At 67.4% G+C, this 55,895-nt stretch carries 53 protein-coding genes (1 of these 53 cut by a window edge); 28 read left to right on the top strand and 25 right to left on the bottom strand.

Features of this window, described 5'->3' with window-relative positions:
* On the top strand, positions 1–405 hold the 3' end of the coding sequence (locus AruCF_RS24245; protein ID WP_049076844.1) for a porin. The gene continues 708 nt to the left of window position 1, outside the view; the window shows 405 of its 1,113 coding nt (coding positions 709–1,113); the start codon falls outside the window, past its left edge; its stop codon occupies positions 403–405.
* A gap of 161 nt (positions 406–566) precedes the next feature.
* Here AruCF_RS24245 and ilvA read toward each other — a convergent pair whose 3' ends face one another.
* Entirely contained in the window at positions 567–2,075 is a 1,509-nt protein-coding gene (ilvA, locus tag AruCF_RS24240) for a threonine ammonia-lyase, biosynthetic (protein ID WP_049076840.1), read from the bottom strand.
* Between the two features lie 171 nt (positions 2,076–2,246).
* On the opposite strand from ilvA, the gene AruCF_RS24235 reads away from it, so the two are divergent.
* The 3 genes from AruCF_RS24235 to AruCF_RS24225 all read left to right on the top strand — a co-directional run bounded on the left by AruCF_RS24235 (position 2,247) and on the right by AruCF_RS24225 (position 8,897).
* Positions 2,247–2,771: a YqaA family protein gene (locus AruCF_RS24235; RefSeq protein ID WP_049076839.1), complete on the top strand. Its 525-nt coding sequence runs from the start codon at positions 2,247–2,249 to the stop codon at positions 2,769–2,771.
* Positions 2,772–2,904: 133 nt separating this feature from the next.
* Positions 2,905–6,864 (top strand): DUF3683 domain-containing protein, encoded by a 3,960-nt coding sequence (locus tag AruCF_RS24230; RefSeq protein ID WP_049076837.1) that lies wholly within the window; start codon positions 2,905–2,907, stop codon positions 6,862–6,864.
* A 161-nt stretch (positions 6,865–7,025) separates the two neighbouring features.
* Positions 7,026–8,897, top strand: coding sequence for a DUF3857 domain-containing transglutaminase family protein (locus AruCF_RS24225; RefSeq protein ID WP_049076834.1), 1,872 nt, complete (start codon positions 7,026–7,028; stop codon positions 8,895–8,897).
* A gap of 88 nt (positions 8,898–8,985) precedes the next feature.
* Here AruCF_RS24225 and AruCF_RS24220 read toward each other — a convergent pair whose 3' ends face one another.
* Positions 8,986–9,954 (bottom strand): Bug family tripartite tricarboxylate transporter substrate binding protein, encoded by a 969-nt coding sequence (locus AruCF_RS24220; RefSeq protein WP_049076832.1) that lies wholly within the window; start codon positions 9,952–9,954, stop codon positions 8,986–8,988.
* Positions 9,955–10,039: 85 nt separating this feature from the next.
* Positions 10,040–10,759: a YggS family pyridoxal phosphate-dependent enzyme gene (locus AruCF_RS24215; protein WP_049076829.1), complete on the bottom strand. Its 720-nt coding sequence runs from the start codon at positions 10,757–10,759 to the stop codon at positions 10,040–10,042.
* 214 nt (positions 10,760–10,973) lie between these two features.
* Here AruCF_RS24215 and AruCF_RS24210 point away from each other — a divergent pair, with 214 nt between their 5' ends.
* Positions 10,974–12,215, top strand: a complete 1,242-nt coding sequence (locus AruCF_RS24210) for an aminotransferase-like domain-containing protein (RefSeq protein WP_049076827.1) — start codon at positions 10,974–10,976, stop codon at positions 12,213–12,215.
* Positions 12,216–12,342: 127 nt separating this feature from the next.
* On the top strand, positions 12,343–13,359 hold the full coding sequence (locus tag AruCF_RS24205; RefSeq protein ID WP_049076824.1) for an amino acid ABC transporter substrate-binding protein: 1,017 nt from the start codon (positions 12,343–12,345) through the stop codon (positions 13,357–13,359).
* 97 nt (positions 13,360–13,456) lie between these two features.
* On the opposite strand, the gene AruCF_RS24200 is transcribed toward AruCF_RS24205, so the two are convergent.
* From AruCF_RS24200 to dprA, 3 genes are all read right to left on the bottom strand, one after another.
* The gene (locus tag AruCF_RS24200) at positions 13,457–13,930 is read right to left on the bottom strand and encodes a membrane protein (RefSeq protein ID WP_049076822.1); all 474 of its coding nucleotides are present in this window, start codon (positions 13,928–13,930) and stop codon (positions 13,457–13,459) included.
* A 96-nt stretch (positions 13,931–14,026) separates the two neighbouring features.
* Entirely contained in the window at positions 14,027–14,935 is a 909-nt protein-coding gene (locus AruCF_RS24195; RefSeq protein ID WP_049076821.1) for a hydroxymethylglutaryl-CoA lyase, read from the bottom strand.
* A gap of 149 nt (positions 14,936–15,084) precedes the next feature.
* Positions 15,085–16,200, bottom strand: coding sequence for a DNA-processing protein DprA (dprA, locus tag AruCF_RS24190; protein WP_049076818.1), 1,116 nt, complete (start codon positions 16,198–16,200; stop codon positions 15,085–15,087).
* Positions 16,201–16,457: 257 nt separating this feature from the next.
* Between dprA and def the strand changes: the two genes are divergently transcribed.
* Together def and fmt are read left to right on the top strand one after the other, a co-directional pair.
* Complete coding sequence (def, locus tag AruCF_RS24185; RefSeq protein WP_006389914.1) at positions 16,458–16,970, top strand: peptide deformylase; 513 nt, start codon at positions 16,458–16,460, stop codon at positions 16,968–16,970.
* 29 nt (positions 16,971–16,999) lie between these two features.
* Positions 17,000–17,941, top strand: coding sequence for a methionyl-tRNA formyltransferase (gene fmt / locus AruCF_RS24180; protein WP_049076816.1), 942 nt, complete (start codon positions 17,000–17,002; stop codon positions 17,939–17,941).
* Between the two features lie 58 nt (positions 17,942–17,999).
* Here the strand turns inward: fmt and AruCF_RS24175 are convergent, their stop codons facing one another.
* Genes AruCF_RS24175 through AruCF_RS24160 form a run of 4 tightly spaced genes read right to left on the bottom strand, consistent with a single transcriptional unit; the run spans position 18,000 to position 20,370 of the window.
* Positions 18,000–18,515, bottom strand: a complete 516-nt coding sequence (locus AruCF_RS24175; protein ID WP_049076814.1) for a class IV adenylate cyclase — start codon at positions 18,513–18,515, stop codon at positions 18,000–18,002.
* A gap of 22 nt (positions 18,516–18,537) precedes the next feature.
* Positions 18,538–19,164, bottom strand: coding sequence for an HAD hydrolase-like protein (locus AruCF_RS24170; RefSeq protein WP_049076813.1), 627 nt, complete (start codon positions 19,162–19,164; stop codon positions 18,538–18,540).
* A gap of 20 nt (positions 19,165–19,184) precedes the next feature.
* The gene (locus AruCF_RS24165) at positions 19,185–19,745 is read right to left on the bottom strand and encodes a hypothetical protein (RefSeq protein ID WP_049076810.1); all 561 of its coding nucleotides are present in this window, start codon (positions 19,743–19,745) and stop codon (positions 19,185–19,187) included.
* Positions 19,746–19,767: 22 nt separating this feature from the next.
* A complete protein-coding gene (locus tag AruCF_RS24160; RefSeq protein ID WP_049076806.1) occupies positions 19,768–20,370 on the bottom strand; it encodes an LOG family protein in 603 nt (200 codons plus the stop codon).
* Between the two features lie 228 nt (positions 20,371–20,598).
* Between AruCF_RS24160 and AruCF_RS24155 the strand changes: the two genes are divergently transcribed.
* A complete protein-coding gene (locus AruCF_RS24155; protein WP_049076804.1) occupies positions 20,599–21,159 on the top strand; it encodes a ferritin-like domain-containing protein in 561 nt (186 codons plus the stop codon).
* Between the two features lie 97 nt (positions 21,160–21,256).
* On the opposite strand, the gene AruCF_RS24150 is transcribed toward AruCF_RS24155, so the two are convergent.
* Positions 21,257–21,643, bottom strand: a complete 387-nt coding sequence (locus tag AruCF_RS24150; RefSeq protein ID WP_049076803.1) for a winged helix-turn-helix transcriptional regulator — start codon at positions 21,641–21,643, stop codon at positions 21,257–21,259.
* 95 nt (positions 21,644–21,738) lie between these two features.
* Here AruCF_RS24150 and AruCF_RS24145 point away from each other — a divergent pair, with 95 nt between their 5' ends.
* Positions 21,739–22,056, top strand: a complete 318-nt coding sequence (locus AruCF_RS24145; protein ID WP_049076802.1) for a DMT family transporter — start codon at positions 21,739–21,741, stop codon at positions 22,054–22,056.
* Positions 22,057–22,094: 38 nt separating this feature from the next.
* Here AruCF_RS24145 and rimO read toward each other — a convergent pair whose 3' ends face one another.
* Both rimO and AruCF_RS24135 read right to left on the bottom strand, forming a co-directional pair.
* Positions 22,095–23,411, bottom strand: a complete 1,317-nt coding sequence (gene rimO / locus AruCF_RS24140; RefSeq protein ID WP_049076800.1) for a 30S ribosomal protein S12 methylthiotransferase RimO — start codon at positions 23,409–23,411, stop codon at positions 22,095–22,097.
* Positions 23,412–23,560: 149 nt separating this feature from the next.
* Positions 23,561–24,193 (bottom strand): LysE family translocator, encoded by a 633-nt coding sequence (locus tag AruCF_RS24135; RefSeq protein WP_049076798.1) that lies wholly within the window; start codon positions 24,191–24,193, stop codon positions 23,561–23,563.
* A gap of 130 nt (positions 24,194–24,323) precedes the next feature.
* Here AruCF_RS24135 and rsmB point away from each other — a divergent pair, with 130 nt between their 5' ends.
* From rsmB to AruCF_RS24100, 7 genes are all read left to right on the top strand, one after another.
* The gene (gene rsmB, locus AruCF_RS24130; protein WP_049076795.1) at positions 24,324–25,661 is read left to right on the top strand and encodes a 16S rRNA (cytosine(967)-C(5))-methyltransferase RsmB; all 1,338 of its coding nucleotides are present in this window, start codon (positions 24,324–24,326) and stop codon (positions 25,659–25,661) included.
* A gap of 39 nt (positions 25,662–25,700) precedes the next feature.
* Entirely contained in the window at positions 25,701–26,291 is a 591-nt protein-coding gene (locus AruCF_RS24125) for a DUF4390 domain-containing protein (protein WP_100505058.1), read from the top strand.
* Positions 26,288–28,609, top strand: coding sequence for a sensor histidine kinase (locus AruCF_RS24120; protein ID WP_049076790.1), 2,322 nt, complete (start codon positions 26,288–26,290; stop codon positions 28,607–28,609). The genes AruCF_RS24125 and AruCF_RS24120 overlap by 4 nt, the downstream gene beginning before the upstream one ends.
* An 11-nt stretch (positions 28,610–28,620) precedes the next feature.
* Positions 28,621–29,310, top strand: coding sequence for a response regulator (locus AruCF_RS24115; protein ID WP_049076780.1), 690 nt, complete (start codon positions 28,621–28,623; stop codon positions 29,308–29,310).
* Positions 29,307–30,686: a Trk system potassium transporter TrkA gene (trkA, locus tag AruCF_RS24110; RefSeq protein WP_049076778.1), complete on the top strand. Its 1,380-nt coding sequence runs from the start codon at positions 29,307–29,309 to the stop codon at positions 30,684–30,686. The genes AruCF_RS24115 and trkA overlap by 4 nt, the downstream gene beginning before the upstream one ends.
* A 52-nt stretch (positions 30,687–30,738) precedes the next feature.
* Positions 30,739–32,208 (top strand): TrkH family potassium uptake protein, encoded by a 1,470-nt coding sequence (locus tag AruCF_RS24105; protein WP_049076775.1) that lies wholly within the window; start codon positions 30,739–30,741, stop codon positions 32,206–32,208.
* A gap of 376 nt (positions 32,209–32,584) precedes the next feature.
* Positions 32,585–33,829, top strand: a complete 1,245-nt coding sequence (locus AruCF_RS24100; RefSeq protein WP_049076772.1) for a YbdK family carboxylate-amine ligase — start codon at positions 32,585–32,587, stop codon at positions 33,827–33,829.
* Positions 33,830–33,907: 78 nt separating this feature from the next.
* Here the strand turns inward: AruCF_RS24100 and AruCF_RS24095 are convergent, their stop codons facing one another.
* Positions 33,908–34,840, bottom strand: coding sequence for a methyltransferase domain-containing protein (locus tag AruCF_RS24095; protein WP_049076769.1), 933 nt, complete (start codon positions 34,838–34,840; stop codon positions 33,908–33,910).
* Between the two features lie 311 nt (positions 34,841–35,151).
* Between AruCF_RS24095 and AruCF_RS24090 the strand changes: the two genes are divergently transcribed.
* Positions 35,152–35,649, top strand: a complete 498-nt coding sequence (locus AruCF_RS24090) for a ComF family protein (protein ID WP_366616637.1) — start codon at positions 35,152–35,154, stop codon at positions 35,647–35,649.
* A 116-nt stretch (positions 35,650–35,765) separates the two neighbouring features.
* Positions 35,766–36,236, top strand: a complete 471-nt coding sequence (locus AruCF_RS24085) for a tRNA (cytidine(34)-2'-O)-methyltransferase (protein ID WP_049076767.1) — start codon at positions 35,766–35,768, stop codon at positions 36,234–36,236.
* 53 nt (positions 36,237–36,289) lie between these two features.
* Here AruCF_RS24085 and AruCF_RS24080 read toward each other — a convergent pair whose 3' ends face one another.
* The 5 genes from AruCF_RS24080 to AruCF_RS24060 are packed head-to-tail and all read right to left on the bottom strand — an operon-like array spanning position 36,290 to position 39,713.
* Complete coding sequence (locus AruCF_RS24080; RefSeq protein WP_049076764.1) at positions 36,290–37,285, bottom strand: Bug family tripartite tricarboxylate transporter substrate binding protein; 996 nt, start codon at positions 37,283–37,285, stop codon at positions 36,290–36,292.
* A 59-nt stretch (positions 37,286–37,344) separates the two neighbouring features.
* Positions 37,345–38,394, bottom strand: coding sequence for an NAD(P)H-dependent glycerol-3-phosphate dehydrogenase (locus AruCF_RS24075; protein ID WP_049076761.1), 1,050 nt, complete (start codon positions 38,392–38,394; stop codon positions 37,345–37,347).
* 18 nt (positions 38,395–38,412) lie between these two features.
* On the bottom strand, positions 38,413–38,946 hold the full coding sequence (gene secB / locus AruCF_RS24070) for a protein-export chaperone SecB (RefSeq protein ID WP_049076759.1): 534 nt from the start codon (positions 38,944–38,946) through the stop codon (positions 38,413–38,415).
* 36 nt (positions 38,947–38,982) lie between these two features.
* A complete protein-coding gene (gene grxC, locus AruCF_RS24065; protein WP_006391755.1) occupies positions 38,983–39,240 on the bottom strand; it encodes a glutaredoxin 3 in 258 nt (85 codons plus the stop codon).
* A 50-nt stretch (positions 39,241–39,290) separates the two neighbouring features.
* Positions 39,291–39,713, bottom strand: coding sequence for a rhodanese-like domain-containing protein (locus AruCF_RS24060; RefSeq protein WP_049076757.1), 423 nt, complete (start codon positions 39,711–39,713; stop codon positions 39,291–39,293).
* 161 nt (positions 39,714–39,874) lie between these two features.
* Here AruCF_RS24060 and gpmA point away from each other — a divergent pair, with 161 nt between their 5' ends.
* From gpmA to AruCF_RS24025, 7 genes are all read left to right on the top strand, one after another.
* Positions 39,875–40,627 carry a 2,3-diphosphoglycerate-dependent phosphoglycerate mutase gene (gene gpmA, locus AruCF_RS24055; protein ID WP_049076754.1) on the top strand — a complete coding sequence of 251 codons (753 nt, stop codon included), beginning with the start codon at positions 39,875–39,877 and terminating at the stop codon, positions 40,625–40,627.
* A gap of 3 nt (positions 40,628–40,630) precedes the next feature.
* A complete protein-coding gene (locus AruCF_RS24050) occupies positions 40,631–42,232 on the top strand; it encodes a murein hydrolase activator EnvC family protein (protein WP_080977520.1) in 1,602 nt (533 codons plus the stop codon).
* A 41-nt stretch (positions 42,233–42,273) separates the two neighbouring features.
* Positions 42,274–43,719 (top strand): S41 family peptidase, encoded by a 1,446-nt coding sequence (locus AruCF_RS24045; RefSeq protein ID WP_049076753.1) that lies wholly within the window; start codon positions 42,274–42,276, stop codon positions 43,717–43,719.
* Complete coding sequence (locus AruCF_RS24040; RefSeq protein ID WP_049076750.1) at positions 43,716–44,471, top strand: HesA/MoeB/ThiF family protein; 756 nt, start codon at positions 43,716–43,718, stop codon at positions 44,469–44,471. Before AruCF_RS24045 ends, AruCF_RS24040 begins: the two co-directional genes overlap by 4 nt.
* Positions 44,472–44,601: 130 nt before the next feature.
* Positions 44,602–45,792, top strand: a complete 1,191-nt coding sequence (locus tag AruCF_RS24035; RefSeq protein WP_049076749.1) for a GGDEF domain-containing protein — start codon at positions 44,602–44,604, stop codon at positions 45,790–45,792.
* Between the two features lie 85 nt (positions 45,793–45,877).
* A complete protein-coding gene (locus tag AruCF_RS24030) occupies positions 45,878–46,597 on the top strand; it encodes a FadR/GntR family transcriptional regulator (protein ID WP_049076747.1) in 720 nt (239 codons plus the stop codon).
* Complete coding sequence (locus AruCF_RS24025) at positions 46,594–48,006, top strand: FAD-binding oxidoreductase (RefSeq protein ID WP_049076744.1); 1,413 nt, start codon at positions 46,594–46,596, stop codon at positions 48,004–48,006. The genes AruCF_RS24030 and AruCF_RS24025 overlap by 4 nt, the downstream gene beginning before the upstream one ends.
* Positions 48,007–48,325: 319 nt before the next feature.
* Here AruCF_RS24025 and thiC read toward each other — a convergent pair whose 3' ends face one another.
* Positions 48,326–50,239, bottom strand: coding sequence for a phosphomethylpyrimidine synthase ThiC (thiC, locus tag AruCF_RS24020; protein WP_049076743.1), 1,914 nt, complete (start codon positions 50,237–50,239; stop codon positions 48,326–48,328).
* Positions 50,240–50,611: 372 nt separating this feature from the next.
* On the opposite strand from thiC, the gene AruCF_RS24015 reads away from it, so the two are divergent.
* On the top strand, positions 50,612–51,181 hold the full coding sequence (locus AruCF_RS24015; RefSeq protein ID WP_049076741.1) for a SecDF P1 head subdomain-containing protein: 570 nt from the start codon (positions 50,612–50,614) through the stop codon (positions 51,179–51,181).
* A gap of 73 nt (positions 51,182–51,254) precedes the next feature.
* Here AruCF_RS24015 and AruCF_RS24010 read toward each other — a convergent pair whose 3' ends face one another.
* Positions 51,255–51,704 carry a helix-turn-helix domain-containing protein gene (locus tag AruCF_RS24010; RefSeq protein WP_049076739.1) on the bottom strand — a complete coding sequence of 150 codons (450 nt, stop codon included), beginning with the start codon at positions 51,702–51,704 and terminating at the stop codon, positions 51,255–51,257.
* Positions 51,705–51,843: 139 nt separating this feature from the next.
* Here AruCF_RS24010 and AruCF_RS24005 point away from each other — a divergent pair, with 139 nt between their 5' ends.
* Positions 51,844–52,488, top strand: a complete 645-nt coding sequence (locus AruCF_RS24005; protein ID WP_235432716.1) for a winged helix-turn-helix domain-containing protein — start codon at positions 51,844–51,846, stop codon at positions 52,486–52,488.
* A 13-nt stretch (positions 52,489–52,501) separates the two neighbouring features.
* On the opposite strand, the gene proB is transcribed toward AruCF_RS24005, so the two are convergent.
* The 4 genes from proB to rplU all read right to left on the bottom strand — a co-directional run bounded on the left by proB (position 52,502) and on the right by rplU (position 55,784).
* Positions 52,502–53,638 carry a glutamate 5-kinase gene (gene proB / locus AruCF_RS24000; protein ID WP_049076734.1) on the bottom strand — a complete coding sequence of 379 codons (1,137 nt, stop codon included), beginning with the start codon at positions 53,636–53,638 and terminating at the stop codon, positions 52,502–52,504.
* Between the two features lie 58 nt (positions 53,639–53,696).
* The gene (gene obgE / locus AruCF_RS23995) at positions 53,697–54,833 is read right to left on the bottom strand and encodes a GTPase ObgE (RefSeq protein ID WP_049076732.1); all 1,137 of its coding nucleotides are present in this window, start codon (positions 54,831–54,833) and stop codon (positions 53,697–53,699) included.
* Between the two features lie 343 nt (positions 54,834–55,176).
* Positions 55,177–55,437 (bottom strand): 50S ribosomal protein L27, encoded by a 261-nt coding sequence (rpmA, locus tag AruCF_RS23990; protein WP_006389959.1) that lies wholly within the window; start codon positions 55,435–55,437, stop codon positions 55,177–55,179.
* A gap of 35 nt (positions 55,438–55,472) precedes the next feature.
* Positions 55,473–55,784: a 50S ribosomal protein L21 gene (gene rplU / locus AruCF_RS23985; protein ID WP_006389960.1), complete on the bottom strand. Its 312-nt coding sequence runs from the start codon at positions 55,782–55,784 to the stop codon at positions 55,473–55,475.
* Positions 55,785–55,895: the final 111 nt, after the last annotated feature.

Here is a 55,895-nt window from a genome sequence, read left to right as displayed (position 1 = left end):
ATCATCGGCGGCACCTATGACTTCGAGGTGGTGAAGGTGGCGGCGGCGTTCAGCCAGACCCGTGATGGCTGGTTCATCGGCCAGAACATGGGCACCACGCCGGACGGCATGCAGAAGCTGGGTACGTTCAAGCTGGCCGACGGCTTCCGCGCCAATTCCTACATGATCGGCGCCACCGTGCCGTTGGGCCGCCACGCCGTGTTCGGCTCCTGGCAGCGCGCCACGCCGAACAACGACAAGCTGACCGGCGATGACGCAACCTTCAACGTCTACAGCCTGGGCTACACGTACGACTTCACCAAGCGCACCAACCTGTACGCGTATGCCTCCTATGGCGATAATTACGCGTTCCAGCACGATGCCCGTGACACCGCGTTCGCGGTGGGCGTGCGTCACCGTTTCTAAGCAAGGGCGCCGGCCTGGCTGCACCTTGCTGAATGCGCGGCACATCTCCGTGAGCCGCCGAGTGACAGCGAACCCCCCCTCCAGGTTGCAGCCGGGCGGGTCTTGAGCAAAGAAGGGCAGGGCCTCCGTATGGAGGCCCTCTCGCTTTCTGGGGAACGGAGTTACAGGAACAGCTTGTAGGCCGGGTTGTCGGTCTCGTTCCAGTGCGGGTAGCCGAGGTCGGCCACGAAGTTGCGGAACTGCTTTTTATCGGCCGGCGGCACCTGGATGCCGATCAGGATGCGGCCGTAGTCGGCGCCCTGGTTGCGATAGTGGAACAGGCTGATGTTCCATTCCGGGTTCATGGCGTTCAGGAAACGCATCAGCGCGCCCGGGCGTTCCGGGAACTCGAAGCGGTAGAGCAGCTCGTCGCGCGCCTGCGCGGAGCGCCCGCCGACCATGTGGCGCAAGTGGGTCTTGGCCATTTCGTCGTGAGTCAGGTCGAGCGTGTCGAAGCCGTGGCGGCGGAAGTGATTGGCGATCTTCGCGGGTTCGGCCGGCGAGGACACCTGCAGGCCGACGAACACGTGGGCGCGGTCCGAATCGGAAATGCGGTAGTTGAACTCGGTCACGCTGCGTTCACCGACCAGTTCGCAGAAGCGGCGGAAGCTGCCGCGTTGCTCAGGCATGGTGACGGCGAAGACCGCCTCGCGCATTTCGCCGACCTCGGCGCGTTCGGCCACGAAGCGCAGGCGGTCGAAGTTCATGTTGGCGCCGCAGGCGATGGCGACCAGCGTCTTGTCCTTGAGCTTGTGTTCGGCGGCGTATTGCTTGGCGCCGGCCACGGCCATGGCGCCGGCGGGCTCCAGCACGCTGCGGGTGTCCTGGAACACGTCCTTGATGGCGGCGCAGATGGAATCGGTGTCCACCACCACGAAATCGTCGACGTACTTGCGCGTGAGCTTGAAGGTCTCTGCGCCCACCAGCTTGACGGCCGTGCCGTCGGAGAACAATCCGACGTCGTTCAACTGCACGCGGCGGCCGGCACGCACGCTGCGCAGCATGGCGTCGGAATCTTCGGTCTGCACGCCGATGATCTTGATCTCGGGGCGCAGCTGCTTGATGTAGGCGGCCACGCCGGCGATCAGGCCGCCGCCGCCGATGGCCACGAAGATGGCGTCGATCGGGCCGGGGTGCTGGCGCAGGATCTCCATGCCGACCGTGCCCTGGCCGGCGATCACGTCGGGATCGTCGAACGGGTGCACGAAGGTCAATTTCTCTTTCTTTTCCAGCGTTTGCGCGTGGGCATAGGCGTCGGAGAAGCTTTCGCCGGCCAGCACCACTTCGCCGCCCAGACGGCGCACCGCGTCGATCTTGACCTGCGGGCTGGTGGTGGGCATGACGATGACCGCGCGGCAGCCGAGCCGGGAGGCGGCCAGCGCCACGCCCTGGGCGTGGTTGCCGGCCGAGGCCGCGATCACGCCGCGGTTGCGCGCCGCCGGCGTCAGGTTGGCCATCTTGTTGTACGCCCCGCGCAGCTTGAAGCTGAATACGGCCTGGGTGTCCTCGCGCTTGAGCAGGATCGTGTTCGCCATGCGCTGCGACAACAGCGGCGCGGATTCGAGCGGCGATTCGACCGCGACGTCGTAGACCTTGGAGGTCAGGATGCGTTTCAGATAATCGGTGGACATGGACTGCGCGTGGGTAGGGGCGAAAAAAGGTCGGCGCGCGGAGACGGCCGCGCACGCCGGGGCGTGAGCGCGATTATTGCAGGGAAAGCCGCGATGCCCGACGGTTTTCCGGCGCTTTCGCCATGGACCGGACAGGCGCGGGGGCCGTGCGCGGCTACACTCGTCGCCATCATGGAAGAAAGCCTGCTCTCCGCCATCCACTGGCTGCTGAACCTGTTGGCCCTGCCGTCGGTGGGCCTGTCCGCCATCTTCGCCGTGTCGCTGATCTCGGCCACGTTGCTGCCGCTTGGCTCGGAGCCGGCGGTGTTCGGCTATATCAAGCTGTCGCCCGACATGTTCTGGCCCGCCATCCTGGTGGCGACCGCCGGCAACACCATCGGCGGCGCCATCAGTTACGCCATGGGCCTGGGCGCGGAAAAGGCCGTCGAGCGCTGGAAGGAGCGTCACCCCCATGCGCCGGCCCAATCCCGCATGCGCGGGCGCTGGCACGAGCGCGCCCATGACTGGATACACCGCATGGGGCCGCCGGCGCTGCTGCTGTCCTGGCTGCCGGCCGTGGGCGATCCGCTGTGCGCCGTGGCCGGCTGGCTGCGGCTGCCGTTCTGGCCCTGCGTGGCCTATATGGCCATCGGCAAGTTTCTGCGCTACCTGGCCATGACGGCGAGCCTGCTGTGGCTGTTCCCCGGGCAGGTCTAAGCGCTGACGCCCCGCTTAATTGGGGACGCATAAGCATGCCATTGTCCCGTTTCTGGACGCTTCCCAGGGGGTATTCGGGGGCGGTTCCGGCCAATGGCATAAAATAATTTTTTAAGGGCCCCCTCTTGCCGCCATGAACGCCCCACTCGCCAGCCACATCTTGAACGGGGCGACGCCGCCCACAGCACCCGCGCGACTGCGCGAAATTCCCTACAACTACACGTCGTTCTCCGATCGCGAGATCGTCGGCCGGCTGCTGGGCGACGACGCCTGGAGCCTGTTGACCGACCTGCGCGGCGAACGCCGCACCGGGCGCTCCGCCCGCATGCTGTACGAGGTGCTGGGCGACATCTGGGTGGTGCGCCGCAATCCGTACCTGCAGGACGACCTGCTGGACAACCCCAAGCGTCGCAAGCAGTTGATCGACGCACTGCACCATCGGCTGGGCGAGATCGACCGCCGCCGCGAACCCGGCGCGCCGGCCGAGGCCGGCCACGATCCGCATCGCGACGAAAAGGTGCTGGGCCTGCTGGGCCGGGCGCGTTCGGCCATCGCCGCCTTCGAGGGCGAGTTCGACCAGACCGCCATGCTGCGCAAGCAGGCGCAGAAGGTGCTGGGCCGCATCACCGCGCGCGACAACATCAAGTTCGACGGCCTGTCGCGCGTATCGCACGTGACCGACGCCACCGACTGGCGCGTGGAATACCCGTTCGTGGTGCTGACGCCGGACTCGGAAGACGAGATCGCCGCGCTGGTCACCGCCTGTATCGAGCTGGGCCTGACCATCGTGCCGCGTGGCGGCGGCACCGGTTATACCGGCGGCGCGATTCCGCTGACCTGGAAGTCGGCCGTCATCAATACCGAGAAATTCGACAAGCTGGGCAAGGTCGAGTCCTGTATCCTGCCCGGGCTCACCGAGCCCGTGGCCGTCATCCATGCCGGCGCCGGCGTGGTGACCAAGCGGGTCTCGGAAGCGGCCGAGGCGGCCGGTTTCGTGTTCGCCGTGGACCCGACTTCGGCCGAGGCCTCGTGCGTGGGCGGCAACATCGCCATGAACGCCGGCGGCAAGAAGGCCGTGCTGTGGGGCACCGCGCTCGACAACCTGGCCTGGTGGCGCATGGTCGATCCGGACGGCAACTGGCTCGAAGTGACGCGCCTGGACCACAACATGGGCAAGATCCATGACGTGGAGGTGGCCCGCTTCGAACTCAAGTGGTTCGATGGCCGCGGCAAGCCGGGCGAGCGCCTGCTCAAGACCGAGACCCTGGAAATCGCCGGCCGCGTGTTCCGCAAGGAAGGCCTGGGCAAGGACGTCACCGACAAGTTCCTGGCCGGCCTGCCTGGCATCCAGAAGGAAGGCTGCGACGGCCTGATCACGTCGGCGCGCTGGGTCCTGCACCGCATGCCCAAGCATACGCGCACGGTCTGCATGGAATTCTTCGGCCAGGCGCGCGACGCGATTCCGTCGATCGTCGAGGTCAAGGGCTACCTGGACGGCGAAGGCCGCGCCCGCGGCGCCATCCTGGCCGGCCTGGAGCATCTGGACGAGCGCTATCTGCGCGCGGTCGGCTACGCCACCAAGAGCAAGCGCGGTTCGCTGCCCAAGATGGTGCTGATCGGCGATATCGTCGGTGACGACGAGGACGCCGTGGCCGCGGCCGCCAGCGAAGTGGTGCGGCTGGCCAACACCCGCCACGGCGAAGGCTTCGTGGCGGTGAGCGCCGAGGCCCGCAAGAAGTTCTGGCTCGACCGTTCGCGCACCGCCGCGATCGCGCGCCACACCAACGCCTTCAAGATCAACGAAGACGTGGTGATCCCGCTGCCGCGCATGGGCGAATACACCGACCATATCGAGCGCATCAACATCGAGCTGTCGACGCGCAACAAGCTGCGCCTGCTGGACGCGCTGGACGACTATCTCTGTACGCCGCTGCCGGTCGGCAAGGCGGAAGACGCCGCCGACGACGAGACCCGCGCCGAGGTGCTGGCCGAGCGCACGCGCCAGGCCATCGAGCTGCTGGCCGCCGCGCGCCAGCGTTGGCAGTGGCTGCTGGACAATCTGGACCTGCCGCTGGCCGACGCCATGCCGCAGCTGGACGGCCTGGGCATGTCGCATCTGCACGCCACGCTCACCGAGCGCCTGGCGGCGCAGCCGCGGGCGCGCGTGTTCGATGTGGTGCAGGACCGCACCATCCGCGTGTCGTGGAAGACCGAGGTGCTGGCCGGCCTGCAGGCCGCGTTCTCGGGCGCGGCGCGCAAGCCGATCCTGGACGAGCTGGTGGCGATCCACGGCCGCGTGCTCAAGAGCCGCGTGTTCGTGGCGCTGCACATGCACGCTGGCGACGGTAACGTCCACACCAACATCCCGGTCAACTCGGATGACTACGGCATGCTGCAGGAGGCCCACCAGGCCGTCGAGCGCATCATGCAGATCGCGCGCGACCTGGACGGCGTGATCTCGGGCGAGCACGGCATCGGCCTGACCAAGTATGAGTTCCTGACGGAGGCCGAACTGGCGCCGTTCCAGGACTACAAGCGCCGCGTCGACCCCAATGGCCACTTCAACGCCGGCAAGCTGATGCCGGGCGCCGACCTGCGCCACGCCTGGACGCCCAGCTTCAACCTGATGGGCCACGAGTCGCTGATCATGCAGCAGAGCGACATCGGCGCCATCTCGGATTCGATCAAGGACTGCCTGCGCTGCGGCAAATGCAAGCCGGTGTGCGCCACCCATGTGCCGCGCGCCAACCTGCTGTACTCGCCGCGCAACAAGATCCTGGCGACCTCGCTGCTGGTCGAGGCCTTCCTTTACGAAGAGCAGACCCGCCGCGGCGTCAGCCTGAAGCACTGGGAAGAGTTCGAGGACGTGGCCGACCACTGCACCGTCTGCCACAAGTGCTACAACCCCTGTCCGGTCGACATCGACTTCGGCGACGTGTCGATGAACATGCGCGCCGTGCTGCGGCGCATGGGCCGCAAGTCGTTCAATCCGGGCACGGCCAGCGCCATGTTCTTCCTGAACGCCAAGGATCCGGCCACTATCAACGCCACCCGCAAGGCGATGGTGGGCGTGGGCTACAAGGTGCAGCGCGCCGCCCACGACCTGCTATCGGGCCTGGTGAAGAAACAGACCTCGGCGCCGCCGGCGACCGTGGGCAAGCCGCCGCTGCGCGAGCAGGTGGTGCACTTCGTCAACAAGAAGATGCCGGGCGGGCTGCCCAAGCAGGCCGCGCGCAAGCTGCTCGATATCGAAGACGCGAACTACGTGCCGATCATCCGCGATCCGAAGGCCACCACGGCCGACACGGAAGCGGTGTTCTACTTCCCGGGCTGCGGTTCGGAACGCCTGTTCTCGCAGGTCGGCCTGGCCACGCAGGCGATGCTGTGGCATGCCGGCGTGCAGACCGTGCTGCCGCCGGGCTACCTGTGCTGCGGTTATCCGCAGCGCGGCAACGGCATGACCGACAAGGCCGAGCAGATCATCACCGACAACCGGGTGCTGTTCCACCGCGTCGCCAACACGCTGAACTACCTGGACATCAAGACCGTGGTGGTCAGCTGCGGCACCTGCTACGACCAACTGGCCGGCTACGAGTTCGAGAAGATCTTCCCGGGCTGCCGCCTGATCGACATCCACGAATACCTGCTGGAAAAGGGCATCAAGCTGGAAGGCGCCAAGGGCGTGCGCTACATGTACCACGACCCCTGCCACACGCCGATGAAGCTGCAGGATCCGATGAAGACGGTGCGGTCGCTGGTGGGCGACGGCGCGGTCAAGAGCGACCGCTGCTGCGGCGAGTCGGGCACGCTCGCCGTCAGCCGGCCGGACATCTCGACCCAGGTGCGCTTTCGCAAACAGGAAGAGCTGCTCAAGGGCGATGCCGCGCTGCGCAGCGATGGCTTCACGGGTGACGTCAAGGTGCTGACCTCGTGCCCGTCGTGCCTGCAGGGGCTGTCGCGCTACCAGGGCGACACCGGCATGGATGCCGACTACATCGTGGTCGAGATGGCGCGCCACATCCTCGGCGAAGGCTGGATGGAAGACTACGTGCGCCGCGCCAACGCGGGCGGCATCGAGCGCGTGCTGGTGTAAGCGCCGCCGTTGTGGCGTCAGGACGCAACGCCCGGCGGTGACGCCGGGCGTTTTGCTTTGGGTGGACTGCTGTGGCCTCCCGTAGCAACGGAAAGCTTGTGTTGCTATTTTATTGCAAATAACATTGCGTCTCAGTTGTAGATTAAGGCGACGCATTTTCCATGCCTGTTTTCCCCCGTGCCCCCATCCTGGCCGCCGTCCTGGCAGCCACGGCCAGCCTGCCGGCTCATGCCGCGCGCCAACCGATTGCCGAGGCGCCCCTTTCCGGTGAAACCGAATTCCACTGCCACTTCGATCAGGACAACAGCACCGAGTGCGTCAGCACTTACCGCTATACCATCCTGACGCTGGCCGGGCGCGACCTGGTCTCGCGCATCGACCGCAGCTACGCCGAGAACGATACGCTCAAGGTCGAACGCGCCGAACTGATCCAACCGGGCGAAAAGCCCGTGCCGCTGACCGACGCGCAGATCGATACCCGCATGGCGCCCAATCCGGACCAGGGGTTCCTGCGGGAGAAGCAGACCTCGCTGGCCTTTCCCAACCTGCGGGTAGGCAGCACCATCGTCTATACCCTGCGCGAACGCTTCGCCGGCATTCCGTCGGCCACGCAGTTCCACTACGTGCTGGACCTGCAACCGCGCGCCGTGCGGCAGGAGCGTTTCCGGGCCGAGTTCAGCGCCGACCGCCCGATGGTGTGGCGGGGCCGGTCCATGGACGCCTATCGCGTCGAGGCGACGCCCGATGCCAGGCACATCACGGTGGAGCTGAAGGCCACGCCCTACTACTACGCTTACGTCAATGAGTCGGACCAGGGTTATCTGCGGCAGTCGCCGCGCCTGGAGATCGGCAGTTCCGACGCGCTGCAGGACTATTTCGGCCCGTTCGCCAGGCGCTACAACGAGATCCTGGCGGCCGCCTTGCCACCGAACGCCGCCGCCGCGGTCGCGGCGCAGCGCGGCCAGCCCGCGCCCAAGGCCGTGGCCGGCCTGATGCGCCATCTGCACGAACACTATCGCTACCTGGGCGACTGGCGCAGTAGCGAGCGCGGCCAGATCCCGTTCGCGCTGGACGAGATCGAGCGCCGCGGCTATGGCGACTGCAAGGATCTGGCGGTGTTGCTGGTGGCCATGTTGCGCGCGGCCGGCATCGACGCCGAACCCGCGCTGGTGACGCGCGGCACCATGGCGCCCGACCTCCTGCTGCCGGGGCTGGCGGCGCCCAACCATGCCATCGTGCGTGCCCAAGTGCAGGGCGCGACCTGGTGGCTTGATCCCACCAACCCGGTGTTCGTGCCGGGTTTCACCATGCCCGACATCCAGCAGCGCTGGGCGTTTGTCATGGACGATCAAGGCCATATGCGGCGCGAGGACATCGCGCTGGAAGCGCCGGCGGCGGGCGTCGTGGTGACACGCAACGAGCAATTCGGCAAAGGCGGGCAAGCACAAGTGCGCGCGTCGGTCGAGGTCGGGCGGATGGTGGCGGCGGAAGTCAGCGTGGGCGACCTGCAGAACGGCGCCACGGCGATGGACCAGGCGCTATGCCGCAGCTTCGCCGCCGAGAACCGCGATTGCCGGCTGCAACGCGCCGCCAGTGACTTCGTGGTGCCGGCCGTCTATCGCATCGACGCCACGCTGGTGGACCTGCGGGCGTTGGAACGCGTCGGCGGGCAGTATGTGCACGCGCAGTCGCACCTGGGCGATGATTGGGAATCCTTCGCCCGCTATCGCCAGACTGGCCAGCTGGCGGATATCTACCTCGGCACGCCGGAGATATCGTCGTACGAGGTGACGCTGGCGGGCGGCCAGGTCGATGCGCGGGCGCTGCATTGCCAGGTGCGCTCGCCCTGGATCGACGTCGACCTGGATGGCAGGCCTGCCGACTCGGGCTACCAGTATCGCTACCGCAGCGTCCGCAAGGTCAGCTGGTTCAGCCATGGCGACATCATGTCGGAGGCGTTCGGCCAGGCCATCGAGCAGGGTAGGCAATGCGTGGAGTCCCTGCGCCTGGCGGTCAGGCTGCCGCGCGAGTGACCGGCCAGCGGGCCGTTGCCGGCAGCGCCAGGAGCACCAAAGAAAAACGCGGCCCCGAGGGGCCGCGTTTTTCATGGGCGGGGCGGGCTCATTCGAGCTTGATGTTGGCCTTCTTGATCACCTCGGCCCAAGTGGCGCGTTCCTGGTCGGCATAGGCCTTGAATTCCTGCGCCGACATCGGCATCGGGATGACGCCCATGTCCAGCATCTTCTGCGACACGGCCGGCGATTTGAGCGCGGCATCGAGTTCGGCGGACAGCTTCTTGACCACCGGCTCCGGCAGGCCGCCGGGGGCGACCAGGCCTTGCCAGGCGTAGGCGGTGAAGTCGGGCACGCCCTGTTCAGCCATGGTGGGCGCGTCCGGCAGCACGGCAACGCGCTCGGGCGTGGCCGCGGCCAGCACGCGCAGCTTGCCGGCCTTGACGTTGGGCAGGCCGGCGGCCAGGTCGATGAACATCACGTCCACCTGTCCGCCCAGCAGGTCCTGGATGGCGGGCGCCGCGCCCTTGTAGGGCACATGCAGCAGGTTGGCGCCGGTGCGCTGCTTGAACAATTCCAGCGCCAGGTGATGCGGAGAACCGGCGCCAGCGGAGGCGGCGGTCAGCTTGCCGGGCTCCTTCTTGGCGGCCTGGATCACGTCGTTGACCGTCTTGTAGGGCGAATTGACGTTCACCGCCAGCAGCAGCGGGAACTTGGCGATGCCGCCGACGTAGGTGAACTTGGACGGATCGTAGGCCAGCTTGGCGTACAGCGTCGGGTTGTACGCCAGGGTGCCGGAGTCGGCCGTGCCGATGACGTAGCCGGAGGGGTCGGCCTGCGAGATCGCGGTGGCGCCGATGATGGTGGCCGCGCCGGGGCGGTTCTCGACCACGATGGTCTGGCCCAGCGGCTTCTCGATGCCGCTGGCCACGGTGCGCGCGACCACGTCGGCGCCGCCGCCGGCCGGGTAGGGCACGATCCAGCGAATGGGTTGGGTGGGCCAGGATTGGGCCGAGGCCGCGGTGGCGGCCAGCGACAGGGCGGCAAGCGCCAACAGGCGCCGGGCGTGCTTGTGCATGGGGAGTCTCCTCGTTTTTTTGCGAGGGTATTATGCCCCGGGCCGGCGGCAATATGCGTGTGTTTCGAGGCCCCGATTCAGCGGCTTATTGCGGATCCGGGTAGCTGCGGGCGCCGAAGAGGGCGGTGCCGATGCGCACTTCGGTCGAGCCTTCCTCGATCGCCAGTTCGAAGTCGCCGCTCATGCCCATCGACAGCCGCTCCAGCGACACGCCGGCGATGTCCGCTTGGCGCAACTGGTCGCGCAGTTCGCGCAGGGCGCGGAAGCAGCCGCGAACTTCCTGCGGCTCGGGCGAGTTCACGGCCATCGTCATCAGGCCCTGCACGCGCAACGTGGGGAAGTCCGCCACGATGCGGCGCAGGAAGCCCGCCACCTGGTCTGGCGCCATGCCGTACTTGCTGGGTTCGGTCGAGGTCTTCACCTGGACCAGCACGTCGAGGGTCCGGCCCTCGTTGAGCAGGCGGCGGTGCAGTGCCTCGGCCAGGTCCAGGCGGTCCAGCGATTGCAGCTCGGTGGCGTCGCGCGCGGCGTCCTTGGCCTTGTTGGTCTGCAGGTGCCCGATCAGTACCCAGTGCAGGCCCTGGCCGGCCAGGGCGGCGGCCTTCTGGCGCAATTCCTGGGTTTTGTTCTCGCCGAAGCGGGTCAGGCCCAGCGCCATGGCCTCGCGGATGGCGTCGACCTCGAAGGTCTTGCTGACGGGAAGCAGGGTCACGCTGTCTGGCGCGCGGCCGGCGCGCTGGCAGGCCTGTGCAATGCGTTGTCGGATCCCGGCCAGGCGGGTGGCCATGGTGTCTACATCGGTCATGCGGTTCTCTTGGGAACGGAATGTCCCATAGTGTAGGACGCGCGCGCACCGTTTCGCCACACCGGGCCGCGCGCCACGCTATCTTCGTTGACCCTGTCCGAATCGCAGGCTTAGAATTTCAGGATATTTGTTTAGATTTCAATGTTCTAAACCCGTCGGCGCGGTCCTCGCGGACCGCGCGATTCCCTCCTCCCTTTCGCCGTTTCCCTCCGCCATGTCCAGCGCCGCGCCCGAGTACGCATTTGCCACGCCCTTCCTGAATCCCCCCGCTTCGCCGATCCGATCGCTCATGCCCTACGCGCTGCGTCCCGGCACGATCTCGCTGGCGGGCGGCTACCCCGCGCAGGAATTGTTCGACGTGGATGGTCTGTCGATCGCCTCGACGCAGGTGCTGGCGCGTCTGGGCGCCTGCCTGCAGTACTCGAACATCGATGGCCAGGCCAGCCTGCGCCATGAGCTGGCGCGGCTTTCGGCGGCGCGCGGGCTGCATTGCAACGCGGATACGGAACTGGCCGTCACGGGCGGCTCGCAACAGGCGCTGGCGCTGTTGAGCCGGGTGATGCTGCAACCGGGCGACCACGCCATCATCGAATCGCCCGCCTTCCCCAATTCCGTGCAGGCGCTGCGCTACACCGGCGCTACCGTGCACACCGTGTCGTCGGGCCCGGATGGCATCGACATCGACGCGCTCGACGAGCTGGCCACCCGCGTCAAGCCCAAGGTCGTGTGCGTGGTGGCGTCGTTTTCCAACCCCTGCGGCGCCACCCTTTCACGCCAGCGCCGCCTGCGCCTGCTGGAACTGGCGGTCAAGCATCGCTTCCTGATCGTCGAAGACGACCCCTACAGCGAACTGCGCTTCGCCGGCGAAGCGGTGCCGCCCATCATGGCGCTGGCCGAAGGCGAGGCGCGCAACTGGGCCGTGTACCTGGCCAGCATGTCCAAGACCATGGCGCCGGCCCTGCGCATCGGCTGGCTGGTGGCGCCGGCCGAGATCCGCCGCCGCTGCGTCGGCGCCAAAGCTGCCGACGACATGGCCTCGTCCGCCTGGATCCAGGAAGTGGTGGCGCAGTACCTGGCCAACGGCCGCTACGAAGAACACGTGCCGCGCATCCGCGCCGCCTACGGCCAGCGCTGCGACGCCATGGCCACGGCCCTGGCGCGCGAGCTGGATGGCCGCATCACCTTCAGCAAGCCCGAAGGCGGCATGTTCTTCTGGGCTCGCCTGACCGGCGAGGTCGACGCCACCCGCCTGCTGCCCTATGCCATCGAGCACGAAGTGGTCTACGTGCCGGGCAAGGCGTTCTACGCCGACCCGGCGCAGGCCGACCTGCACGCCATGCGCATGTCGTTTGCCACCATGAACGAAAGCCAGATCGCGCAGGGCATGGAGCGCCTGAGCCGCGCCCTGGACGCCTGCGAGGCCAACCAGCCGGTGTCTATTTCGCTCGCGGCGTGATATACCCAAATAAGCGCTTGTTATTTGGCGCGGGCGCTTCATGCCGATAAGCTTCTCGCCTCGGCGCGCTTGCGGGCCCCGCTTCAATGGGGCGCTCGCGCGTCCTGGAACCACAGGAAAACAAGTCATGAACATTGCAAAAGGGTTGGCAGGCGCGGCGTTGTTGTTCGCCGTGGCACAAGGGGCGCAGGCGGCCACGCTGGACGTCGTGCGCCAGCGCGGGGCGGTCGCCTGCGGCACCACCACGGGCTTCGCCGGCTTTTCCGCGCCCGACGCGCAGGGCAAGTGGCAGGGCCTGGACGTGGACCTGTGCCGCGCGATCGCCGCGGCCGTGTTCGGCGATGCCAACAAGATCAAGGTGGTGCCGCTGAATTCGCAGCAGCGCTTTACCGCGCTGCAGTCCGGTGAAGTCGACGTGCTGACCCGCAATACCACCGTGACGCAGCAGCGCGATACGGCGCTGGGCATCATCCACGCCGGCATCAACTTCTACGATGGCCAGGGCTTCCTGGTGCCCAAGTCGCTTGGCGTCAAGAGCGCCAAGGAAATCAACGGCGCCACGATCTGCCTGCAGACCGGCACCTCCAACGAGAACACGCTGGCCGACTGGGCGCGCGCCAACAACGTCACCTACAAGCCGGTGGTGATCGAGACCTTCAACGAAGTGGTCAACGCCTTTGCCGCGGGCCGCTGCGACGTGTTCTCCACCGACGCCTCGGGCCTGGCCTCGATCCGCATCTCCAAGCTGCAGAACCCCGATGACTACGTGGTGCTGCCCGAGATCATCTCGAAGGAGCCGCTGGGCCCGTTCGTGCGCCAGGGCGATGATGCCTGGCTGAACATCGTGCGGTGGTCGCTGTCGGCCATGATCGAGGCCGAGGAATACGGCGTGACTTCCAAGAACGTCGACGAGCAGGTCAAGAGCAACAACCCCAACATCAAGCGCATCGTGGGCGTGACGCCCGGCGGCGGCGCCAACCTGGGGCTGGACGAGAAGTGGGCCTACAACATCGTCAAGCAGGTCGGCAACTACGGCGAGAGCTTCGAGCGCAACGTCGGCCAGGGCAGTCCGCTGAAGATCAAGCGCGGCCTGAATGCGCAATGGACGCAGGGCGGCCTGATGTACGCGCTGCCGATTCGCTGAGCGTGGCTAGGACCGGCCCGCGCGCCGGTTTCGGTCAAAGAAAAACCGATGCCGCGGCATCGGTTTTTCTTTGAGGGGCGGTGGCGCCTGCGGCGCGTCAGCGGCGCCGGTACACCTGCGCGATCCGGGTGAACGCCGCGCGCAGTTCGCGCGTGCCGCCCTGGAAAATCACCGGTCGGCCGCGGTGCGTGAACACCACCAGCCGCTTGGAAAAGATCATCGGCACGAAGCGGACTTCGCGCACGTCTTCCCAGGCGACCTCGCGGCGCGCGAACCAGGTCTGGCGCAGGCCGCGTTCGTCGATGGTGGTGATGGATGTCTGCATGTGCCAGGACACGAACAGCAGGCCGATGAAGCACAGGCCCACCACGATGGCCATCATGCCGTCCAGCGCCTGTCCCGGGGCGCGGATGGCGGTGGTGACCACCTGCACGCCCAGCACGGCCAGGATGACCCAGGTGAGAATGCGCACCCAATCGGGCCAGGCCTGCCCGGACAGGGGCAGCGGGCCGATGGCGCGCAGCAGGGCGGCGTGTTCCTCGGGCGAGGGCGGTTGGGCGGGGGAAGTCATGCGGCTGCGTAATTCCGATAGCGTTGCGAGAAGACGTGCGCCGGGTGGCCCCGACGCTCACGCGAAACGCGCGCAGCCATTCTACGGGTTTTCGCTTCAGGCGGCCCGCTTGGCGGCAATCGCATTGCCGGCACGGCTGGAACCCTTGCGGTTCAGGTTGGCCGACATCCATTGGCCGATATCGACGACCGCGTCGAAATCCACGCCGGTATCGATGTCCAGGCCGCGCAGCATGTACAGCACGTCTTCCGTGGCGACGTTGCCGGTCGCGCCCTTGGCGTAGGGGCAGCCGCCCAGGCCGGCCACCGAGGCGTGGAAGATCGAGATGCCGGTTTCCAGCGACGCCAGGATGTTGGCCAGCGCCTGGCCGTAGGTGTCGTGGAAATGGCCCGAGACGCGCGCCGGGTCCACCACGCGGGTGACCGCGGCCATCACGTCGCGCACGCGCCGCGGCGTGCCCACGCCGATGGTGTCGGCCACGTCGATCTCGTCGACCTGCATGGCCAGGTAGCGCTGGGCCACGTCCACCACGGATTCGATCGGCACTTCGCCCTGGTAGGGACAGCCCAGCGCGCAGCTGATGCTGCCGCGCACGCGGATGCCGGCCTCGCGGGCGGCCTGCACCACGGGTTCGAAGCGCGCGATGGATTCGGCGATCGAGCAATTGATGTTTTTCTGCGAGAAGGCCTCGCTGGCCGCGCCGAAGATGACGATCTCGTCCGCGCGGGCCGCCAGCGCCCCCTCGAAGCCCTTCATGTTGGGCGTGAGCACCGAGTAGATCGTGCCCGGCCGGCGCTGGATACGCGCCATGACGTCGGCGCCATCGGCCATCTGCGGCACCCATTTGGGCGACACGAACGAGGCCGCCTCGACGTTGGGAAAGCCGGCGGCCGCGAGGCGGTCGATCAGTTCCACCTTGATGTCGGTGGGCACGAATTCCTTTTCATTCTGCAGGCCGTCGCGGGGCGAAACCTCGACGATCTTGACGCGTGTGGGCAATGCCATGTCTCTTCCTGTATCGGTATCGGGGGCGGCCGCGGTGGCGGCCCGGTGCCAGGGACAATATTAGCGCCATCGCATCCGGCCCCGGGCGCGGCCCGCCTAGCGGGCGTCCGTGCGCCGGTCATGGCGCCATCTGGCCTCGGGCGGCGCCGTTATTTCAGGCGCTGGAAACGGCCATCGTCCAGGCGCGCGACGCGCGCGGCCAGTTCGAGTTCGAGCAATTGCGCTTGCAGCGTGGCGGTGTCCAGGCCGCAGCGCGCCTGCAGCGCGTCCAGATGCAGAGGGTCGAACCCCAGGGCTTCGAGTACCGGATGGTCCGGCGCCGCCTCTTCGGCCGGGGCGGCCGATTGACGGGCCCCCGGCTGCGGCGCGCCGCCGAGTTCGTCGGTGATGTCGGCGGCGGTTTCCACCAGCTTGGCGCCCTGGCGGATCAGCGCATGGCAGCCACGCGACAGTGGCGAATGGATCGAGCCGGGAATGGCGAATACCTCGCGCCCGCTTTCACCGGCCAGCCGCGCGGTGATCAACGATCCGCTCTGCCTGGCCGCCTCGACCACCAGCACGCCGCGCGCCAGCCCGGCCACGATGCGGTTGCGCTTGGGAAAGTGGTGCGGCAGGGCGCCGGTGCCCTGCGGCAGTTCCGACACCAGCGCGCCGCGCGCGGCGATGCGGTGAGCCAGGTCGCGGTGCCGGGCCGGATAGATGCGGTCGATGCCGGTGCCCATCACGGCGACGGTGCCGGCGCCGTCGGGGCCGGCGTCCAGGGCGCCTTCGTGGGCCGCGGCGTCGATGCCCAGCGCCAGTCCGCTGACCACGCGCCAGCCGTTGGCGGCCAGGTGGCGAGCGAAGGCGCGGGCGTTTTCCTGGCCGCCGGGCGTGGCATTGCGCGCGCCCACCACCGCCAGAGCGGGGCCTTGCAGATAGGCCGGATCGCCGTTCACATAGAGCAGGATGGGCGGGTCGGCAATGGTGAGCAGGCTTTGCGGGTACTCCGGGTCGGACAGCGTCAGGATGTGGTGGCCGGGCGCCTCAACCCATTGCAGGGCGCTGTCGACCTGGGCCGCCATGTCGGCCGGCATGGGCGCGGCCAGCTGGCGTGCCAGCGGCTCCGGCAGTTGGCGCGCCAGGGCGGTGGCGCGCTGGGCGTAGATCTGTTCGGGCAGCCCCAGGGCGCCCAGGAGCGTGCAGGCGGTGGCGGAACCGATGCCCGGTTCCAGGGACAGGCGCAGCCAGGCGGACAATTCAGCGGCGGTGTGGGTGAGCGGCATGGGCAAGGGGCGCCGGGCGGGCCGGCGCGGCAAAAGCATGGGGCGGGGCGCGCGTGGGCGTGCCGGACGTCCGAGAGTGTCGCACGGCGACCGGGCGCGGCCGCGCGGAGCGGATCGAATCGTCCCGGCCGGCAGCGGCCAAAATCGGGGCCGGGCCGGCCGCCGATTATCCCTGGCTTAGCCGAAAACTATTAGAAATCAAGAATCTAATGAATTAAACTGTTGGTCAGACACCAATTACCGACGATCCCTTTTCAATGGCTTTACTTCCTATTCTTCGCTACCCGGATCCGCGCTTGCACAAAAAGGCCAAGCCGGTCGCCGAGGTCGATGACCGCATCCGCCAACTGGTGCGCGACATGGCCGAAACCATGTACGACGCGCCGGGCGTGGGCCTGGCCGCGACGCAGGTCGACGTGCACGAGCGCGTGGTCGTCATCGACGTGTCCGAAGAAAGCAATCAACTGCTGGTGCTGATCAATCCCGAGATCACCTGGCGCAGCGACGATTACAAGATCTACGAGGAAGGCTGCCTGTCGGTTCCCGGCATCTACGACGAAGTCGAGCGCGCCTCGCGCATCCGCTGCAAGGCGCTGGACATCGATGGCAAGCCCTTCGAGTTCGACGCCGACGGCCTGCTGGCCGTGTGCGTGCAGCACGAGCTCGACCATCTGGAAGGCAAGGTGTTCGTCGAATACCTGTCCAACCTGAAGCAGAATCGCATCAAGACCAAGCTGAAAAAGGCCGAGCGCGAAGCGCTGCGCGCCTGAGCCCGTTTCCTTTCTCCCGGTCCGACCCCATGCGCCTAGTCTTTGCCGGCACGCCGGAATTCGCCCGTATTGCCTTCGACGCCCTGCGCGCGGCGGGGCACGACATTCCCCTGGTCATGACCCAGCCCGACCGTCCGGCCGGACGCGGGCTCAAGTTGACGCCCAGCCCGGTCAAGCAGGCGGCGCTGGACGCCGGTATCCAGGTGGCCCAGCCGCGCAGCCTGCGGCTGGACGGCCGGTATCCCGATGAAGCCGCCGAAGCGCGGGCCCTGCTCGAACGTGTGGCGCCCGATGTCATGGTGGTGGCCGCCTATGGCCTGATCCTGCCGCAGTGGGTGCTCGACCTGCCGCGGCTGGGTTGCCTGAACATCCATGCGAGCCTGCTGCCGCGCTGGCGCGGCGCCGCGCCGATCCAGCGCGCCATCGAGGCGGGCGATGCGCGTACCGGGGTCACCATCATGCAGATGGATGCGGGTCTGGACACCGGCGACATGCTGCTGGAACGCATCGTGCCGATCGGCGCCGATACCAATGCCGCGCAATTGCACGATGCGCTGGCGCAGGCCGGCGGCGAGGCTATCGTGGCGGCCCTGGCCGCGTTGGCCCAGGGCGGCCTGGCGCCAACCCCCCAACCGCAGGACGGCGTGACCTACGCCGCCAAGCTGGACAAGGCCGAGGCCGCGCTCGACTGCAGCCAACCGGCCGAACTGCTGGCGCGCCGCGTGCGCGCCTTCAATCCGGTGCCGGGCGCCAGCATCCGTCTGCCCGGGCTGGCCGATCCCGTGAAGGTGTGGCGCGCGCAGGCCTTGCCGCAGCCAGCCGCGGCGGCGCCGGGCAGCGTGCTGCGCGCGGATGCCGAAGGCATCGACATCGCTACCGGCGACGGCGCGCTGCGCTTGCTGGAGTTGCAGAAAGCCGGTGGCAAGCGCCAGCCGGTGGACGTGTTCGTGCGGGGCTGGCAGCCGGCCTGAGGTCGGCTGCCGCCGCGTCGCGGCAACCGGCCCCGCCGTGATGGCGGTCGGCCCGTTCTCAGGGGCGTTGGGCCAGCAGGTCCAGGTAGGCGCCCGAAAGCAGCTGATCCGGCGCGACTTGCAGGCTGGCCAGCAGTTCGTGGGCTTCGGCCATGCCGGCGTCGACGCTTTCGCCGTCGCGCAGCACCACTTCCAGTTCCAGGAATTCCCCCAGCCCCTCGACCTTGTCCAGATGGATGCGGGTGCGCCCCGCCATGAACAGCAGGCGCTGCTTGCGCACGCGGCCAATCACGCCGTGGGCCAGCGCCAGCGCTTCGCGCAAGGTGTCGGGCGATGCGGTCGGCGAGATGACGTAGAAGCTCTCCTTGGGCCCGGTAGCGTCGGCGCGGCGGTAGAAGATCAGTTCACCCGAGCCGTCGCCGAAGTCGCGCAGCTTGAGGCGGCCGCTGGCGCAGGCGAAGAAGGTGTCGTCCTGCGCGATGCTCACGGGCGCGGCGCCCGACAACGCCGTCGCCAGGGGTTCCAGGGCGGCCAGACTGGCGACGCGCGCCTTGATCTCGACATTGCGTGCCATCTCGCTTCCTTGGTGGGGCCGCTCAGGCGAGCGCGGCGGGCAGGTCGGCGACCTGCAGGATCAGTTCGTCGGGGCCGCGCTCGCGCAGCGCATCCACGTGGTTGTAGCCCCAGGCCACCGAGCCCACGCGCACGCCGGCCTTGCGGGCCGCGTCGATGTCGCGCATTTCATCGCCCACCAGCACGAAGCGCTCGGGCGGGGTGCCGTGGCGCTGTAGCAGCCGGTCGATCTTGGCGGCCTTGCCGAACAGGTCGGTGCCGCATTCGTAGTCATCGAACAGGGCCGTGGTGTCGGGCCCCAACACGCGTTGCACGTTTTCAAGGGAGTTCGAGCTGACCACCGCCAGCCGCATGCCGGCGGCCTTCAAGCGGGCCAGCGCGTCGGGAATGCCGTCGAACAGGTGCACGCTGGGATCGATTTCCTGCATCAGCGTGCGCACGTGCGCCATGATCGCGGGCAGCTTCCACAGCGGAATGCCGAGGAATTTGAGGATCTCGCCGGCGTCGCGATGGCGCAGTTGATCGCGCTCGGCGGCATCGATCTTGCGAAAGCCGTACTTGTCGGCCACCGTGTTCAGGATGGAGTTGAACCAGGGCATGGTGTCCGCCAGGGTTCCGTCGAAGTCGAAGGCTGCTATGTCGTATTTCAAGTAAACAATCCGATGCCGGGCTACAAGGGGTGAAGCAGATACTGCACCACCGGCGCCAGGTCTTCAAGCGGCGGGGCGCCGGCGACCACGCGCCGCGCGTTGGTCCAGGGGTAATCCAGCGCCAGCAACCAGCCGAAGACGGCGTCGGTGTCCGAGGGCGGCAGCGTCACCATGGTCTCGATGGTGATGGTCAGCTGGGTGGCGCGATACGGTTCCGGCTGGAAGGTCCAAGCGTAGCGGCCGCAGCCCACACGCACGTTGCCCGTGGCCTTTTCGGTCATGCCGACGATCCAGTCACAGGAATAATCAGACAGATGCGCATCTGCCTCGGGCCGCGACAGGTAGAAGGTGTAGACGTTTTCGTAGGTCTGGCCGAACTTGCGCACCAGCGTGTCGGTGATCGCGGCCAGACCGTGTGACTCGGGTGGAAACGCGATGGCCTGCGTGCGCAGCGCCATCTTCAGGACGGCCTGCGGCGCGAAGGCGCGCGCCATGTAATGCGGGCGGTTTTCGTCCTTGGCGTGAAAGTAATCGCGCAATACGGACTCGGTGCTGGCGGGAAACGACGAACCGGTGGACATTGCGGGCTTTCCTTGGGGGCGGTTAGGGGGCGCGATGCTCGGGCTTGACCGGCTCGAACCACTTGGAGACGTTGGGCGGCTCATAGATGGCGTAGCGGTCCAGCAGCGTGGCGGGATCGCTTTCCACCACCAGCATGTCGCGGTGCTGGGGGCGCATGAAGGCTTCCTCGACGGCGTGGTCGACGAACTGCATCAGCGCATCGTAGTAGCCGGCGATATTGAGCAGGCCGCAGGGTTTGCTGTGCATGCTGAGCTGGGCCCAGGTCCAGACCTCGAAGAATTCCTCGAGCGTGCCGGCGCCGCCTGGCAGCGCGATGAAGCCGTCGGCCTTTTCCATCATCATGGCCTTGCGCTCGTGCATGTTCTGCACCAGGTGCAGTTCGGTCAGGCCGCGATGGGCCTGTTCCTTTTTCTGCAGCAGTTCCGGGATCACGCCGATCACGCGGCCGCCGCCGGCCAGCACCTCGTTGGCGATGACGCCCATGATGCCGACGACCGAGCCGCCATAGACCAGGCCGAGGTCGCGCTTGACCAGTTCACGGGCCAGCACGCGGGCCTGTTCCAGGTATTCGGGGCGCGCGCCGGGATTGGAGCCGCAATAAACGCAGATGTTCTTCAGGGTCATATGAAGCTACTTATTGTCGGGCCCGTTACAGATTGCGTCACGGGCCGTCCGGGAAGCCGATAGTTTACGAGAAGCGCCGGGCGGGTTTCTGGCGTGTCGCGGGAAGGCCAGATCCGGCGCCATGGGCAATGTTTGGACACAGCATCTTTTTGCGTGGCCGGTAGACTGGGTTGTTCGGAACGACTGGAAGTCCAGCGTCGTATTGCCAACCCAAAAGGAGCTAACGATATGGAAAACACGACCCGTAACCGCGAACAGGCAAGCCGCCCCTTCGACATGGATGTGAAGGCGATCCGCGCCAAGGCGCGCCAGGACATCGAGTCCGGCGCCGTCACCGATACTTATCGCGCCGACCGCAAGACCGTGCTCAAGCTGCTGAACGAGGCGTTGGCCACCGAGATCGTCTGTGTGCTGCGCTACAAGCGCCACTTCTTCATGGCCCGCGGCCTGAATGCCGAGCCGGTGGCCGCGGAATTCGCCGAGCACGCGGCCCAGGAGCAGGATCACGCCGACAAGCTGGCCGAACGCATCGTGCAACTGGGCGGCGAGCCGAACCTGTCGCCCAAGGGGCTGCTCGAGCGCAGCCACTCCGAGTACATCGAGGGCGCCACGCTCGAGGAGATGATCAAGGAAAACCTGATCGCCGAGCGCATCGCCATCGACAGCTACCGGCAGATGATCGAGTACATCGGCGAACAGGACTCCACCACGCGCCGCCTGCTGGAAGAGATCCTGGCGGTCGAGGAAGAGCACGCCGACGACATGTCGGATTTCCTGGCCAAGCACTGAAGCGTTGCCGGCCCGCGCCGCCCGTTGCGGGGCACGGGCGCGGGTGGCGCCAGCCTGTCGCCGGGCCGGCTTGCCGTGGCATGCCGGCCGGCGGCGGTCACGCGCGGCGCGCGGCAGCCGCATCGTGGCGGCGCGCCGCCGCGTCCAGTTGCGCATGGTGCGTCTCGGCCCAGCGATCCAGCGCAACCAGCGCCACATTCAACGATTCCCCCAGTTCTGTCAGGTGATAGCGCACGTGCGGCGGCACCGTGCGCATGTCTTCGCGCCGCACCAGCCCGTGGCGCTCCAGCTCGCGCAGGGTCTGCGTCATCATCTTCTGCGAGATGCCGTCCAGCCTGCGCAGCAGCTCATTGTTGCGCAGCGGACCGCGCGCCAGCGCGGGCAGCACCAGCGGCACCCACTTGCCCGAGATCAGCTCGAGCGCGCGGCGCGACGGGCAGGCGGCGTCGAATACGTCGGCGGCAGCGGAGGAAGCGACAGCCATGGTGAGTCCTTCATGGTTACCAAAAGGTGCGTACTTGTGTCTGGGTAACTATAGGCCCTAAGCTGGCCGCGTTCCCATAATCAAAGGAGGCCGCGATGGCCTGGTGGATCCTGTTGGCCGCGAGCGGCGTGGAAATCGTGATGGCGCTGGCGTTGAAGTACGCGGACGGCTGGACGCGGTTCTGGCCCAGCGCCATCGGCATCGCCGCGGCCCTGGGCAGCATCTTCCTGCTGACGCTGGCGATGCGGCACTTGCCCGCTGGCACTGCCTACGCGGTGTGGACCGGCATCGGGTCCGTGGGCATCACGGTGCTGGGGATCGTGCTGTTCGGGGATTCGCCGTCCGCCGCACGCCTGGCGTGCATCGCGCTGATCGTGGGCGGCGTGGCGGGGCTGAAGCTGCTGGAAGCCTGAAGGCAGCCGGCGGCGGTCGCCGCCGGCAGGCAGGATGCTTAGATCGTGTCGGCCCAGAGGTCGTATTCGTCGGAGTCGGTGACGCGCACGCGCACCATGTCGCCGGCCTTGAGGACGCGGTCCGAACTGACGTAGACGCAACCGTCGATTTCCGGCGCATCGCCGGCGCTGCGGCCCACGGCGCCGTCTTCATCCACCTCGTCGATCAGCACGTCGATCTCGCGGCCGACCTTGCGCGCCAGGCGCGCGGTGGAAATCGATTGCTGCAGTTCCATGAAGCGTTCCCAGCGTTCCTGCTTGACTTCGTCCGGCACCGGATTGTCGAGCAGGTTGGCGGGCGCGCCTTCCACCGGCGAATACTGAAAACAGCCGACGCGGTCGAGCTGGGCTTCCTGCATCCAGTCCAGCAGGTACTGGAAGTCTTCCTCGGTTTCGCCGGGGAAGCCGACGATGAAGGTCGAGCGGATGGTCAGGTCGGGGCAGATCTCGCGCCACTGCTTGATGCGCGCCAGCGTCTTGTCCTCGAATGCCGGACGCTTCATGGCCTTGAGGATGCGCGGGCTGGCGTGCTGGAACGGGATGTCCAGGTAGGGCAGGATCTTGCCCTCGGCCATCAGCGGAATCACTTCGTCCACGTGCGGATACGGATACACGTAGTGCAGGCGCGTCCAGACGCCCATTTCGGACAAGGCCGTACAGAGTTCGGTCATGCGGGTGCGCACCGGGCGGCCGTTCCAGAAGCCGCTGCGGTACTTGACGTCGACGCCGTAGGCGCTGGTGTCCTGCGAGATCACCAGCAGTTCCTTGACGCCGGCCTTGACCAGGCGCTCGGCTTCGCTGAGCACGTCGCCCACCGGGCGGCTGACCAGGTCGCCGCGCATCGACGGGATGATGCAGAAGCTGCAGCGGTGATTGCAGCCTTCCGAGATCTTCAGGTAGGCGTAGTGGCGCGGGGTCAGCTTGACGCCCTGCGGCGGCACCAGGTCGAGGTAGGGATTGTGGTCCTTCTTGGGCGGCGCGGCGTCGTGCACGGCGCGCACCACTTCCTCGTATTGCTGCGGGCCGGTCACGGCCAGCACGCTGGGGTGCACGTTGCGGATCACCGATTCCTCGACGCCCATGCAGCCGGTGACGATGACCTTGCCGTTCTCGGCCAGCGCTTCGCCGATGGCTTCCAGCGACTCGGCCTTGGCGCTGTCGATGAAACCACAGGTGTTGACCACCACGACGTCCGCGTCGTTGTACTCGGGCGTGACTTGGTACCCTTCGGTGCGCAGTTGGGTCAGGATGCGTTCGGAGTCGACCAGGGCTTTGGGACAGCCCAGGCTGACAAAGCCGACTTTGGGGGAAGACATGGAATACCTCGGTGGGCGCGAGCCGGCGCCAATGATCAAATACTGCGCAATTTTAGCGCGGCAGGGCGGGGGGCCGTTATTTTAGCGGGTTGCCGCAATGGCATTTCGCTGATATGCGTCCCCAATATTCGTCAGGATAGCGCCGGTTATCAGCCGCCGCTGCGGCGGTACAGCGCCAGGGTGCCAGCCAGCCCGATCATGAGCGAGCCGCAGACCCGGTTCAGCCAGCGCAGTCCCGAGCCCTGGAAGGCGCGCACCAACTGCGCGCCCAGGGTGGCGTAGGCCAGCATGGTCAGGATGTTCATCAACGCCAGCACGCCGGCCACGGTGGCGTATTGGGGCAGCAGGGGCGCCTGGGTGTTGATGAACTGCGGCAGGAAGGCCGACATGAACAGCAGCGCCTTCGGATTGGTCAGCGCCACCACGAAGCTGCGCAGGCCCAGCTTCAGGCCCACGGGCCTGGCGGCGCCGGGTTCGGCGGCCGGCAGCACCAGCGCGGCATCCGAGCGCAGCATCTTCCAGCCCAGGTAGGCCAGGTAGGCGGCGCCCGCCCACTTGATGACATGGAACGCCACTTCGGAGGCGGCCAGCACCACGCCCAGGCCGGAAGCCACCGCGCCCACCAGGATGAAGTCGGCCAGCACCGCGCCGCCCATGCCCCAGCAGGCGGTGCGCACGCCATGGCGCGAGCCGTTGCTCATGGCGAGCAGCACGGTGGGGCCGGGCGTCACGATGGCGACGGCCGAGGCCAGGATGAACAGCAGCAGCGTGGCGGTGGACATGGCGGGCTCCGTGGCAAGCGGCCAGTGTGACGCGCCCGCCGCGGTTCGTCCAGCGCCCGGCGCGGCCCCTCGGCGGGGCGAGCGGGCCGCGCCGGGCTACCATAGCGGTCTTGTCCTTTGATTTGCTGCCATGTCCACGCGTTCCGACACTCCTCATCTGGCCCCGCCGCTGTCCACCGTCCTGCTTTCCAGCGCGGGGGTCGTGGAGGAGGTCCTGGACGGCCGTTCGCTGACCGAGGCGCTGGCCGACGTCGATGGCGCCCTGCGTCCCGCCGCGCAGGCGGTGTCGTTCCACGCCATGCGCTACCTGGGCTGGGCCGACGCGGTCGGCCGCGAACTGGTGCAGCGCTATCCCAATGTGTTGTTCGAATCGCTGCTGCTGGTGTCGCTGACGCTGCTCAAGGCCGAGGGCGAGTCCGCCTCGGCCCTGCCCGGCATGCCGGTGTACGCGCCGCACACGGTGGTGGACCAGGCGGTCACGGCCGCTTCCAGGAACCGCGGCCTGGCCTCGTTCAAGGGCTTGCTCAACGCCTGCCTGCGCCGCTTCCTGCGCGAACGGGCAGCGCTGGAGGCCGCCGTGGCCGACAGCCCCGAGGCCGAATGGAACCACCCGGGCTGGTGGGTCAAGCAACTGCGCGTGGCCTATCCGCGGCAGTGGCAGGACATCCTGCGGGCGGCCAATGTGCCAGCGCCGCTGACGTTGCGGGTCAACCGACGCCGCGCCAGCCGCGAGCAGGTCCTGGCCGCATTCCATGACGCGGGCCTGGTCGCCGAGCCGGTGGGCCAGGCCGGCCTGGTGCTGGCCTCGCCGCGCCCGGTGACCCAACTGCCCGGTTTTGCCGAGGGCTGGTGGTCGGTGCAGGACGCCGGCGCCCAGTTGGCCGCCGAACTGCTGGCGCCCAAGGATGGCATGCGGGTGCTGGACGCCTGCGCCGCGCCCGGCGGCAAGACCGCCCATTTGCTGGAGCTGGCCGATATCGACCTGTTGGCCCTGGATGCCGATGCCGACCGCCTGGTCCGGGTCGGCCAGAATCTGGACCGCCTGGGCCTGGCCGGCGAGCACGTGCGCTTGCAGGCCGCCGACGCCGCGGACCTGGACTCCTGGTGGGATGGCAAGCCGTTCGACGCGGTGCTGGCGGACGTGCCGTGCACCGCCTCGGGCATCGTGCGTCGCCACCCCGACATCCGCTGGCTGCGGCGCGAGAACGACCTGCGCCGCACCGCGACGCTGCAGGCCCGCATCCTGGACGCCCTCTGGCGTACCGTGGCCCCAGGCGGCCACCTGTTGTATGTCACCTGTTCGGTGTTCCCGATCGAAGGCACGCGCCAGGCGCTGGAATTCCTGCAGCGCCATCCCGAGGCCACGCGCCTCGATGCGCCCGGCCAACTGCTGCCAGTTGCGGTCGATGCAACACCCGCGGCACAGCACGATGGGTTTTTCTACGCCTTGTTTGCCAAGCAGTCCTGAATCGCCAAGAATAGGGGCATGACAGGGTTTCGGTGTCGTATGTCCATCATTTCACGTTCATTTCTGGGGTTATTGTTCGCATTTGCCGCGCTGTCATTGGCGCCGGCGGGTCAGGCGCACGGGTCCGAACCGAAGGTGGTGCGCGTCGAGCCGGTGGTGCGTGGCGACAAGCTTGAAATCGACGCCGACATCGAATTCGAACTGAACCAGCAGTTGCGCGATGCCGCCCAGCGTGGCGTGCCGCTCTATTTCACCGCCGACCTGACCATCACCCGCGAGCGCTGGTGGTGGTTCAACAAATCCCTGGTGGACACCTCCCGCACCTGGCGCGTGATCTATAACGCGCTGACGCGCCAGTGGCGTGCCGGCGTGGGCGAGCTGTCCTTTCCGGTGGCCTCGCTGGACGACGCCATGAGCGTGATCCGTCACGTGCGCAATTGGCAGGTGGCCGATGCCGACGATTTCGACGAAGGCGTGGTCTACGGCGGCCAGTTCCGGCTGCGGCTGGACACGTCCCTGCTGCCCCGGCCGTTCCAGGTCAATGCGCTGAACAGCAGTTCCTGGATCCAGGGCACGCCGTGGACCGATTTCTCGTTCACGTTGGGTGACAAGGAGCAAGACCCCTCATGAGGCTGCTGCTTCGGCTGGCCTTGATGGTCGGCGCCGTGAGCGGCCTGGCGTTGCTGGGCCTGCTGGCGTGGTCCACCGGCAATGCCTCGCGCTTTGCCCGCTATTACGACACCCTGTTGATCCTGAACGGCATTTTCGCCCTGGCGCTGTTTATCTGGGTGGTGGCGCTGACGGTGCGGCTGGCGCGGCAGATCCGCCGCCGGCAGTTCGGCGCCCGGCTTACCGCGCGGTTTTCGCTGGCCTTTGCCCTGATCGGTGTGGTTCCGGGTGCGCTGATCTATACCGTCTCGGTGCAGTTCATGTCGCGCTCGATCGAGTCCTGGTTCAACGTGCGGGTCGACAGCGCGCTCGAGGCCGGCCTGAACCTGGGCCGGGCCGCGCTCGATTCGCTGCTGGCGGATCTGGATGCGCGGGCCCGCTCGATGGCCGCCGAACTGAACCGCAATTCCGACACCGGCGTGACGCTGGCCCTGACCCGCCTGCGCGAAGCCAACGGCGTGCAGGAAGCCATGGTTTTCACTGGCAGCGGCCGCATGGTGGCGTTCTCCACCAGTCAGTACGGACAGTTGCTGCCGGCCATGCCGCCGCCCACCGTCATGAACCAGTTGCGCCTGTCGCGGGGTTACTCGGCCGCCGAGGCCGACGATCCGGTCAAGCCGGGCGTGGATGGCGGCCTGCATCTGCGCGTGGTGATCCCGCTGACCGGGCCCGACCGCTACGACAACCTGCTGGGCGCCGCCTCCGAGCCGCGCTGGCTGCAGTTGCTGCAGCCGGTGCCCGAGCAGATCGCGCACAACGCCAACCTGGTGCAGCAGGGCTTTCGCGACTACCAGGAACTGGCGCTGTCGCGGCTGGGCCTGCGCAAGCTGTACGGCATCACCCTGACCCTGGCGCTGCTGCTGGCCGCGTTCGGCGCCATTGCCGTGGCGTTGTCGCTGTCCAAGCGGCTGGTGCGGCCATTGTTGAGTCTGGCCGGCGGCACCCAGGCCGTGGGCGTGGGCGACTACCGGCCGCTGCCCGAGCCGCCCGAGCGCGACGAGGTCGGCCAGTTGACCCGCTCGTTCAACGCCATGACGCGCCAGCTCGACGAGGCCCGCCGCATGGTCGAGAGCAACCGCCAGCAACTCGAGCGCTCCAACGTCTACCTGGAAAGCGTGCTGTCGAACCTGTCATCCGGGGTGCTGGTGTTCGACGAGTCCTTCCGCGTCACCACCGTCAACCAGGGCGCCCAGACCATCCTGCAGGCCGATCTGCGCTCGGTGATCGGGCGGCCGCTGGAAACCGTGGATGGCATGCTTGAATTCGCGAATATCGTGCGGCAGGCGTTTTCCACCCACGCGGCGGTGGGCTCCGAGCGCCAGCACTGGCAGCAGCAGTTCGAGATCGCGCCCAAGCAGGGCGACACGCCCAATGGGCCGCAGCCGTTGACGCTGCTGGCGCGCGGCACGCACCTGCGGGTCGATGGCCGAGGCAACGGCTATCTGGTGGTGTTCGACGACATCACCGAAGTCATTTCGGCCAACCGCACCGTGGCCTGGGGCGAGGTGGCCCGCCGCCTGGCCCACGAAATCAAGAACCCGCTGACGCCGATCCAGCTGTCCGCCGAGCGCCTGGCGATGAAGCTGGAAGGCAAGTTGCCGCCGGCCGAGGCCCAGATCGTCGAGCGTTCCACCAACACCATCGTCAACCAGGTGGCCTCGCTCAAGCAGATGGTCGACGATTTCCGCGAATACGCCCGCACGCCGCCGGCGGTGATGCAGCGCATCGACTTCAACGCGCTAGTGGCGGACGTGCTGTCGCTGTACGGTTGGGAGCCGGACGGCGCGCCCTCGGTGCGCTCGGCGTCCGGCAAGGCGCTGAACCTGGATGTCAGCCTGGGCGCGGACCTGCCGGCCATCGAGGGCGATCCGACCCAGCTGCGCCAGGTGATCCACAACCTGCTGTCCAACGCCCGCGACGCCATTGCCGAGAAGGGCGGGGAAGGCCGGGTCAGCGTCACTACCCAGCTGATGCGCAGCGAGCAGCCCGACCGCGCCGACCAGCAGGCCCTGCGTTTCACGGTCGCCGACACCGGCCCGGGCTTCCCGCCGCAGGTCATGCAGCGCGCCTTCGAGCCCTACGTAACCACCAAGTCGCACGGGACTGGGTTAGGATTGGCAATCGTACGCAAGATCGTCGAAGAGCATGGCGGGCGGATCGACCTTGCCAATCGCAAGGAAGGAGGCGCGCGGATTTCCATCTTGTTGACCCGGCTCGCTCCCGGGGCCGATACTATGGACGCGCCCGCGCAAGAAAAGGATAATGCGGCTACGCAATAGGTGGATGCTTTATGGCCAGAATTCTGGTGGTTGACGACGAAGTCGGTATTCGCGAGCTTTTGTCGGAAATCCTGTACGACGAAGGACACACGGTCGAATTGGCCGAAAACGCGGCGCAAGCGCGCGCCGCGCGCCTTCGCATGCGTCCCGATCTGGTGCTGCTGGACATCTGGATGCCGGACACCGATGGCGTCAGCCTGCTCAAGGAATGGGGCTCGCAGGGCCTGCTGGACATGCCAGTCATCATGATGAGCGGCCACGCCACCATCGACACGGCGGTCGAGGCCACCCGCATCGGCGCCATGGACTTCCTCGAAAAGCCGATCACGCTGCAGCGCCTGCTCAAGACCGTGGCGGCCGGCCTGGCCCGCGGCCGGGTGCCGCATGCGGCGCCCGTGGCGGCGCCCGCGGCGGCCAGCGCCACCGTGGCGCTGGAAGACGAACTCGATCCGCCGACCCTGTCGACGGCCCCCGCCAACGAGGTCCCGGTCACCGCCAACGGCCAGCTGGGCAGCATCTCGCTGGATCAGCCGCTGCGCGAGGCGCGCGACGAGTTCGAGCGCATCTACTTCGAATACCACCTGGTCCGCGAAAGCCACAGCATGACCCGCGTGTCCGAACGCACCGGCCTCGAGCGCACCCACCTCTACCGCAAGCTCAAGCAATTGGGCATCGAGTCCGCGCGCAAACGGGGCGCATGAAGATCCTGATCATCGGCGCTGGGCGGGTAGGCACCAGCGTGGCGGAAAACCTGGTGTCCGAGCAGAACGACATCACGGTGATCGATTCGGATCCGTCCCAGTTGCAGTACCTGCAAGAACACTTCGACCTGCGCGTCGTCCATGGCGACGGTTCGCAGGTGTCGGTGCTGGAAGGCGCCGGCGCGGCCGACACCGACCTGCTGATCGCTTGCGCCGCGTCCGACGCGGCCAACATGGTGGCCTGCAAGATCGCCCGCCAGCTGTTCAATATTCCCCGTCGCATCGCCCGCATCCGCTCGGGCGAGTTCTCCGAGTACCCGGAGCTGATGAGCGAAGAGGGCTTCTGCATCGACGCCATCATCAGCCCCGAGCGCAGCGTCACCACCTACCTGCACAGCCTGATCGAGTTTCCCGAGGCGCTGCAGGTGGTCGAATTCGCCGAGGGCCGCGTCAGTGTCGTGACCGTTCGCGTGGGGCATGGCAGTCCGATGGCGCACCACCCCGTGGACAAGCTGCGCGAGGTCTGGCCAGACGTCACCGCCCGGGTGATCGACGTGCTGCGCGGCGGCCGGCCGCTGCGCGCCGGCTCGGGCACCGTGATCGCGCCCGGCGACGAGGTGGTGCTGGTGGTCGATACGCGCCACGCCCGCCGCGCCGTGCGGCAGCTGCGCGAAGCCGAAAAGGCCGTGCGCCGCGTGATGATCGCCGGCGGCGGCAATATCGGCCTGCGGCTGGCGCGCGCGCTGGCCGAGGAAAACTACAGCGTGCGCATCATCGAGCGCGACCTAAAGCGCTGCGAATACCTGGCTACGCAGTTGCCCGACAGCGTGCTGGTGCTGCACGGCAGCGGCACCGACGAGGCCCTGCTGGAGCGCGAGAACATCGAGGACATGGACACCTGGCTGGCCCTGACCAGCGACGACGAGGACAACATCATGTCGTCGCTGCTGGCCAAGCGGCTGGGCGCGCGCAAGGTGATCGCGCTGATCAACCGCCAGGCCTATGGCGAGCTGATGCAGGGCAGCCATATCGATATCGCGGTGTCGCCATCGCAGGCCACCATGAGCGAGCTGCTGCGCCACGTGCGGCGCGGCGACGTGGCGGCGGTGCACCGGCTGCGCCAGGGCGTGGCCGAGGCGCTGGAAGCCATCGCCCACGGCGACCGCTCCACTTCCAAGGTGGTGGGCCGCAAGGTGGGCGAGATCAGCCTGCCCAAGGGCGCCAGCATCGGCGCGCTGGTGCGCGAGGACGAAATCATCCTGCCCGATGCCGATACCGTGATCGAGACCGACGATCACGTCATCGTCTTCGTGCCCTCGCGCAAGCAGATGCCGCGCGTGGAAAAGCTGTTCCAAGTCTCGGCGTCGTTCTTCTGATGAGCCCGCGCGTCCCGTTTCCCGACGGACCGGCGGCGGCCGGGGAGGCCGCATGAAGCGCGTCCTGGCGACCCTGCACATCCTCGGCCTGACCATGGTGATGTTCGCCCTGACCATGCTGATCCCGCTGGGGGTGGCCTACGTCGGCGGCGACGCGGCGCGTGGCGCCTTCCTGCATGGATTCCTGATTTCGGTCGGCATCGGCGTCGGCCTGGCGGCGCTGACCCGGCGGGCCCGCAGCGAGCTGCGCGCCCGCGACGGTTTCGTGCTGGTGTCGGCGGTGTGGGCCGGCCTGCCCCTGCTGGCGGCGATCCCGCTGCTGATCTACTTCCATCGGGCCGGCCTGCCGCTGTCGTTCACTGGCGCCTATTTCGAGGCCATGTCCGGGCTGACGACCACCGGCGCGACCGTGTTGACCAATCTGGACGCGCTGCCGCCATCGATCAACCTGTGGCGTGCCACCCTGGTATGGGTGGGCGGCATGGGCATCCTGGTGCTGGCGGTGGCGATCCTGCCGCTGCTGGGCGTGGGCGGGCACCAGGTGGTGCGGGCCGAGACGCCCGGCCCCATGAAGGACGAGCGCCTGACCCCGCGCATCGCCAGCACCGCCAAGGCGCTGTACGCGGTGTACTTCGCCTTCTCGATCCTGTGCTTCCTGGCGTACCGCGCGGTTGGCCTGTCGTGGTTCGAGGCCTGGTGCCACATGGCCACGACCATGGGGCTGGGCGGCTTTTCGACCTGGGACGACGGTTTTGCCCACTTCGATTCGGTGGCGGTCGAAATGGTGGCCATGGTCTTCATGCTGATCGCCGGCATCAACTTTGCCACGCACTTCAATGCCTTCCGCCAACGCAGCGGACGCGCCTATCTGCGCTGCCCGGAGGCGATCCCGTATCTGGTGGTGGTGCTGGGCGTGGGGCTGGTGATTTCGGTGTTCCTGTATGTCAAGGGCGTCTACCAGGAGCCCCTGGAAGCCCTGCGCTACGGCATGTTCAACACCATTTCGATGGCCACCACCACGGGTTACGCCAATACCGACTTCGCCCAGTGGCCCCTGTTCGCGCCCCTGACCATGCTGCTGTTGTCGGGGTTTGCCACCTCGGCGGGCTCGACCGGGGGCGGGATCAAGATGATCCGGGCCATCCTGCTGGTCAAACAGGCGCGCAACGAACTTGTCACAATGTTGCATCCGCATGCCGTCAGCCCGGTACGGGTCAATGGCCGGGCGGTCGAGGCCCGCACCATGTCGTCGGTGCTCGCATTCATGCTGTTCTACGGGCTGTCCATCGCTGTCTTCACCAGCCTGTTGCTGCTGTCGGGGCTGGACCCGATCACCGCGTTCTCGGCCGTGTTCGCCAGCGTCAATAACACCGGCCCCGGCCTGGGCCCGGTCGGCCCCATGGGCAATTTCGCGGTGTTGTCCGACTTTCAGATCTGGGTCTGCACCTTCGCCATGCTGATCGGTCGGCTGGAACTGCTGACCGTGCTGGTGCTGTTCACCCCCATCTTCTGGCGTAAGTAGCCGGCCCTCGGACACTGCCGTCCCAAGCGCGCGAGCCCTGGCGCAAGGTGTTTGCCGGCGGGCCGCCTTTACCTGGGGAAAACCCGGATAAGGGTTTTCCCGTCCCATCCCAAAAGCCCCATCCTGACTGCGCTTGCGGCGCTCACCGGCCGCCAGCCCGCGTCCTTCCTACGTTGTGAGCGCTCGCTCACTTTGTTCTAGAGGGAAAAACCGAATGCATCGCGATGTTGCACACAAATGTCACGATTTTCAATCGTTTTGCCACAAACATGCGGCTATTATGCGTTCACAAGCCGCCGTCTAGTGCCCCCCGGGAAGTTACCGGGCTTCAAGGTCGAACGGCGCACCCCCTCATCCATATCCGAAGGAGTCCGAGATGGAACAGATCCCGTTCATTTCGTCGGCCCCCAACACCCTGGGCATCGAACTCGAGCTGCAACTGATCGACCCCCGCAGTTTTGACCTCACCGCAGCCTCTGACGAGCTGCTGGCCCAAATGGCCAATCACCCCATCGCCGACCGCGTTAAACCGGAAATCACGCGGTCCATGATCGAACTGAATTCCTCGGTGCACGAGCACCCGATGGGCCTGCTGGCCGAGATGCGAGAGATGCGCGATGCGCTGGTCGAAGCCGCCGATGCCGTTGGCGTTTCGGTGGCGGGCGGCGGCGCCCACCCGTTCATGCGCTGGCAGGAACGCTCGATCTCGGATACCCCGCGCTTCCAGTACCTGGCCGAAATGTATGGTTACCTGGCGCGTCAATTTACGGTGTTCGGCCAGCATATCCACCTGGGCGTCAAAAGCGGCGACGAAGCTATCAAACTGTTGCGCCGGCTGTCGCCCTATGTGCCGCACTTCATCGCCCTGTCGGCCTCGTCGCCGTACTGCGAGGGCGTCGATACGCTGTTCTCGTGCTCGCGCCTGAACGCGGTCAACAGTTTCCCGCTGGCGGGCCACATGCCGGCGGACGTCAAGGACTGGTACCAGTTCGAGGCCCATCTGGCGCAGCTGCGCGCCTACGGGTTGGCCGAGAGCATCAAGGACCTGTACTGGGATATCCGTCCCAAGCCCGAATTCGGCACGGTCGAGATCCGCGTCTGCGACACGCCGCTGACGGTGGAGCGCGCCTGCCAGATCGCCGCGTTCGCCCAGGCGCTGGCGGTGCTGCTGATGCGCGAGGAAGATCCCAGCGACAAGGCCTGGCTGTCCTACCGGAGCAACCACTTCCAGGCCTGCCGCTTCGGCCTGCAAGGCAGCTATGTGACGCCGGACGGCCAGCGCCTGCGCCTGATGGATCACCTGCGCGCGCTGTTCCAGCGGCTGATGCCGGTGGCCGAGGAATTGGGCACGGGCGACATGATCGCGACGCTGCGCGACGACGCCATGCGCAGCGGCAACGACGCGCGCTGGTTGCGCAACCAGTTCCATCGCCTGCGCGACCTGCCGCTGGTGGTGGAGTCGATGTCGCAAGCCTGGCGGGGCGAATCGCCCCAGGTAGCCGCGCCGGCAGAGCCAACCGCGGTGCTGCGCCGGCGCATCCGCGCCACTTCCGAACCGATGCAACCGTTGTCGGCGGCGGAACCGGGAGTGACGGCGACGCTGCCCGAGCGTCTGCACTGAACTGAACGCGACAGTTGCAAGCCTTGCGCCCTGGCCGGGCGTCCCGCGCAGGCGGGCCGTCGGCCGGGGCGTGTCTCGTCAGGGCGTGCCGCGCTGGCGGCCGCCGATGGCGCTGACCGACAAACGGGTTTCCCCCGCGCTGCCGCGGTGAGTCGCGGCGCGCCAGGCGTGGCCGTAAGCCACTTCGATGCTCAGGGCGATGACGCCGTCGGGACGGCGTTGTGCCTCCAGCGCCGCGCACAGGCGTGCGCGCCAGTCGCGTCCGACCAGGCCGGCGCGGCGGCCGGCCGCGGGATTGCCGCCCAGGGCGCGCACGTCCTGCAGCAGCTTTTCCGGCGTGCGGTAGGTCAGGGTCAGGATCTCCTGGTCCATGACGGGGTCGGCGAAGCCGTTTTCCACCAGCAGGTCGCCGAAGTCGTGCATGTCGACGAAGGCCGGCGTGGCGGTGCGCAGGCCGGCATCATCGAGCGCCTGGCGCAACTCGCGCAGCGTCGCCGGGCCCAGACAGGAGAACATCGCCAGCCCGCCGACCTTGAGGATACGGCGCCATTCGCCCAGCACGGCGTGCGGTTCGCGGTGCCAGTGCAGGGCCAGGTTGGACCACACCAGTTCGTGCGATTCCGGCGCCAGGCCGGTGGCGGCCAGATCGGCGTTGACGAAGCCGGTGGCCGGGCCCCGACGCGCCAGTTTGCCGATCCAGGCGCCGAGTCCGGCGGGCGCGTGGCGCTTGCGGGCAATGTCCAGCAACGGTTCGCAATTGTCCAGACCGGTGTAGGCGGCCTCGGCATAGCGCTCGCGCAACAGGGCCAGGTTGTCGCCCGCGCCGCAGCCGGCGTCGAGCATGGCCTGCGGTTGCACGCGGATGTACTGCAGCCGGCCCAGCATGCGGCGGGCGACTTCGCCATACAGGAACTGGGCTTCCGACAGGTCGCCGCGGCGGGCGAATTGGCGCGGCACGTCGGCGGCGACGAGCGGTAGCGAGGGCGGGGTGGCGGGTGCGGGCAGGGACATTTCGGTCGCGCCCGGGCCGGTGCCGCGGGCGGATCATGGTTTCATGGGGGATGGCCCACATTATTGCCCATCCCGGCCGGGGACGCGGATTGTCCCTACAGGCGATGGGGCGGTGGCTGCTGGCCCGGGTGCCTTGCGATTGCCCCCTATGCGGGGCGCGCGTCGGCGGCGCCCGGATATGTGAAGGCTGCGAACTCGATCTCGCCGCCGCGTCGCAGACGCCGCCCGATCCACGCTGTCCTCGTTGCGCCCTTCGGCTGGGCCCGGACGCGCTGCATTGCGCCGCCTGCCTGGCGCGGCCGCCGGCCTTCGTGCGCACGATCGCCGCGTTCGATTACGAACCCCCCGCCGATACGCTGATCCGCCAACTCAAGACCCAGCTGCGGCTGAGCGCGGCGCCGGTGTTGGCGCGCCTGCTGGCGCATGCGGTATGGAGCGACCCGCCGCCCGCGGCGCTGCTGTTGGTGCCGGTGCCGTCCAGCCGCGCCTCGCTGCGCCGGCGCGGCCTGAACCCGGCCGGCGAGATCGCCCGTGGCCTGGCGCGGCACCTTGATTGGCCGCTGCTGCGCGGGACGTTGCTGCGGCGGCGTGAGACCCCACGGCAGACGACCCTGGGACGGCGGGCGCGGCAACAGGGCGCGCAGGGCGTGTTCCACTGCCGGCGGGACCTGTCCGGCCGCGACGTCGGCCTGGTCGATGACGTCATGACCACGGCCAGCACCGCCGATGCCGCCGCGCGCGCCTTGCTGGCGGCGGGGGCGGCCAGCGTGACCGTGCTGGTGGCGGCGCGCACGCCGCGTCCCGATTGATCCTTCGCCGCGCCGGGTCTCGGGCGCGCCGTCGGTGGTTGTCCAAATCGGCGACAATCGCTGCTGCGCGGCCGTCCCGGACCGCGCGCCTGTCAATGTCTTGCGCGCCATTTGTCATGTTCCACGTCATCCTCGTCTGTCCCGAGATTCCGCCCAACACGGGCAATGCGATCCGCTTGTGCGCCAATACCGGCGCCCAATTGCACCTGGTGCGCCCGTTGGGATTCGAGCTGGATGACGCCCGCATGCGGCGGGCGGGACTGGATTACCACGAATGGCAGCCGGTGCGGGTGCACGATTCCTTGCCGGAAGCGCTGGTGGATACCGGGGCGGCAGCCTCGCATATCTATGCATTGACGACTCACGCGCAGCGTAGCGTCGGGGACGTGCGGTTCGAAGCGGGCGACGTGTTCGTGTTCGGGCGCGAGAGCGCCGGACTGTCGGAAGTGCATCACGCGATGTTCGCGCCGCAGCAGCGGTTGCGGCTGCCGATGCGGGCGGGGCAGCGGAGCTTGAACCTGTCCAACGCGGTGGCAGTGACGGTTTTCGAAGCCTGGCGCCAGCTGGGCTACGAAGGGGGCGTCTGAGGCCCCGCTCGGCGAGCCGATTGACGGGCTCGCCGGCGTGGCTTGCCGCGCAATCAGTCGAGCGACAGGTTCAGCTTCTGGATGACCTGGTCCCAGCGCGCCTTTTCGTCCCGGATGCGGACAGTCAGGGCCTCGGGGGTGGAGGCGGCCGGCGTGAAGTATTGCAGCGCCATCTGCTTGCGGACCGTGTCGCTGTTGATGATGCGGGTCAGTTCGCTGTTCAGGCGCTCGATGATGGGCATCGGCGTTTCGGCGGGGGCCAGGATGGCGTTCCAGGAGATGGCTTCGAAATCGGGGTAGCCCTGTGAAGCCATGGTGGGGACGCCGGGCAAGGTGTCGCTGGGCTGCAGGCTGGTGACGGCGAGGATCTTGACCTTGCCGTCGCGGGTCTGGGGCACGGCGATGGCGGGGACCATGAAGCCGGCCTGGATGTCGCCGCCGATGATGGCGCTGATGACCTGCGGGAAGCCGGCGTAAGGGATGTGCGCCATGTCGATGCCGGCGCGCTCCTTGAACATTTCCATGGCCAGGTGGGCCGAGCTGCCGGGGCCGACGGAGCCGTAGTTCAGCGAGCTGCCGTGCTCCTTCACCATGCGCACGAAATCCTGCACCGAGTTCACATTCCTCAAATTGCCCGGCACGGTCAGCACGTTGGGGCTGGTGCCGACCAGCGTCACGGGCGCCAGGTCGAGCAGCGGGTCGTAGCCCAGTGTCTTCTTGTAGAGCGTGGGGGCGGTGACCAGCGGGCCGTTGATCGTGTAGAGCAGGGTGTAGCCGTCCGGCTTGGCCTGGGCGACGATGCGGGTGCCGATGTTGCCGCCCGCGCCGGGCTTGTTGTCGACGACGATGGGCTGGCCCAGCGCCTGCGACAGCGGTTCGGAGATGGTGCGCGCCAGGATATCGGGCGAGGAGCCGGGCGGGAACGGCACCACCAGATGGATGGGGCGTTCGGGCCAATCGGCGTGGGCGGCGGCGGGCAGGATGGCCGCCAGGCTCAGGCACAGGCCGCGCAGCAGGCGGCCGACCCGGAACTTGCGGGTATGCGTCATGAAGGATGTCTCCAGGGTGTCGGGCGTGGTGTTGTTATGGGGTGGAAGACCCGCGAGCGTCAGGTGTCGTCGCCGTGTTCGTCGCGGGCGTTGCGCGCCAGCAGCGCGGACACCGCCGTCATGGGCGCGACGCCCTCGAACAGGACGGCGCACACGGCTTCGGTGATGGGCAGTTCGACGTTGATGGCGCGCGCGCGCTCCAGCGCGGCGCGGGCGCAGCGCACGCCTTCGGCGGTGACGCCGCTGGCCAGGATGTCGGCCAGCTTGCGGCCGGCGCCGATTTCCAGTCCGACGCGGCGATTGCGTGATAGTTCGCCCGTCGCGGTCAGCACGAGGTCGCCCAGGCCGGTCAGGCCGGCGAAGGTTTCGGGCCGCGCGCCGAGCGCAACGCCAAAGCGGGTCATCTCGGCCAGGCCGCGGGTGATGAGCGCGGCGCGGGCATTGGTGCCCAGCGCCAGGCCGTCGCCAATGCCGCAGGCCACCGCGATGACGTTCTTGAGCGCGCCGCCCATTTCGACGCCGACCAGGTCGCTGCTGGCGTAGACGCGCAGCGCGGCGCCGTGCAGCGCCTGGGTGGTGGCGGCCCGCAAGTCGGCGTTGTCGCTGGCGACAGTGAGCGCCACCGGCAGGCCCTGGGCCACTTCACGGGCAAAGGAGGGGCCCGACAGGACGCCGCCGATGGCGTCGGGCAGGGCTTCGCGCACGATTTCATGCGGCAGCCGCGCCGTGTCGGCTTCAAAACCCTTGCAGGTCCAGACGATGGGGGTGTCGCGCAGGCCCAGGGCCGGCAGGCGGTGTGCCAGTTCGGCGCAGGTGGCGGCCAGGCCGGCCACCGGGACGCCCAGGATGATCAATCCCGCCGCGCCGTCCTGCTTGAGGCTGCGCAGGGTCGCGTCGAGATCGGAGGAAACGGTGAGGGCCTGCGGCAGCGGGATGCCGGGCAGGTAGCGCGCGTTTTCGTGGCGGGCGGCCATGTCGGCGGCCTGCGCCGGATCGCGCGCCCAGAGTACGGTGGGGTGGCGGCGGCTCGCGGCCGCCGCCAGCGCGGTGCCCCAGCTGCCCGCGCCCAGGACGGCAACGCGCAGGCTGGGCGAGGTGGGCTGGTTCATGGAGCGCCGCGGTGCGCCTTATTGGCGGGTGGCGCTGGCGGGCAGGATGATGCCCGAGTCGCTGCCGTTGCCGTTGGCATTGCTTTGCTGCTGTTGCAGTTCAGCCAGGCGTTGTTCGTACAGGGCCTGGAAGTTGACTTCGGTCAGGTGCAGCGGCGGCATCGAGGTGCGGGTGATCGCATCGGCGATGTTGGCGCGCAGGTACGGGTACAACATCGTCGGGCAGACGATGCCCAGCAGCGGGTCGAGCTGTTCTTCGGGAATGTTGGCGGCTTCGAAGATGCCGGCCTGGGTGCCTTCGACCAGGTACACGACCTTGTCATTGACACGGGTGGTGACGGTGACCGTGACCGTGGTTTCGAACACGGTTTCGGCCAGGCGCTGGCCGCCCACGGTGATGCTCACTTCGACCTGGGGGGCTTCTTGCTCCAGGAAGACGTGGGGCGCGTTCGGCATTTCCAGCGAAAGGTCTTTCAGGTAGACGCGTTGCAGATTGAACGAGGGCGCGTCGTTGCCGCCTTCTTGCTGGGTGTTTTGGTCTTGATCAGCCATGAGTGTTTCCGTTGGTGGGAGGGGCAAAAAGGGGCTTCAGCCGTTGAGCAATGGGGTCAGGCCGCCCGAGCGGTCCAGCGCCATCAGGTCGTCGCAACCGCCGACGTGGGTATCGCCGATGAAGATCTGCGGTACCGTGCGCCGGCCGGTGCGTTCGATCATGCGATCGCGCTGGCCGGGTTCGCGGTCGATCTGGATGATCTCCAGGTCGGTCACGCCGCGCTGCTCCAGCAGCGCCTTGGCGCGGGCGCAATAGGGACAATAGTCCTTGCTGTACATGACAACTTTATTCATAGGCGCTCCAGGCGGATTCTGTCGATAAGATGGGGGCGCGTCGCCCGGGTTCAACCCTTCTGGGTAACCGGCAGGCTGGCGGCCAGCCAGGCGCGCATGCCGCCCTCGAGCGGCACGACGTCGGCGAAGCCCTGCGCGCGCAGCTTGGCGGCGGCGCGGGCGGAATCACGGCCATTGTCGCAAACCACGACCAGCGGCTTGTTCTTGGGCAGCGAGGCGGCCTTTTGTTCCAGGTCGGCGGCCGGCACGCTGCGTGCCTGGGCGATGTGGCCGGCCTGGAACTGTTCAGCGGGGCGCACGTCGACCCACACGGCCTGGCGCTGGTTGACCATCTGGATGGCTTCCGTGGTGCTCACGGCCGAGCCGGTGCGGCCCTTGCGCAGGGCGGGAATGGCCAGCATGACGCCGGAAACGAGGGTTACGGCGACAATGAAGATGTTGTTTTTATCGAGCAAGAATTGCAGAAGGTCCACGGGGCATCCTGAAGTGCGGCGTCTAGCCTGGTAAGGGCGAACCCTGACGCGCCGCGCCGCGAAATTGACGGGTGCGCCGGGGCAAAATCAAGGGCAAAATCGCTCAATTATAAAATGAGCGCATTCCGCAACTTTAACCCGCGTTACACGCCTGCCAAACCATGCACAAACTCGTTCTCATGCGCCACGGCGAAAGCCAGTGGAATCTGGAAAACCGCTTCACCGGCTGGACCGACGTCGACCTGACCGAAACCGGCCGTGAACAGGCCCGCAAGGCGGGTGAACTGCTCAAGAAGGAAGGCTACACCTTCGACCTGGCCTACTCGTCGGTGCTCAAGCGCGCCATCCGCACCCTGTGGATCGCCCTGGACGCCATGGACGCCATGTATACCCCGGTGGGCGTGAACTGGCGCCTGAACGAGCGCCACTACGGCGCCCTGCAGGGGCTGAACAAGGCGGAAACCGCCGCCAAGTACGGCGACGAGCAGGTGCTGATCTGGCGCCGCGCCTACGCCATCGCGCCGGAACCCCTGTCGCTGGACGACGAGCGCCACCCGCGCTTTGACAGCCGCTACGCCAAGATCCCGGCCGACCAGTTGCCGGCCACCGAGTGCCTGAAGGACACCGTGGCGCGCGTGCTGCCGTTCTGGAACGAATCCATCGCTCCGGCCATCCGCGCCGGCCGCAAGGTGCTCATCGCGGCCCACGGCAACAGCCTGCGCGCGCTCATCAAGCACCTGGACAACGTGTCCGACGACGACATCGTCAACCTGAACATCCCCACCGGCCAGCCGCTGGTGTACGAATTGGATGATGACCTGCGTCCCATCCGCCACTATTATCTGGGCGATGCCGCCGAGATCGAGGCGGCCATGGCCGCCGTCGCGGCCCAGGGCAAGGCGAAAAAGGACTGATACATGGTGCGCAAGGCGGGATGGTTGTTGGCGGTCATGCTGGCCGGCGGAGCGCTGCCGGCGGGCGCCGCGCCCAACGATCTCGCCGGCCGCCAGTCCGAAGCCGAAAGGCAGCAGGCGCAGCTGCGCGACCGTATCGAGAACCTGCAAAAGGATATCGATACGCGCGAAGCGGCCCGCAAGGAAGCCGCCGACGCCCTGAAGCAGTCGGAATCGGCGATCTCCCGAATCAACCTGCGCCTGAAGGAACTGGCCGACGCCAACCGCCAGGCGACCACCGACCTGTCCGGCCTGGAAAAGCAGATCACCGCCCAGCAGGCTGTGCTGGCCAAGCGTCGCGTCGAACTGGCGGACCAACTGCGTACCCAGTACACCAGCGGCCTGTCGCCCTGGACAGCGCTGCTGTCGGGCGACGATCCCCAGGTGTTGGGGCGCAACCTCGGCTATCTGGACTATGTATCCCAGGCCCGTGCCCGCGCCGTCGAGGCCTTGCGGGCCGATATCGACCGCCTGGCGGCGCTGCAGGGGCGCGCTGACGCCCGCCGCGCCGAAATCGAAAAGCTGGTGGCGGAGACCTCCGAGCAGAAAACCGCCCTGGTCGCCCAGCAAAAGGAACGCGCCACGCTGCTGGCGCAGCTGGAAGGCCAGATCGCCGCCCAGCGCGCCGAAGCCAACAAATTGGGTCGTGACGACCAGCGACTCTCGCGCCTGATCACCGACCTGGACGCGGCCATCGTCAAGCAGGCCGAAGAGGCGCGCAAGGCCGAAGAGGCGCGCCGCCGCGCAGAGGAAGCCCGCAAGGCCGAGGAGGCCCGCCGCGCCGAAGAAGCCCGCAAGAAGGCCGAAGCCGAGCGCCGCGCCGAGGAGGCCCGCAGGAAGGCCGAGGCCGACCGCAAGGCGGCCGCCGACAAGGCCGCGGCCGACAATGCCCGTCGCGACCGTAACGCGCGCGAGGCCCGCGAGGCCGCCGAAGCGCGCGAACAGGTCGAGGCCGCGTCGCGCCAGGCGCGGGGGCCCGTGGCCGTGGCCGATCCCGACGCCGCTGGCCTGCGCCCCGCCGATTCGCGCCATACCCGCCTGACCGGGCAGGCCGAGGCGCCGCCCCCGGTAAAACCCGCGGATCCTCCCAAAAAGGCGGAACCCGCGGAGGCGGAATCCACTCCAACCCGAACTGCATCGGTCCAGCAGACCCCGCGCGCCGCGCCGGTAGGCGGCGGCAACGGGCTGCGCCACGGGTTGGCGGCGCCGGTGCGTGGCCAGGTGCAGGGCCGTTTCGGGGTCGATCGCCCGGACGGCGGCGTCTGGCGCGGCATCGTGCTGCGCGCGCCCGAGGGAACCCCCGTAAAGGTGGTGGCCCCCGGCACGGTGGTCTATGCCGATTGGCTGAGGGGCTTCGGCAACCTCATCATTGTGGATCATGGCCAGCAATATCTGACCGTCTATGCTTACAACCAAAGTCTGCTCAAACGGGTGGGCGATTCCGTCGCGGCGGGGGATACTATTGCTTCGGTAGGCGCAACCGGCGGCCAAGTGGAATCCGGCCTATACTTTGAAATTCGCCATCGCGGCGCTCCTGTGGATCCAGCCCAGTGGCTGGCCCAGTAAGCCAAAAACCCTCAAGGGCGAAAACCATTCGGGAAGTGTGCATGAGCACTCGCAAGTTTCGCGGTTTCGGTCTGATTGCCATCGGTGCGGTGGCAGGTGTCCTGCTCAGCGTGGGCGTCACCGCTGTCGCCCAGCGCGGCAGTCCCTTGCCGCTGGATGAACTCAGGCAACTGAGCAACGTCTTCGCCGCCATCAAGAACAACTACGTCGAGTCGGTGGACGACAAGACGCTGATCGACAATGCCATTTCCGGCATGGTGTCGAACCTGGACCCGCATTCCGCTTACCTGGATGCCGACGCCTTCCGCGAAATGCAGACGGCCACGCAGGGTGAGTTCGGCGGCCTGGGCATCGAGGTCGGCGCCGAAGACGGCTTCGTCAAGGTCATCTCGCCCATCGAGGACACCCCCGCCGCGCGCGCGGGCGTCATGGCCGGCGACCTCATCATCAAGATCGACGACACGCCCACCAAGGGCATGTCGCTGAACGACGCCGTCAAACTCATGCGCGGCGCGCCCAAGTCGCCCATCACGCTGACCATCATGCGCGCCGACCGGCCGCAGCCGATCGTCCTCAAGATCGTGCGCGACATCATCAAGGTGCGCAGCGTGCGCAGCAAGATGCTGGACAACGGCGTGGCCTACGTGCGCATCGCCCAGTTCCAGGAGAAGACCGGCGTCGACCTGGCCAAGCAGCTCAAGGACCTGGGCGCCAAGGAAGCCCCCAAGGGCCTGGTGCTCGACCTGCGCAATGACCCGGGTGGCCTGCTGACCAGCGCCATCGGCGTGTCCGGCGCGTTCCTGCCGGCCGACGCCCTGGTGGTGTCGACCGACGGCCGCACCCCTGACGCCCGCCACAAGTACCTGGCGACCCCGTCGGAATACGCCCGCGGCGAAAGCAACTACCTGTCGGGCCTGCCGGCCTGGACCAAGACCGTGCCGATGGTGGTGCTGGTCAACGTCGGTTCGGCCTCGGCTTCCGAGATCGTGGCCGGCGCGCTGCAGGACCACAAGCGCGCCAAGGTGCTGGGCAACCGCACCTTCGGCAAGGGCTCTGTGCAGGTGATCCTGCCGCTGTCGGAAACCACCGCGGTCAAGCTCACCACGTCGCGCTACTTCACGCCCAGCGGCCGTTCGATCCAGGCCACCGGCATCGAGCCCGACTACGTCGTGGCCGACACCGCCGATGGCGACCTGTTCCGGCTGCCGCGCGAAGCCGACCTGCAACGCCACCTGTCGAACCCGGGCACGGCCAACGAAGTGAAGTCCAACTCGGACCAGGACAACGTCGACGTGCCGACCAAGGTATTCGAATTCGGCGGCAAGGATGACTTCCAGCTGCAGCAGGCGATCAACCTGCTGGCCGGCAAGCCGGTGCAGAAGGGTTCGGCCCGCGCCCAGGCCAAGGCCGACGCCAAGCCCGGCGCCGGCACCGCCCAGCGCATGAAGATCACGCCGACCGGAGTCGAGCCCAGCAAGGACAAATGAACGACGAGCAACTGCTGCGCTACGCCCGCCATATCCTGCTCGACGAGCTGGGTATCGAAGGGCAGGAAAGACTGCTGGCGGCGCGAGTGCTTATCGTAGGGGCGGGTGGACTGGGGTCGCCCGCCGCGCTCTACCTGGCCACCGCCGGCGTCGGCGACATCACGCTGGCCGATGACGACGTCGTCGAACTCAGCAACCTGCAGCGCCAGATCCTGCACACCACTTCCAGCGTGGGCCGGCCCAAGGCCGAGTCCGGGCGCGACATGCTGGCGGCTTTCAATCCGCAGACCCGCGTGCATGCCCGCGTCGAGCGGCTGCAGGGCCAGGCCCTGTCCGACGCGGTGGCGCAGGCCGACCTGGTGCTGGACTGCACCGACAATTTCACCACTCGCCACGCCATCAACCGCGCCTGCGTGCAGCATCGCAAGCCGCTGGTGTCGGGCGCCGCCATCCGCTTCGACGGCCAGGTCAGCGTCTACGACCTGCGCGACCCGGACGCGCCGTGCTACCACTGCCTGTTTCCCGAGGCAGACGACGTCGAGGAAGCCAACTGCGCCACCATGGGCGTGTTCGCGCCGGTGGTCGGCATCATCGGCAGCATGCAGGCGGCCGAGGCCCTCAAGCTGTTGTCCGGCGTGGGTGAAAGCCTGTCGGGGCGGCTGCTGTGGCTGGACGTGCGCACCATGCAATGGCGCAGCGTCAACGTGCAGCGCGACCCTGAATGCGCCGTTTGCGGCGCCCGCGGGCACTGACGTCGCGTTATTCCGTCCCTCAAAAAATCCGTCGGCCATTGCCCTCGCGGACAATATTAAAGGCTTGAAATACCTGCTATAACGCCAGCCAGCCTACCGCTCAAGGGCAGGCAGCTTTGGACGTAACGGTGTGGACACAGGATTGAGCTTCAGCCTGCCCAAGTGGCGGCTGACCCGTTGGCTGACGCATTCCGGGCAGGATACGCCCGCGGATATCCGCGCCGCCCTGATCGCCAGTCTGTTCGGCACCTTGCCGATTTTCGCGGGCGGCGTCATCAACACCCTGATGATCTCCGGCGTGGTGGCCTGGCGCCGGCCCGAGCCGCTCTATCTCTCCTGGCTGATACTCGAGGTCCTGCTGGCCGTGGTGCGCGTCACCGTGCTGCGCTCGGCCCTGCGCAATGCCGCCCGCGGCGGCAACACCCACACCGACATCTACATCGTGCTGGCCCTGCTGTGGGCCTTCAGCGTCGGTTACGGGGTCTTCGTCACTTTCCTCAATCACGACTGGCTGGCCGCCACGCTGGCGGGCGTGTCCTGCGGCGCGATGGCCGGCGGCATCTGCTTTCGCAACTACGGCGCGCCACGGCTGGTGGCGGCGATGATCTTCCTGAGCCTGGGGCCGATGTGCCTGGGCGCGCTGTTCGCCGGCGAATACGTCACCGCCATCGTTTTCATCCAGATTCCGTTCTACCTGGTCAGCATGAGCATCGCCTCGCAACGGCTGCGGCGCATCCTGGTGTCCACCATGCTCGCCGAGCGCGAGAACGAACGCCGCGCCAGCCAGGACGCCCTGACCGGCCTGGCCAACCGCGCCGGGCTGGAAGCCGCGCTCGAGCGTATCTGCACCAGCGCGCGCGAGCACGACAGCGCCGCCGCGCTGTTCTACATGGACATGGATGACTTCAAGATCATCAACGACACCCATGGCCATGCCGCCGGCGACCACGTCCTGAAGACCATTGCGCAACGCATGCGTGCCATGCTGCGCGTCGATGACGTCGCCGCCCGCATCGGCGGCGATGAATTCATCGTGCTGGCCACCGGCATCGACGCCACCGCCGCGCTGCGGCTGGGCAACCACCTGCTGCATGACGCCAGCCAGCCCATCGTGCTGGCCGATGGCACCCGCGTCAGCGTCGGGCTGTCGATCGGCATTTCGATCATCTCCGGCGCCAATCGCAAGGCCCAGGCAGTGCTCGATTCCGCCGATGCCGCGCTGTACCGCGCCAAGGCGCGCGGCGGCCGCCGCTGTTCGGTGGCGGGCCTGCCGGACGCCGAGGACGTGCTCCAGGCCGGCGACGCCACCGCAGTGGCCTGAGTCGTCTCCGCACGGGGGCAAAAGCCGGCCCGCTTCATCAAAAGTTATCAGATAACCTGAAAAGTATGCGCTATACTCGATCGCTATGCTGACCAAGAGCCTGACCCTGACCGAACAGGTCGCCCGCCAGATCGCGGGCGACATCGCCCATGGGGTCTATCCCGTGGGCGCCAAGCTGCCATCCGGCCGCGTCCTGGCCGAACAGTACGGCGTCAGTGCCGCCGTCATTCGCGAAGTCACCGAACGCCTGCGCGCGCAGGGCCTGATCCAGAGCCGCCAGGGTTCGGGTTGCGTGGTGCTGGCGCGCACCGGCGCGCAGGGCTTCCAGGTGCCCGCCGATATCGCCGTCAGCCGCGAGCAATTGGCCAATGTCTACGAACTGCGCATGGAACTGGAAGGGGGCGCGGCGGCGCTGGCGGCCGAGCGCCGCGGCGCCGCCGACCTGGACGCCATGGCGCGCGCCCTGGCCGACCTGGAACGCCACCAGCACCATCCCGAACACGGGGTCGAGCATGACATCGCCTTTCACCTGGCGATCGCGGCGGCAACCCACAACCCCTTCTACCAGGACCTGCTGCAATACCTGAACCTGCAGTTGCGCCTGGCCGTCACCACCGCGCGCGCCAACAGCCGCCAGTTGGCGGGCATGACCGATGCCGTGCACCACGAGCACGTCGCCGTGTTCGAGGCCATCCGCGACCGGGATGCCCCGCGCGCGCGTCTCATGGCCGAAAGCCACCTGCGCCAGGCGGCCAGCCGCCTGCGCCTAGATTCCCTCTTTCCCGCCTCCAGGCAGACATCATGAGCACAACCGACATCGCCCAGCGCCTGGTCCAGGCCCTGGGCCCCGACACCGTCTTCACCGCCAGCGACGATATCGCGCCCTGGCTGTCCGACTGGCGCGGCCTGTACAACGGCCACGCCCAGGCGGTGGTCCGTCCGCGCACCACCGCCGAGGTCGCCGCCTGCCTGTCGCTCTGCAACGAAGCCGGCGTGCCGGTGGTGCCGCGCGGCGGCAATACCGGCCTGTGCGGCGGCGCCACGCCCGATGCCGCGCCCGCCAACGTCGTGTTGAGCCTGGACCGCATGAACGGCGTGCGCGCCATCGATACCGTCGCCAACACCATGGTCGCCGAAGCCGGCTGCATCCTCGGCAACCTGCGCCGCGCCGCGCAGGATGCCGGCCGCCTGCTGCCGTTGAGCCTGGCCGCCGAAGACTCCAGCCAGATCGGCGGCAACGTCGCCACCAATGCCGGCGGCGTCAACGTGGTGCGCTACGGCATGGCGCGCGAGCTGGTGCTGGGCCTGGAAGCGGTGCTGCCCAACGGCGAGATCTTCAACGGCCTGCGCACGCTGCGCAAGGACAATACCGGCTACGACCTCAAGCAACTGCTGATCGGCTCCGAAGGCACGCTCGGCATCATCACGGCCGTGGCGCTGCGCCTGTATCCGCGCACCGATGTGCGTTCGGTGGTGCTGGCCGCCGTCGAATCGCCGGCCCAGGCGCTGCGGCTGTTCGAGATCCTGTTCGAGCAATGCGGCGCGCGCCTGCAGGCCTTCGAGTATTTCTCCGGCGACTGCCTCGACCTGGTCCTGACCCACGCCGCGGGCGTGCAGGAACCGTTCGACCAACGCTATCCGGCCTATGTGCTGGTCGAACTGGCCGACACCACCGACGAAGCGGCGCTGACGGCGCTGCTGGAAAACGTGATCGGCACCGCGCTCGAGCGCGGCCTGTGCCTGGACGCCGCCGTCTCCGCGTCGCTGGCGCAGTTGCAGGCGCTATGGAAGCTGCGCGAGGAAATCTCCGAAGCGCAGCGCGCCGATGGCCCGCATCTGAAGCACGATGTGTCGCTGCCCATCGAGAGCATTCCCGATTTCATGGCGTCGGCCGAAGCCCGCGTGCGCGCGCTGTACCCGGACATCCGCCCCTTCATCTTCGGCCATTTCGGGGACGGCAATCTGCATTACAACCTGTCGCGCCCCGCTGGCGCCGAGCGCGGCTGGGTGGCCGAACACGGCGCCGCCATCACCGACGCGGTCCTGGACGAGGTCAACCGCTACGGCGGCAGCATCAGTGCCGAGCACGGGATCGGGCAGCTGAAGCGGGATCATTTCCTGCATAGCAAGGACGCGCTGGAGTTGCGGTTGATGCGGGAAATCAAGCGGGTCCTGGATCCCAAGGGGATCATGAATCCGGGGAAGTTGCTGTAAGAAGGGCTTGTTGGCGGGGGGAAGGCGCTTCGTAGGTCGCCCCTCGATCGGGCGGACCCGATGGCGGGCGCCCACGATAGCAGTCCGGAGCGTTCGCTCCGGACTGCTATCGTAGCCCCGCTTCCCCACGCCGCCGCCGTGCCGGGCGGCCCAAGCACGAGAACCTCCGCAACCCAAGATCAGACCAACTCCGCAAAAAAACACCACGGATAACAAAAAAGGCCTGGAGCAACGCATCCAGGCCTTTCATATCGCCCCAAGTCCACCAAACCGCCGCCATCAGCGACCAGCCCGGCAAAGGCAAAATCCGTTCAGAAGATCACTGCCGGTGGTAAACCTCGGCGCCCTTCTTCACGAACTCGATCGACTTCTCCTGCATGCCTTTTTGCAGCGCTTCCTTCTCGCTCACGCCTTGCGACGCCGCGTAGTCGCGCACGTCCTGCGTGATCTTCATGCTGCAGAAATGCGGCCCGCACATCGAGCAGAAGTGCGCCACCTTCATCGAGTCCTTCGGCAGCGTCTCGTCGTGGAACTCCTTGGCCGTGTCCGGATCCAGGCCCAGGTTGAACTGGTCGTCCCAACGGAACTCGAAGCGCGCCTTCGACAAGGCGTTGTCGCGGATCGCCGCGCCCGGATGGCCCTTGGCCAGGTCCGCCGCATGCGCCGCGATCTTGTACGTGATGATGCCGTCCTTCACGTCCTTCTTGTTCGGCAGCCCCAGGTGTTCCTTGGGCGTCACGTAACAGAGCATCGCCGTGCCGTACCAGCCGATCAGCGCCGCGCCGATGCCCGAGGTGATGTGGTCGTAGCCCGGCGCGATGTCGGTCGTCAGGGGGCCCAGCGTGTAGAACGGCGCCTCGTGGCAATGTTCCAGCTGCAGCTCCATGTTTTCCTTGATCATCTGCATCGGCACGTGGCCCGGGCCTTCGATCATCACCTGCACATCGTGCTTCCAGGCCACCTGCGTCAGCTCGCCCAGCGTCTTCAGTTCCGCGAACTGGGCTTCGTCATTGGCGTCATAGCCCGAGCCCGGGCGCAGGCCGTCGCCCAGCGAGAAGCTGACGTCGTAGGCCTTCATGATTTCGCAGATTTCCTCGAAGCGCTCGTACAGGAAGCTTTCCTTGTGGTGTGCCAGACACCACTTGGCCATGATCGAGCCGCCGCGCGAGACGATGCCCGTCATGCGGTCCGCCGTCATGGGGATGAACGGCAGGCGCACGCCGGCGTGGATCGTGAAGTAGTCCACGCCCTGTTCGGCCTGCTCGATCAGCGTGTCGCGGAAGATCTCCCAGGTCAGTTCCTCGGCCTTGCCGTCCACCTTCTCCAGCGCCTGGTAGATCGGCACCGTGCCGATCGGCACCGGCGAATTGCGGATGATCCATTCACGCGTTTCGTGGATGTGCTTGCCCGTCGACAGATCCATGACCGTGTCGCCGCCCCAGCGGATCGCCCAGGTCATCTTCTCGACTTCCTCGCCGATGCCCGAACTGACGGCCGAATTGCCGATGTTGGCGTTGATCTTGACCAGGAAATTGCGGCCGATCGCCATCGGCTCGACTTCCGGGTGGTTGATGTTGGCGGGGATGATGGCGCGGCCGCGCGCGATCTCGTCGCGCACGAATTCCGGCGTGATGGCGGCCGGGATGGCGGCGCCGAACGACTGGCCCGGGTGTTGGCGCAGCAGGCGCTTGACCATTTTCTCGCCGTCCGGACCGCTGTCGCGCAGCGTCTGCAGGTAGTGCTCGCGGCGCAGGCTTTCGCGGATCGCCACGTACTCCATTTCGGGCGTGATGATGCCGCGGCGCGCGTAGTGCATCTGCGAGACGTTGGCGCCGGCCACGGCACGGCGCGGCGGGCGTTGCAGGTCGAAGCGCATGGCCGTCAGCTTGGGATCGGTCAGGCGCTGCTTGCCGTACTCGCTGGTCGGGCCGGACAGCACTTCCGTGTCGCCGCGCTCATCGATCCAGGCGCGGCGCACTTCCGGCAGACCGCGGCGGATGTCGATCTTGACGTCGGGGTCGGTGTAGGGGCCGCTGCAATCGTAGACGGTGAGCGGCGGGTTCTTTTCGCCGCCGAACATGGTGGGCGTGTCGTCCTGCTCGATCTCGCGAAACGGTACGCGGATGTCGGGACGGGAACCGACCTCGTAGACCCGGCGGGATTTGGGCAACGGGGCGACCGCGGCCGCGTCGACTTCGGCGGTGGCGGCCAGGAATTTGGGATTGGCGTTCATGGAAAGCTCCAAGCGAATGGTTTGGAGCCGATCGGGAATGGACTCCCGCCATGCGGGCATGGCGGGAATACGGCTCCCAGCATCGGCATTATCCGTACTGGTACGAAGGGACTCTCTCAACACGTCGGGCCGTTCGGCGCGACGAGTACCCCTGCGCGAAAGCGAAGTATAGAGCCTGCCCGGCCGCCACGCGAATGCGGGTCGATGCTGCGCCGCCGCAGCGCGGTCGCCGGGACGACCTGGGGCGGCTGGTAGTACCGGTTTACATTTGGAATCAGACTGCGGAGACAGTGCCATATAGGTTCTGTACACTTTTTCTCGTCAGCCGGCGGTCCGTCCGCAGGCCCCAGTCCACTCAAGAAGGAAACGAGCATGCAACTGACCCTACGCAAATTGGCGCCCGCCCTGGTGGTCATGACCCTTGCGCTTGCGGGTTGCAAGACCGCCCCGACCAAATCCGGCGCCGCCGCCACGCCCGACGCGACGGGCCAGCAGCAGCCGTCCGCGCAGCAGCCCGCCACCGCATCGGTGGTCGAGTTCTATGTGGCCCAGACCCAGTCCGCCCCGGGCCTGGTCGAAGTGAGCCTGCCCGACGGCAAGCTGTACATGCAACAGCAGCCCGTGCTGACGCGCGCCGACCTGACCGAAGCCGCCGCGCTGGTCGATCGCCAGGGCGCCAACTTCGTCGGACTGCGTTTCTCCGAAGCCGGCGCGCGCAAGCTCAATGACGTCAGCAGCCAGAACGTCGGCAACATGCTGGCGCTGGTGATCGACCGCGAACTGATCGCCGCGCCGCGTATCGGCGAACCGCTGAACCGTGGCGTGCTCGCCTTCGGCGTGCCCTCGGCCCAGGCCGCTTCCGACATCGCCGCCAAGATCCGTGGCGAAAGCGCCCCGCCCGCCGGAGGCGCCGCGCCGGCGCCGGCGCCCGCCAAGCCCTGAGCGGCGCAGGCACAAAAAAGCCCGGCGATGCCGGGCTTTTTTTATCCCACTGACGACCGAGGGCCGGGGCGGGTCAGGACTTGCGGCCGCGTGGCTTGATGCCGCGGCGCGCCTGGGCCGATTCAATGAAGGTCTGCGTCAGCGCTTCGAGCGTGTTCCGGTCGTCCGCCGTCAGCGTATCGAACTGCGCCGGCGAGATGTTGGGATAGGGCCATGGGGCCAGCGGACGCGCGCGCCGCGTCATGCCGCGTGGCAATGGTTCGGACACGCCGGTGGCCGGCAGCGTGTCGCTCAGGTCGTAGCTTTCCATGGGCAGTTCCATGGGGCCCTTGCCCGTCTCCAGCCATTCGAGTTCCACCTTCAGGACCTGCGCCAACTTGCGCAGTGAACGGCTCGAATGCCGCAGCCCGCTCTCATAGCTGCCGATCGCGCTCTGCGACAGGCGGGCCATGCGCGCGAGGGTTTTCTGCGTGTAGCCACGCAGAAGACGGGCGTGCTTCAGTCGGTCTGAAAAAGTTTTCACGCGTCGATTGAAGCTTGCGCCGTAGGTACTTTGGTGGATATAAATATTACTTAAGTGATAACTTCGGAAAGGCAGTGCCATGCAGGAAAGAGGTTACGTCCTGGTCGTGCAACTTGGTGGAATGCCATGCAATAAGTTCGTGCATACCTTGCGCCAATTCCAGTGGGAGGTCGGTCTGTGCCGCTCCCCGGATGGGGTGTTGGCCCGCTTGCGCAACGAGCCCGCTGACGTGGTGGTGCTGCGGGGCTCGGCCGACAATCTGACTGAACTGATCGCCGCGTTGCGCCGCGCCTCACCCAGCTGCGCGGTTATCTGGCAATCGCCCGACGACTCACCCCAGGCGCGCATCGCCGCGCTCGATGCCGGCGCGCACGTTTGCGTGCCGGCGCAGGCCAACATTCCGGAATGGGATGCCGTGCTGCGCAACCAGATCCGTTGCCAGCATCCGCCCGCGGATGCCATGCCGCGCTGGCGTGTCGATGGCCGCGCCCGGATGTTGTCAGGGCCGGCGGGAGAACGCCTGCCCCTTACCAATACCGAACGCGCCTTCTTCGTCAGCCTGCTGAACGCGCCGCACCAATGCCTGCCGCGCGAGGGCTTCTTCCCCGATGCCACGCGCGACCCGATGGACGGCGCGCGGCGCGTCGACGTGTTGGTCTCGCGCCTGCGCTCCAAGGCGCGCCGGCTCAACATCGACCTGCCGGTGCTGGCGGTGCGCGGATGGGGGTATATGTTGATGCCGCAAGGGGCGCCGCCCGGCCTGGGCGCGGTCGGGCAGGACTAGGCCCCCGCTTGCCTCAAAGCACGACCAGGTTGTCGCGATGCATCAGTTCCGGATCGGTCATGCTGCCCAGGATGCGGGCGATCTGCGATGACGGCTGGCGCAGAATGCGGCGGGTATCGGCCGACGAATAATTGATCAGGCCGCGCGCGCATTCACGGCCCTGGCCGTCGACGCAGGCCACCACGTCGCCGCGGCCGAATTCGCCTTCCACATCGACCACGCCGATCGGCAGCAGGCTCTTGCCTTCGCGCAGCAATGCCTGCACGGCGCCATCGTCCAGCACCACGCGGCCACGCAGGCGCAGGTGGTCGGCCAGCCATTGCTTGCGTGCCGACCAGACCGGCAATACGGCGCGCAGTTCGCTGCCGATGCATTCGCCTTGCGCGAGGCGCGTCAGCACGTTGCGTTCGCGCCCCGAGGCGATCACGGTGTGCGCGCCGCTGTGCGCCGCGCGCTTGGCCGCCAGTACCTTGGTCAGCATGCCGCCGGTGCCGATGCCGCTGCCGGCGCCGCCAGCCATGGCTTCCAGCGCCGGATCGCCAGCCTGGACGTGGGCCATGAACTTGGCGTCCGGATTCTTGCGCGGGTCGGAGTCGTACAGGCCGCGCTGGTCGGTCAGGATGATCAGCGTGTCGGCTTCGATCAGGTTGGTGACCAGTGCGCCCAGCGTGTCGTTGTCGCCGAGCCGGATTTCGTCGGTGACCACCGTGTCGTTTTCGTTGACGATCGGCACCACGCCCAGGCGCAGCAGCGCGAACAGCGTGCTGCGTGCGTTCAGGTAGCGGTGACGGTCGGCCAGGTCTTCGTGGGTCAGCAGGATCTGCGCGGTGCGCAGGCCGTATTCGGCGAACGCCGCTTCGTAGGCCTGGCACAAGCCCATCTGGCCCACGGCGGCCGCGGCCTGCAGTTCGTGCATTACCGACGGCCGCTTGCGCCAGCCCAGGCGGGCCATGCCTTCGGCAATGGCGCCGCTGGATACCAGCACGACCTGTTTGCCCTGCTTGTGCAGCGCGGCGATCTGGGCCGCCCAGTGCGCCACGGCAGCGCGATCCAGGCCTCGGCCTTCATTGGTGACCAGCGATGAGCCGACCTTGGCGACGAGGCGCTGGGCGTGGGTGACGACGGAAACGGCGGGTGATTCGGCAGACATGATGGCGGCGGGCTGCGGCGCGAGAAAAGGCGTAATCGAACGAGATTGCGATTATGGCTTATTCATCGCCGCGCGGCGCGGCCGGCTTGTGGTCGGCGTCGCTGCGGGTGTCGTCGAAGCGCGGGTCTTCGGCGACGTAGGTGCCGTCGGCCTGGTCCTGCGCCAGCTGTTCCTTTTCGCGCTCGGCGTCCAGGTAGTCCTGCAGTGCGTAGATCAGGTCCTGGGTGCCATCGCCGGACAGGCCGGAGATGCCGAACACCGGGCCCTTCCAGTCGTACAGCTCGATGAAGCGGCGCTTGGTGTCCTCGGGATCGGCCACCATGTCCAGCTTGTTCAGCACCAGCCAGCGCGGCTTGGCGGCCAGCTCGGGATCGTAGCGGCGCAGTTCCTCGACGATGGCGCGGGCGTCGACCACGGCTTGCTCCACGGGATCGGCGTCGGGATCGGGGGTGGACACGTCCACCAGGTGCAGCAGCACGCGGGTGCGCGCCAGGTGGCGCAGGAACAGGTGGCCCAGGCCGGCGCCTTCGGAGGCGCCTTCGATCAGGCCAGGAATGTCGGCCACCACGAAGCTGCGCGACGGCGAGGTGCGCACCACGCCCAGGTTCGGGTGCAGCGTCGTGAACGGGTAGTCGGCGATCTTCGGCTTGGCGTTGGAGATGCGGGTGATCAGCGTGGACTTGCCGGCGTTGGGCAGGCCCAGCAGGCCGACGTCGGCCAGCACCTTCAGTTCCATGCGCAGGTAGCGGTGTTCGCCTTCCTTGCCGGGGGTCCATTGGCGCGGGGCGCGGTTGACGCTGGATTTGAAGTGCATGTTGCCCATGCCGCCCTGGCCGCCGGCGGCCAGCACGACCTTCTGGTCGTGGCGGTTCAGGTCGAACAGGACTTCGCCGGTCTCGGCGTCATGGATGATGGTGCCGACGGGCACGCGCAGCGTGATGTCGGGAGCGGCCGCGCCGTACTGGTCCGAGCCGCGGCCGTTTTCGCCGTTCTTGGCGCGGTGCAGGCGGGCATAGCGGAAGTCGATCAGCGTGTTGATGTTGCGATCGGCCACGGCGAAGATGCTGCCGCCGCGTCCGCCGTCGCCGCCGTCCGGGCCGCCCTTGGGAATGAATTTCTCGCGGCGAAAGCTCGCCACGCCATTGCCGCCTTTGCCGGCGACGACTTCGATGGTGGCTTCGTCTACGAATTTCATGATGTCTGCGCGTGTATGAATTAGAGGGCTGTGCCGCCGTGGCGGGGCATTGCCGGGAGGGCAGGGCGGAACAGTCCGCTCATTCTGCCTTAAAACCGCCCGGCCTCGCGGCCGGCGGGTTCGCCATCGGGTGGCGCGGGCCGCCGCGTATTCGCGGTGGCCGGGAAGGGGAAAGGTCCCCACGCGGCGCCTTCGGCTTGCTGCCCCCCCGAGGGGGCTTTTTCATCTCGAGGCGGCTCGGCGATGAAAAAGCCCTGCCGCACGCGACAGGGCTTTGCCGTTTTGGCCGGCGGCGGATCGCTGAGGCGACCGCGCCGCTGGCCGGACCGTGCGGCGTCGAGGATTACTCGGCGGCGACGATCGAAACGGTTTGCTTGTTCAACGCGCCCTTGAAGCCGAATTGAACCTTGCCGTCGACCAGCGCGAACAGGGTGTGGTCCTTGCCCATGCCGACGTTCACGCCAGCGTGGAAACGGGTGCCGCGCTGACGCACGATGATCGAACCAGCGGGAATCAGTTCGCCGCCGAAAGCCTTGACGCCCAGACGCTTCGATTCTGAGTCGCGTCCGTTTCGCGTAGAGCCGCCGCCCTTTTTCTGTGCCATGTTTAGCTCCTGCTAATGTGGTGCCGAGTCGCGTCTTAAGCCGTGATGGCTTCGATGCGGATTTCGGTGTAGTTCTGACGGTGGCCCTGACGCTTCTGATAGTGCTTGCGACGGCGCATCTTGAAGATCTTGACCTTGTCGTGGCGGCCTTGCGCAAGAACCGTTGCCTTGATCACGGCGCCGGCGACGAGGGGCGTACCAACTTTCAGTTGGTCGCCTTCGCCCACGGACAGCACTTGATCCAGGGTGATTTCTTGCCCAATGTCAGCCGGTATCTGTTCTACCTTGAGTTTTTCGCCAATGGCAACACGGTACTGCTTGCCACCGGTTTTTACGACCGCGTACATGGGGTATTCCTTAAATAGGTAAATGGGTTCATTCGCTTGCCGGCCCTGCTGGGCTGGCAGTACCTGCCTGGGGTTGCCATGATGGGGTTGCCACGATGGGTTGCCAAGGCT

Source organism: Achromobacter ruhlandii, from assembly GCF_002082135.1.
GTDB classification, from domain to species: domain Bacteria; phylum Pseudomonadota; class Gammaproteobacteria; order Burkholderiales; family Burkholderiaceae_B; genus Achromobacter; species Achromobacter ruhlandii.
Note: the sequence above shows the minus strand (reverse complement) of the source record. Positions and strands in the feature narration are given on the sequence as shown.

Coding starts and splice junctions, on each gene's coding strand:
- AruCF_RS24210 (WP_049076827.1), top strand. CDS start 10,974: ATGTCCAGCGCCGCGCCCGAGTACGCATTTGCCACGCCCTTCCTGAAT.
- rplU (WP_006389960.1), bottom strand. CDS start 55,784: ATGTACGCGGTCGTAAAAACCGGTGGCAAGCAGTACCGTGTTGCCATT.
- rpmA (WP_006389959.1), bottom strand. CDS start 55,437: ATGGCACAGAAAAAGGGCGGCGGCTCTACGCGAAACGGACGCGACTCA.
- AruCF_RS24195 (WP_049076821.1), bottom strand. CDS start 14,935: ATGGCATTGCCCACACGCGTCAAGATCGTCGAGGTTTCGCCCCGCGAC.
- secB (WP_049076759.1), bottom strand. CDS start 38,946: ATGGCTGATCAAGACCAAAACACCCAGCAAGAAGGCGGCAACGACGCG.
- AruCF_RS24145 (WP_049076802.1), top strand. CDS start 21,739: ATGGCCTGGTGGATCCTGTTGGCCGCGAGCGGCGTGGAAATCGTGATG.
- rimO (WP_049076800.1), bottom strand. CDS start 23,411: ATGTCTTCCCCCAAAGTCGGCTTTGTCAGCCTGGGCTGTCCCAAAGCC.
- obgE (WP_049076732.1), bottom strand. CDS start 54,833: ATGAAATTCGTAGACGAAGCCACCATCGAAGTCGTCGCCGGCAAAGGC.
- AruCF_RS24125 (WP_100505058.1), top strand. CDS start 25,701: ATGTCCATCATTTCACGTTCATTTCTGGGGTTATTGTTCGCATTTGCC.
- AruCF_RS24015 (WP_049076741.1), top strand. CDS start 50,612: ATGCAACTGACCCTACGCAAATTGGCGCCCGCCCTGGTGGTCATGACC.
- thiC (WP_049076743.1), bottom strand. CDS start 50,239: ATGAACGCCAATCCCAAATTCCTGGCCGCCACCGCCGAAGTCGACGCG.
- AruCF_RS24115 (WP_049076780.1), top strand. CDS start 28,621: ATGGCCAGAATTCTGGTGGTTGACGACGAAGTCGGTATTCGCGAGCTT.
- AruCF_RS24100 (WP_049076772.1), top strand. CDS start 32,585: ATGGAACAGATCCCGTTCATTTCGTCGGCCCCCAACACCCTGGGCATC.
- AruCF_RS24075 (WP_049076761.1), bottom strand. CDS start 38,394: ATGAACCAGCCCACCTCGCCCAGCCTGCGCGTTGCCGTCCTGGGCGCG.
- grxC (WP_006391755.1), bottom strand. CDS start 39,240: ATGAATAAAGTTGTCATGTACAGCAAGGACTATTGTCCCTATTGCGCC.
- proB (WP_049076734.1), bottom strand. CDS start 53,638: ATGTCTGCCGAATCACCCGCCGTTTCCGTCGTCACCCACGCCCAGCGC.
- AruCF_RS24165 (WP_049076810.1), bottom strand. CDS start 19,745: ATGTCCACCGGTTCGTCGTTTCCCGCCAGCACCGAGTCCGTATTGCGC.
- AruCF_RS24050 (WP_080977520.1), top strand. CDS start 40,631: ATGGTGCGCAAGGCGGGATGGTTGTTGGCGGTCATGCTGGCCGGCGGA.
- AruCF_RS24205 (WP_049076824.1), top strand. CDS start 12,343: ATGAACATTGCAAAAGGGTTGGCAGGCGCGGCGTTGTTGTTCGCCGTG.
- AruCF_RS24225 (WP_049076834.1), top strand. CDS start 7,026: ATGCCTGTTTTCCCCCGTGCCCCCATCCTGGCCGCCGTCCTGGCAGCC.
- AruCF_RS24045 (WP_049076753.1), top strand. CDS start 42,274: ATGAGCACTCGCAAGTTTCGCGGTTTCGGTCTGATTGCCATCGGTGCG.
- ilvA (WP_049076840.1), bottom strand. CDS start 2,075: ATGTCCACCGATTATCTGAAACGCATCCTGACCTCCAAGGTCTACGAC.
- trkA (WP_049076778.1), top strand. CDS start 29,307: ATGAAGATCCTGATCATCGGCGCTGGGCGGGTAGGCACCAGCGTGGCG.
- AruCF_RS24030 (WP_049076747.1), top strand. CDS start 45,878: ATGCTGACCAAGAGCCTGACCCTGACCGAACAGGTCGCCCGCCAGATC.
- AruCF_RS24025 (WP_049076744.1), top strand. CDS start 46,594: ATGAGCACAACCGACATCGCCCAGCGCCTGGTCCAGGCCCTGGGCCCC.
- AruCF_RS24215 (WP_049076829.1), bottom strand. CDS start 10,759: ATGACCGATGTAGACACCATGGCCACCCGCCTGGCCGGGATCCGACAA.
- AruCF_RS24220 (WP_049076832.1), bottom strand. CDS start 9,954: ATGCACAAGCACGCCCGGCGCCTGTTGGCGCTTGCCGCCCTGTCGCTG.
- AruCF_RS24155 (WP_049076804.1), top strand. CDS start 20,599: ATGGAAAACACGACCCGTAACCGCGAACAGGCAAGCCGCCCCTTCGAC.
- rsmB (WP_049076795.1), top strand. CDS start 24,324: ATGTCCACGCGTTCCGACACTCCTCATCTGGCCCCGCCGCTGTCCACC.
- AruCF_RS24095 (WP_049076769.1), bottom strand. CDS start 34,840: ATGTCCCTGCCCGCACCCGCCACCCCGCCCTCGCTACCGCTCGTCGCC.
- AruCF_RS24150 (WP_049076803.1), bottom strand. CDS start 21,643: ATGGCTGTCGCTTCCTCCGCTGCCGCCGACGTATTCGACGCCGCCTGC.
- AruCF_RS24085 (WP_049076767.1), top strand. CDS start 35,766: ATGTTCCACGTCATCCTCGTCTGTCCCGAGATTCCGCCCAACACGGGC.
- gpmA (WP_049076754.1), top strand. CDS start 39,875: ATGCACAAACTCGTTCTCATGCGCCACGGCGAAAGCCAGTGGAATCTG.
- AruCF_RS24135 (WP_049076798.1), bottom strand. CDS start 24,193: ATGTCCACCGCCACGCTGCTGCTGTTCATCCTGGCCTCGGCCGTCGCC.
- AruCF_RS24105 (WP_049076775.1), top strand. CDS start 30,739: ATGAAGCGCGTCCTGGCGACCCTGCACATCCTCGGCCTGACCATGGTG.
- AruCF_RS24200 (WP_049076822.1), bottom strand. CDS start 13,930: ATGACTTCCCCCGCCCAACCGCCCTCGCCCGAGGAACACGCCGCCCTG.
- AruCF_RS24175 (WP_049076814.1), bottom strand. CDS start 18,515: ATGGCACGCAATGTCGAGATCAAGGCGCGCGTCGCCAGTCTGGCCGCC.
- AruCF_RS24080 (WP_049076764.1), bottom strand. CDS start 37,285: ATGACGCATACCCGCAAGTTCCGGGTCGGCCGCCTGCTGCGCGGCCTG.
- AruCF_RS24235 (WP_049076839.1), top strand. CDS start 2,247: ATGGAAGAAAGCCTGCTCTCCGCCATCCACTGGCTGCTGAACCTGTTG.
- AruCF_RS24230 (WP_049076837.1), top strand. CDS start 2,905: ATGAACGCCCCACTCGCCAGCCACATCTTGAACGGGGCGACGCCGCCC.
- dprA (WP_049076818.1), bottom strand. CDS start 16,200: ATGCCGCTCACCCACACCGCCGCTGAATTGTCCGCCTGGCTGCGCCTG.
- AruCF_RS24040 (WP_049076750.1), top strand. CDS start 43,716: ATGAACGACGAGCAACTGCTGCGCTACGCCCGCCATATCCTGCTCGAC.
- AruCF_RS24160 (WP_049076806.1), bottom strand. CDS start 20,370: ATGACCCTGAAGAACATCTGCGTTTATTGCGGCTCCAATCCCGGCGCG.
- AruCF_RS24120 (WP_049076790.1), top strand. CDS start 26,288: ATGAGGCTGCTGCTTCGGCTGGCCTTGATGGTCGGCGCCGTGAGCGGC.
- def (WP_006389914.1), top strand. CDS start 16,458: ATGGCTTTACTTCCTATTCTTCGCTACCCGGATCCGCGCTTGCACAAA.
- fmt (WP_049076816.1), top strand. CDS start 17,000: ATGCGCCTAGTCTTTGCCGGCACGCCGGAATTCGCCCGTATTGCCTTC.